Origin of the sequence: Myxococcus sp. AM011 (assembly GCF_013372595.1) — a bacterium.
GTDB lineage: Bacteria > Myxococcota > Myxococcia > Myxococcales > Myxococcaceae > Myxococcus > Myxococcus eversor.
The window spans coordinates 1-48,718 of the sequence record NZ_JABXEM010000050.1 but is presented as its reverse complement, the minus strand read 5'-3'; the positions used below and the strand labels follow the sequence as shown (position 1 = coordinate 48,718).

Below are 48,718 nucleotides of genomic sequence, written 5' to 3'. Positions count from 1 at the left end.
TCGCGGGGGCGGGCTTCACCGGCTCCATTCGGGGCGGCGGCTTCGCGGTGGCCGTGGGCGCGGGCTTCGGCGCATCCAACGGCTCCAGGTCACTGAGGTCCGGCTCGGCTTCCGGTTCGGGTTTCGACGCGGGCTTCGCGGGCTTGGGGTCGGAGTCGGAAGCCCGGTAGACGCCCTGCCGCGACACGGTGGGCACGGGCGTGGTGTCGACGGGCGGCGCCGCCGCGGGGACATCCTCCGCGGGAGGGCGCGTGTCCTCGGCGGGCACGCTGTCCGCGCGGTAGCTGTCGCGACGCCCACGGACCGAGTCCCGGTCCGGACGCGCGTCACCGAACGGGTCCTCCTCGCGGTTCGTCGTGCGCCGGCCTTCCGAGTCCCCCGAGTCTCCAAACGGGTCCTCTTCCCGGCTCACGGGCTTCTTCGAGGAGGGCCGCCCGCGACGAGGAGGGTCCGCCACCACGCTGTCGGGAAGGCCGCGCAGCGATGAGTGACGCTCGCTGCAGTCGCCCCGGTTCTCCGTGCAGATGCTCAGGCACTGGGTGAGCTTCTTCACGGTGCGACTGCTGCCGCCGTACTCGATGGAGCAGTCCTCCTTGCAGGTGGCGTAGTCCTCCTGACAGCCGGAGGGGACAGCGCCGCGCTGGGCGCTGGCGGGGGTGGCGGCGAGGGCCAGAAGCAGGAAGGGCAGAAGACGCATGGCTATTTCGAAAACTACCAGTCTTCGTGCCTCCCGGCGCCAGGGGGGCGCTATGGTTCAGGAGCGCGGCCGGAGCGCCAAGAGGAGGAACATGGCTGTCAGGGTGGGCATCATCGGGAGCCATGGTCTGGAGCAATTGTTGGGGCTCTCCGGTCGGTTGGAGACCCACACCCTCGAAACCCCCTTCGGTCCCCATGCGGGCCCCCTCGTCTCCGGAGAGCTGGACGGCGTCTCCGTCGTCTATGTGCCACGCCACGGCGCGGGTCATGTCTTCAACGCCACCCGGGCTCCGTACCGCGCCAACCTCTTCGCGCTGAAGCAGTTGGGCGTCACCCACGTGTTGGCCACGGGCACGGTGGGCAGCCTCCAGGAGCATCTGCCTCCGCTCCAACTGGTCGTCCCGGATCAGGTCATCGACCGCACCTACCGCCGCCCCTGCACCTTCTACGACGACCTCGCGGTCCACGTGGAGCTGGACTCGCCCTTCTGCGGCACGCTGCGTCAGGTCCTCGCCAACGCGGCCACCGCCAGCGGCGCCGTCGTGGCCACCCAGGCGACGTATGTCTGCGTCGAGGGCCCTTCGCTCAGCACCCGCGCGGAGAGCCTGCTGTACCGGCAGTGGGGCGCGGACCTGGTCGGGATGACGGCCATGCCCGAGGCCCGGCTCGCCCGAGAGGCCGAGCTGCACTACGCGCTGGTGGCGCTGCCCACGGACTACGACTCCTGGCAGCCGCTGCCCCCGGGACAGGAGCACGAGGCCCTGCTGGCGCGGCTGTCCCACAACGTGCCGGCTGTCACCGCGAAGGGGGCCGCGCTCATCCGCCGCGCGCTGCCGCGAATCGCCGAGGCCCCGTCCGCGTGTCGCTGTGACTCCGCCCTGGCGATGGCGCTGTGGACCGAGCGCTCCCGCATCCCCGACGAGGTGCGCTCCCGGCTTCGTCCACTGTTGGGCAGATACCTCCCGCCGAACGTCGTCTAGCCGAACGAGGGCTCGCCCGGTCGCCTGCTGCCAACCCGCGTCGCCAACCCCACCTTCCGATACCCGAGGGTCGGGAGCGAGGAGGGAAGGATGCGGCTGCCCAGGCTCAAGTACCTCACGTGGCGCGAGTTCACCCGACGCTTCGTGAAGGAGTTCCAGGAAGACACCGTCACGGACATCGCGGCGCAGCTCTCCTACTACCTGCTGTTCTCGCTGTTCCCGTTCCTCTTCTTCCTCGTCACGCTGGTGGCGTACCTGCCCTTCGCGCCGGGCGCGGTGGACGCGATGCTGGACCGCGTCCGCCCGCTGGTGCCTGGAGACGCGCTGGGCCTGGTGACGCAGCACCTGACGTCACTGGTGGACCAGCCCCGCCCCAAGCTCTTGACGGTGGGTCTCCTGGTGGCCTTGTGGTCGGCTTCGCGCGGCGCGGATGCCCTGCGCAAGGCGCTCAACCTGGCCTACGACGTGCCCGAGTCGCGTCCCCTGTGGAAGACGCAGGGGCTCGCCATGCTGATGACGCTCGTCGGCACCTTGCTCATCCCGCTGTCCTTCGCCGTGTTCCTGCTCGGCGGCCGGCTGGGGGCGTGGCTCGCGACGCGGCTGCACGTGCAGGAGGCCTTCTACGTCGTCTGGTCCTGGGTGCGCTGGCCGTTCACCGCGGGCCTGGTGATGCTGGCGCTGTCGCTCTGCTACTACCTGCTGCCGGACGTGAAGCAGCGCTTCAAGTACATCACTCCCGGCTCCATCTTCGGCACGCTGGTGTGGATGGCGAGCACGTGGGGCTTCACGCAGTACGTGGAGCACTTCGGCAAGTACAACGTCACCTATGGCTCCATCGGTGGCGTGGTGGTGCTGCTCCTGTGGCTCTACATCTCCGGGCTGGTGTTCATCCTCGGTGGCGAGCTGAACGCCATCCTGGAGCACGCCTCGGCGGAGGGGAAGGAGAAGGGGGCGCGCCAGTTCGGCGAGGCCGCTCCAGCGGAGCCTCCCATCAAGACGCCTGGAGCCGCCAAGAGCGCGGCGAGCGCGAAGCGCTCCCGGCTGGCCTTCTGGCGCTGGAAGCACCGCGTGGCCCGGGGGAAGTCCCCCGAGCCCTCTGGAGCGGAGCTGGAGCGCGAGCCCCCGTCCACCCTGCATTGAGCCCGGCTCGGGCGGGGGCTACTTGCCGCCCAGCTTCTGCTTGATGGCGGGCAGCTGGCCCGGGCTGTTGTTGCTGCCGCGCAGGCCCTTCTTGGAGATGAACTCCTGAAGGTCTGCGATGCGCTGCTTGTTGGTGGGGTGGGTGCTCAGCCACTTCATGACGCCGGGCGTGCTGCCCTCCTGGGCCTGGAGCTTCTGGAAGAAGCTGATGAGCCCCTTGGGGTCGAAGCCGGCGCCGGAGGAGTAGCGCGCGCCGTACTCGTCCGCCTCCAACTCCTCGCTGCGGCTGTGCGCCAGCATGGCTCCGCCACCGACGAGCTGGGCTGCCACCTGGGCCGCGGCGCCCGGGTTCTGTCCCAGGGCGAGCTGGGTGACGGTCTGCAGGCCCATCTGGTTCACCATGGCCCGCGCGGAGTGACGGCCGACGACGTGGCCCGCCTCGTGCGCCATGACGCCCGCCAGCTCCGCCTCCGTGTCCGCGGCCAGGATGAGGCCCGTGTAGACGTAGAGGTAGCCGCCCGGCGTGGCGAACGCGTTCACCGTCTTCGGGTCGTCGATGACGTTGATCTTCCACTTCACGCCCGGCCGGTCCTTGGTGGCCTGCTTGATGATGGGCGCGGAGAGGTTGCGGACGTACTCGACGATGGTCGGGTCCTCCACGTACTTGATCTTCTCCTTCTGCTCGAGCTCCGCCTTGACCTGCTTGCCGATGTCCTCCTCCTGCTCATCCGAGACGAAGGTCTTCGCGAGCGCCTTCTCCGCCTGGACGCGCTGAGTGGTGCAGCCCGTCGTCACTCCCATGACGAGGGCCAGGCTCCATACCGCCGAGAGAATCCGTTGCATGACCGAGGACGCCTTTCTTTGTCGGTTGATGCGTTGAGACCGAAACCTGCCCGGACTCTTGGGCAGCGTCCGCCTCCACGGCAAGCCCCTCGTGAGGGTTCCGATGGGAGGCGTGGGGCTCGGGCGCGCTGGCGCCCGGGAGCCGGAGGGCAGGGACCTCTGGTGCGCCGGGACACCCCCGGCGGCGAGCGCACCCGCCGGGAGCCTCCTGGACGGGGCTGATCGCCGCGCCCGAGGCGCCCTGGGGACATGTGCGCGAGCCGACAAGCGCAAGAAATGCGTGGGCCAGGAGGGCGCCGGTGCTATGTGCCCGAGGGGATGCCTGAGTTACCCGAAGTAGAAATCGCCCGGCGCAATCTGGTGCGCTGGTTCGATGGACGACGCCTCGTGCGCGCGGAGGCGGATGATACCCGCGTCTTTCGCGGCGCCGAGCGCGGCGACTTCGCGCGACTCCATGGGCGGCTGACGTCGCTCGTCCGGCGGGGCAAGTACCTCCTCTTCGCCTTCGAGGAAGGCCGGGGCCTGTTGGGCCACCTGGGCATGACGGGCAAGTTCGTCCGGCGCTCGGAAGGGGACGTCGTGCCCTACAGCCGCGCCCGCTTCCACCTGGACAACGGGCAGGTGCTGCACTTCGCCGACGCGCGCATGTTCGGCCGGATGGAGCCCGCTCCCGCCTCGGAGCTGCGCTCCCTGGACGTGGTGAAGGCCCTGGGGAGGGATCCGCTGGCGGACGGCCTCACCGCCGGCCAGCTCGAACAGGCCCTGGCGTCCTCGAAGCAGGACCTGAAGGTCGCCCTGATGGATCAGGCGCGCATCGCCGGGATGGGCAACATCCACGCCGCGGAGGCGCTGTTCCGCGCCGGCCTCCATCCCGCCCGCAAGCCCTCCTCCCTCGGCCCCGACGACTGGAAGCGCCTGGTCCAGGCCATCCGCGCCAGCATCGACTTCGGCCTGGAGGAGCAGGAGGGCGAGGAGCCCGTGTACCTGGAGGAATGGGGCGCCGTCAGCCCGTTCCTGGTGTATGGGCGCGGTGGTGGCCCGTGCTCCAAGTGCGCCTCGCCGGTGGAGTCCTTCACCCAGGCGGGACGCACCACTTATGCCTGTCCGAAGTGCCAACCCCGGGGAGGGACAGGGAAATGACCCTGGACGTCCTGTCGTTCACGACGCGAACTCGCGTCCCGGTTGGCGTTGACACCCCCCTGTCCCGTGGCTTGAATCGCCCGCCTTTCCGACCCGGCCGCCCCGAGCGGCCCTGGAGATCGTTGCCCATGTCTCACGTCCTGCTGGCGGCGCTGCTCGTCGCTTCCTCCACGGCCACCGCCCAGGTGCCGGCTGGGGGCACGCCTCCGCCCGCGCCCGCGGAGGCCGCCAAGCAGTCCCTCAACGGCGAGGAGTGGAGCGAGGAGTACCCGGAGGAGAAGCGCAAGCTGGAGGTCTTCACGCTCGACGGCTACTTCCGCCTGCGCCCCACGCTCTTCTACAAGTTCGACCTGGGCAAGGTCCCCGGCCAGGAGATCTTCCCGGCCGTCTCGCCGCGCCGGGGGGAGAACACCCAGTCCTTCGCCACCATGCGCCTGCGCCTGGACCCCACGTTCAACGTGTCCGAGCAGGTGAAGATCAAGCTCCAGGTGGACGGTCTGGACAACGTGGTGTTCGGCTCCACGCCGGACACGCTCTACCCGGGGGACCAGCGCAACATCTTCACCGTCTTCTCCGAGGACCAGGAGTCGCTGGGTGACACGCTGTCGGACTCCATCAAGCTGCGCCGCGCCTACGGCGAGGTGAACACGCCGGTGGGCATCCTGCGCTTCGGCCGCATGGGCAGCCACTGGGGCCTGGGCATGCTGCGCAACGACGGCAACTGCTTCGACTGCGACTTCGGCGACACGGTGGACCGCGTGCAGTTCGTCACCGAGCCCTTCGCGGGCTGGTACGTGACGCCCATGCTGGACTTCAACTCGGAGGGCACGTTCTACAAGGGCGGCGCCGAGGGCGAGCCGGTGGACCTGACGCAGGCGGATGACGCCCACAGCTGGGTGCTGGCCATCGCCCGCCGGGACACCGACGCGCAGATCCGCTCCAAGCTGGAGAACAACCAGGGCGTGCTCCAGTACGGCCTGCACTTCACCTGGCGCTCGCAGAACTACGACAACGTGAAGGATGCCGACGGCGCGCTCACGGGCGGCTTCATCCCCCGCGACGCGAACCTGTACATCCCCGACCTCTGGCTGCGGTACGAGGAGCGCAACTGGCGCCTGGAGTTCGAGCTGGCGGCGGTGTTGGGCAAGATTGGCAACCGCGCGCTCACCACGGGTGATGCGACGTTCGACCAGAGCCTGACGGTGGCGCAGTTCGGCGGCGTGGCGCAGGGTGAGGTGAAGGTCGCAGACAACAAGCTGACGCTGGGCCTGGAGCTGGGCTTCGCCTCCGGCGACAAGGCGCCGGGCTTCGGCAACTACCCGGGCCGTCAGGGCTCGGGCACCAACGGCTACACCAACCCGGGTGACGTGGAAGGCCGCCAGTACCGCTGCGACAACGGAGGCTGCTCCGACTCCGCCATCCGCAACTTCCGCTTCAACCGCGACTACCGCATCGACCTCATCCTCTGGCGCGAGCTGATTGGCGGCGTCACCGACGCGTTCTACGTGCGCCCGTCCGTGAAGTACGCGGTGGCGCCGGGCATCGACCTGTATGGCCGCCTCATCTACTCGCAGGCGCTCTACGCGGAGTCGACGCCGTCCTTCGTCAGCAAGTCGCTGGGCGTGGAGGTCAACGCGGGCGTGGACTACACCACCGAGGACGGCTTCATCGCGGGCATCGCCTACGGCATCCTGTTCCCCATGGGCGGTCTGCAGGCCTACACGGATGCCCTGAAGGCGGATTTGGAGACGCCGCACAGCATCCGCGGCTGGCTGGGCGTGAAGTTCTAGTCATGAAGCGCGCCCTCACGTCGCTCGGGGTCGCCACCGTCCTGGTGTTGGGGATGGTGGCGTGCGGCATCAAGGGTCCGGCCAAGCCGCCACTGGCGGCGCCGGTGCCGGCGACGGAGACCCCTCCGCCGCCGTCGGACACCGCGCCCGTCAGCGTGGAGTCCTCGGGGCCATCGATTATTTCGACGACGGATGGCGGGGCCCTGACGCCCACCACCCAAATCGACGCTGGGACACCGTGAGCTCCTTTCCGTACCGCAAGGGCGTGCTGCACGCGGAAGCCGTGCCGCTGCCCGCCATCGCCGACGCGGTGGGCACCCCCACCTATGTCTATTCCACCGCCGCGCTGACCCAGGCCTTCCGCGCGGTGACGGAGGCGTTCTCCGACGCACGACCCCTGGTCTGCTACTCGGTGAAGGCCAACTCCAACCTCGCCATCCTCCGGCTGTTCGCGGAGCTGGGCGGGGGCTTCGACATCGTCTCCGGCGGAGAGCTGGCCCGCGTGCGGCATGCGGGCGGCGAGGCCGCGAAGACGGTGTTCGCGGGCGTGGGCAAGACGCAGGAGGAGATGGAGGCAGCGCTCGCCGCGGGCATCCTCCTCTTCAACGTGGAGAGCGCCGAGGAACTGGAGGCGCTGGACGCGGTGGGGCGCCGGTTGGGGCGACGCGCGCCGTTCGCGTTGCGCGTCAACCCGGAGGTGGACCCTCGCACGCACCGCTACATCGCCACCGGGCTGAAGACGTCCAAGTTCGGCGTGCCCTTCGAGGAGGCGGTGGACCTCTACGCGCGCTCGAAGAAGATGAAGGGCGTGCGGGCCGCGGGCCTGGACTGTCACATCGGCTCGCAGCTCACCCAGAGCTCGCCGCTGCGCGCGGCGCTCGGCAAGGTGGCGGGGCTGTACCAGGAGCTGAAGGCCCGGAAGCACGCGCTGGAGTACCTGGACGTGGGCGGCGGCCTGGGCATCACCTACTCGGACGAGACGCCTCCCTCGGTGGAGGAGTACGCGCGCGTCGTGCTGGCGGCGACGAAGGACACGGGCGCGCGGCTGGTGCTGGAGCCGGGGCGCTCGCTGGTGGGCAACGCGGGCGTGCTGCTCACCCGCGTGCTGTACCGCAAGCAGACCCCCTCCAAGCACTTCACCGTGGTGGACGCGGGCATGAACGACCTGCTCCGCCCCGCCCTCTACGAGGCCCACCACGCCTTCGTCCCCCTGCTGAAGCGGCGAGGCAAGGCGGTGGAGGTGGACGTCGTGGGGCCGGTGTGTGAGTCCACCGACGTGCTGGCCAAGGCCCGGCCCCTGGTGCTCCCCCAGGCGGGCGAGCTGTATGCCTTCCTCAGCGCCGGCGCGTACGGGATGAGCATGGCTTCTAACTACAATTCCCGCCCCCGTCCGGCCGAAGTCCTGGTGGATGGAGAGGCGTGGCGGGTGGTGAGGGAGCGGGAGCGCACCGAGGATCTCTGGCGCGGCGAGCGGGCCTGAACATATAAGCGCCGGAATGAAGACCTTCGAAGGTTCCATGACGGCGCTCGCGACTCCGTTCCGGAACGGCGCGCTCGACGAGTCGGCCTACCGGGCGCTGGTGCGCCAGCAGATTGAAGGCGGCACCAGCGTGCTGGTGCCCATGGGCACCACCGGCGAGTCCGTCACGATGAACGCCGAAGAGCGCGCCCGCGCGGTGCGCGTGGTGGTGGAGGAGGCGAAGGGCCGCGTGGGAGTGCTGGGCGGCGCCGGCTCCAACAACACCGCGGAGGTGATTGAGAGCGTGGCGCGCGTGCGTGATGCCGGCGCGGATGGCTCGCTCATCGTCACGCCGTACTACAACAGGCCCACGCAGGCGGGGCTGGTGGAGCACTTCCGCGCGGTGGCTCGCGCGCACCCGGGCTTCCCCATTGTCGCCTACAACGTCCCGGGTCGCACGGGCGTGGACCTGCTGCCGGAGACGGTGCAGCGGCTGTGTGACTTCCCCGAAGTGGTCGCCATCAAGGAGGCCACCGGCAACATGGCCCGGGCGGTGGACATCCTGGAGAAGTGTGGCGACAGGCTGACGCTGTTGTCCGGCGACGACTTCACCGTGCTGCCCTTCCTCGCGTGCGGCGGCAAGGGCGTCATCTCCGTGTCCTCCAACGTGGCGCCCCGGCTGATGGCGGACCTGGTGGCCGCGGGCCGCGCGGGTGACTTCGCCAAGGCGCGTGAGCTGCAGGTGAAGCTGAACAACCTGCACCGGCTGCTCTTCGTGGAGTCCAGCCCCATCCCGGTGAAGTGGGGGCTGCACCTCCTGGGGCTGTTCGGTCCGGAGGTCCGCCTGCCGCTGGTGCCGATGACGGGGCCCAACGCGGAGAAGCTGGGCGACGAGCTGCGGCACCTGGGCCTCTTGAAGCACTGAGCGCCACGACACGACACCGAGGAGCGCGGCCACATGATTCGCACCGTCATCACCGGCATCACCGGTCGCATGGGCAGCACGCTGCTGCGCCTGACGCGTGACGCGGAGGACCTGCAGGTGGTGGGCGCCACGGAGCGGCCGGGCAGCACCGCGGTGGGGCTGGACGCGGGCCTCGCCGCGCGGCTGGGCGCGCTGGAGGTGCAGGTGGTGGACGACCTGGCCCGCGCGCTCGACACGGCGAAGGCGGACGTCGTCATCGACTTCACCAGCGCCGAGGTGAGCGTGGCCCACGCGAAGGCGTGCGCGGCGCACGGCGTGGCCTTCGTCTGCGGTTCCACGGGCTTCTCGCCGGAGCAATCGGCGCTGCTGGCGGAGTGCGCGAAGGCGGTTCCCATCGTCGCCGCGCCGAACATGTCGGTGGGCGTCAACCTGGTCATCCGCGTGGCCGCGGAGCTGGCGCGGGTGCTGGGGCCGGGCTTCGACGTGGAGGTGCTGGAGGCGCACCACCGCATGAAGAAGGACGCGCCCAGCGGCACCGCGCTGCGGCTGGCGGAGGTGCTCGCCTCCGCGCTCGGCCGCACGCAGGACGACCTGACGTTCGCCCGGGAGGGCCAGATTGGCGCCCGGCCCGCCAGCGAGATTGGCGTGCAGACGCTCCGGGGCGGAGATGTGGTGGGAGAGCACACCGTGTACTTCTTCGGTGAGGGCGAGCGCATCGAGCTGACGCATCGGGCCACCAGTCGAGATCAGTTCGGGCTGGGGGCGCTGCGCGCGGCGCGCTGGGTGGTGGGCCGCCCTCCGGGGCTGTATGACATGGCCGACGTGCTCGGCTTCCAGAGGACTTCATGACGACCGCCCGCTACTGCCGCTTCCTCCACGAAGGCCGCGCGAACCATGGCCGCGTCGAGGGCTCCGAGGTGGTGGTGCTCACCTCGGCCCCCTGGTTGGGCGGGGTCAAGGACACGGGCATCCGCCGCTCGCTGTCGGCGGTGACGTTGCTGGTGCCGTCGGACGCATCAAAAGTCGTCTGCATCGGCCAGAACTACCGCAAGCACGCGGAGGAGATGGGCAAGCCCGTCCCCACCGAGCCGCTCATCTTCACCAAGCCCTCCACCGCGCTCAACGGCCCGGGCTCGCCCATCCGCATCCCCAAGGCGAGCCAGGAAGTGCACTACGAGGCGGAGCTGGCGCTCGTCATCGGCGAGCGGCTGAAGAACGCCGACGAGACGACGGCCGCGCGCGCCATCTGGGGCCTGACGTGCTTCAACGACGTCACCGCGCGAGACATCCAGAAGCGCGAGACGCAGCACACCCGCGCCAAGGGCTACGACACCTTCGCGTGCGCGGGCCCGTGGGCGGTGACGGGGCTGTCCTCGGCGGACCTCCAGATCTCCTGCCGGGTGAACGGGCAGGTGCGCCAGGACAGCCGCACGTCCGACATGGTGTTCAGCCCTGCTCGGCTGGTGGCTTTCATCTCCCACATCATGACGCTCCTGCCGGGGGACCTCATCAGCACCGGCACGCCGTCGGGGGTAGGGAAGCTGTCGGCCGGTGACTCGGTCGAGGTGGAAGTCCAGGGAATCGGGACGCTGCTCAATCCGGTTGAGCTGGAGCCGTGAGCACCATCATCTATGTCGGGTTGGGCTCGAATGAGGGGGACCGGGAGTCCCACCTCGTCGCCGCCCTCACCGCGCTGTCCCGCATCGACGCGGTGGCCGTGCTTCGTTGTTCCTCACTCTTCGACAGCGCCCCGGTGGGGCCGCCGCAGCCGCGCTATCTGAACGCGGTGGTGGCGCTGGACTGCGATTTGTCGCCGCAGCGGCTGCTCGTCATCCTTCAGCAGATCGAGAAGGACCTGGGCCGGAGGCGCGAGCAGCACTGGGGCCCGCGCACCATCGACCTGGACATCCTCTTCTGCGAGGGTCGAGTGGTGGCGGACCCTCACCTCCAGGTGCCGCATCTGGAGCTGCACAAGCGACGCTTCGCCCTGGAGCCGTTGGCGGAGCTGTCGCCCGACTTGCTGCACCCCGTGCTGGGAATGACGGTGAAGGAGCTCCTCGGGAAACTCGCCCCGCAGGATGTCCGCAGGAGTGAGGCCACCGCGTGGCCCGAAGCGAGCCTGCCGAGCAACGAGACATGAACCTTTCCCTGGCCCTGGCCACCGCGGCGCTGCTCGCCGCCGAGCCTTCCCCGTTGCCCCCTGGTCACCCGGTTGTCCCTCCAGGGACCCAGGTGTCGCCCGCGAAGCCGTCAGCCGCCATGGGGGGGGGCGCGCTGCCCGAGGGTCATCCTCCGGTGGAAGGTGGGGCCGCTCCCGCCGCGGCGCCCACGGGCGAGCTGCCCTCGGGACATCCCCCGGTGTCCGGCACCGGCAAGGCGCCTCCGTCCGCGGAGGAGCTGCTGCGCCAGCTCGACTCGACGGAGGGGCTGCAGGGGCGGGAGAAGACCTTCGAAATCGCGGCGTCGCTGGGGCGCCTGTACTACCTGAACGGCCGCAACGCGGAGGCGGTGACGTACCTGCTCCAGGCTGACGAGCGCGCCAAGTCGGTGCGCGACCTGTTCCTCGCGCAGCGCAAGAAGCTGGGCAGGGCGACGCTGGCCACGGCGGAGGCCGCGGGTTGCGGCTTCACGACGGGGCAGGCGGTGGAGTCGATGGGCGCGGTGGCGCAGGAGCGCGCGAAGAAGGGCGACGTCGCGGGCGCGGCGGCCTGTGCTCGCGCGGCGCTGGAGCCCGCGCTGGAGACGGGAGTGATGCGCGCCAACGCGCTCTTCCTCACCGGTGACACGGCGGGCGCGCTGGGCGCGTATGTCGCGGTGCTGGAGGTGGAGCCCAAGCACGAAGAGGCGCTCTACGGGCGCTCGGCGGTGCTGTTCGAGACGAAGGGCGAGGACCTGGCGGCGCTGAAGCAGGCGCGCGAGGGCTTCGAGGCGGTGCAGGCGATGAACCCCACCTCCTCGCGAGCGGCCGCGGCGAAGCGGCTGGCGACGCTGGTGGACGAGACGGTGAAGGCGGGAGGTCGGGCGAAGCTGCTCGCGTCGCGCGCCGAGGACCGTCGCATCCGGCTGGCGCAGGCGCCCGTGGCGCAGGGGCCGGACGTGCCTCGTCCGCTGACGAAGGAGATGGTGGACGCGGTGCAGAACACCGAGCGCACGCCGGAGCTGGAGCAGGGCCTGGCGAAGCTGGTGGACGAGGGCGAGGAGCACCTGGCGAAGGGGCGCTTCCAGGAGGCGCTCGGCAACTACACGCGCGTGGTGCCCTTCCAGCCGGAGAACGGCCGCGCGAAGGCGGGCATGGCCTGGGCGCTGGTGGGCCTGGGTCGTCCCATGGCCGCGCGCGTGTGGGGCGTGGCGGTGCAGTCGGACCCGGCGTCGGTGGAGAAGCTGGGCGACACCCTCAAGGCCAAGGGCGACGAGAAGGGCGCCAAGGCCCTCTGGGAGAAGCTGGCCTCGGACGCACCCGACTACAACAAGTCGGCGCTCCAGGCGAAGCTCACGCAGTAGGGCTCACGAGGAGCACGGGCGTCACATGACGCCCGGTGCTTCGGTGGGGCAGGCATCGGTTCCGCATCGTGAGTGCCCGTCGAGGCGGGCGTTCCGAGCGTCCTCGCTGCTCTCGATGGAGTCGCCTCGGAAGCGAGGCGGCACGCGCACTCAGACGAACTTCGCGGCGAGCAAATCCTGCACGTCGAGCAGGCCCACGGAGCGGCCCTCGACATCCACGACGGGGAGTTGGTCCACACGCAGCTCGCGCATCTGCGCGGTGGCGGCGATGACCAGCGTGTCCGGCGTCACGCAGCGCGGCTGCTTGCCCATGATGTCGCGCACGGGGATGGAGAAGTCGGTGAGGCCCTGCTCCACGCGGCGGCGCAGGTCGCCATCCGTGAAGATGCCCACCAGTCGCCCGCGACGGTCCACCACACACGCGGCGCCCGGACGCCCCGGCGTCTTCGTCATCACCCCGACGACCTCCGACAGCGGCGCGGTGTCGCGCACCAGCGGATTGGCGGGGCCCGTGCGCATCAGCTCGAACACGCGCTGCACGGAGCGGCCCAGCTTCCCGCCGGGATGCAGGAGCGCGTAGTCATCCGTGCCGAACGGACGCGAGCGCATCACCGCCATGGTGAGCGCGTCGCCCAGCGCATGCAGCGCGGCGGTGGACGCGGTGGGCACCATCCCCATGGGGCACGCCTCCGCGATGCGTCCGATATCCAGCACTACGTCCGCGCCCTTCGCCAGCGGACTCTGCGCATCCCCCGTCAGCGCGATGACCGGCGTGGCCATGCGCTTGAACGCGGGCATAAGCCGCAGCAGCTCCTCCGTGGAGCCGCTGTTGGACATCGCGAGGATGACATCCCCTCGTGCCACGCGGCCCAAATCCCCGTGCACCGCCTCGGCGGGATGGAGGAAGACGGAGCGGATGCCGGTGGAGGCCAGCGTGGCGGAGAGCTTCTGGCCGATGTGGCCCGCCTTCCCCATGCCCGTGACAATCACCTGGCCCGCGCACTCGCGCACCAGCCGCACGGCCTTCAGGAACGGCGCGCCCAGCCGCGTCGTCACGCCGAGGATGGCGTTCGCCTCCGCCTCCAACACGTCGCGCGCGCACGCGAGCAGCGCCTCGTCGTCCGGCTCGGACGAGGGGGCCGGAGTGGAGCGGCCCGGGAGGGCGCGCAGACGGGGCTTCTTGACGGCGGAGCGAGGGGAGCGGGCCATGGCGTCGGCTTCGCCTTGTACCTGCCAGACATCACGGTGGCCACCCTTGACGCGTGGGGGGGCATCGGTTACGCGCCTGCTCGCCCGGCCCCCCAGGGCCATTCCTTTTCCAGCCCTTCACGGGGCCACCCAGGAGAGTGACGAGATGAAGTTCTTCATCGACAGCGCGGACGTCGAGGAAATCCGCAAGGCGCACGCCATGGGCTGCGTGGACGGCGTCACCACCAACCCGTCCCTGCTGGCCAAGGTCGGCCGCGGGCTGGAAGAGACCATCCGGGAGATCTGCTCCATCGTCGACGGCCCCATCAGCGCCGAGGCCGTGTCCATGGAGGCCGACGCGCTCATCGCCGAGGGCCGCACCCTGGCGAAGATTCACGACAACGTCGTGGTGAAGATTCCCATGGGCATCGAGGGCGTGAAGGCGGTCAAGGCGCTCACCGCCGAGGGCATCCGCACCAACGTCACCCTCATCTTCTCCGCCAACCAGGCCCTGCTGTGCGCCAAGGCCGGCGCCACCTACGTGTCGCCCTTCGTCGGACGGCTGGACGACATCTCCCAGGACGGCATGGAGCTCATCTCCGCCATCCTCGAGATTTATCAGAACTACGACTTCGACACGCAGGTGCTGGTCGCCAGCGTGCGCAACCCCGTCCACGTGCTCCAGTCCGCCCGCATGGGCGCGCACGTCGCCACGCTGCCCTACAGCGTCATCACCCAGCTGGCCAACCACCCGCTCACCGACGCGGGCATCAAGAAGTTCCTCGCGGATTGGGAAAAGGTCCCCAAGGCGAAGAAGTAGACGCACCCTGAGTCCCCGGAGGGCCTGCGCGGCCCCCGGGGTGTCGCCCGCCCCCCTGGGCACCATTTTCCCAGGTGGGTTGGGCTGGAGATTTCGCGGCGCGGCATGTATTCGTTGACTCCCGAGTCAACACGCCTTCGCACCACGAGGAATCTCATGGAATTCCAGCTCACCGAGGACCAGCGCGCGCTCCAGCAGGCGGCGCGAAAGTATGCCCGCGAGGTGGTGCGCCCCAAGGCGGCGCACTACGACGAGACGGCCACCTTTCCCCGGGACTTGCTCGCCACGGCGTTCGAGCTGGGCCTGCTCAACATGGCCATCCCCGCGGAGTACGGCGGCGTGGGCCTGTCGCACCTGGACCAGACGATTGTCGCGGAGGAGCTGAGCTGGGGCTGTGCGGGCGTGGCCACGTCCATCATCGCCAACGATTTGGCCAACCTCCCCATCATCCTCCACGGCACCGAGGACCAGAAGAAGCGCCTGCTGGGCCACTTCGCGGAGAAGCTGAAGTTCTCCTCCTTCTGCCTCACCGAGCCGGAGGCGGGCAGCGACGTCGCCAACATGCAGACGACGGCGCGCCGCGAGGGTGACGAGTACGTCATCAACGGCGCCAAGTGCTTCATCACCAACGGTGGCCACGCCGAGCAGTACACGGTGTTCGCCACGGTGGACAAGGCGAAGCGGCACAAGGGCATCACCTGCTTCGTGGTGGAAGGTCGCCCCGCGGGGCTGACGCCCAGCAAGCACGAGAACAAGATGGGCCAGCGCGCCAGCGACACCGTGTCGCTGACGTTCGAGGACGTGCGCGTCCCGGTGGCGAACCGCATCGGTGAAGAGGGTCAGGGCTTCGCCATCGCCATGGCGACCTTGGACAACAGCCGCCCGCTCACCGCCATGTTCTCCGTGGGCATCGCCCGCGCCGCGCTGGAGCACTCCATGGAGTACGCCTCGCAGCGCAAGACGTTCGGCAAGCCCATCATCGAGCACCAGGCCATCCAGTTCATGATTGCGGACATGGCCATGAACACCCACGCGGCCCGCATGCTCACCTACGAGAGCGCGTGGCTGTTGGACCAGGGTCAGCGCAACACCCTGCAGTCCAGCTACGCCAAGTCCTTCGCCGCGGACATGGCGATGAAGGTCGCCACCGACGCGGTCCAGGTCTACGGCGGCTACGGCTACATCAAGGAGTACCCCGTCGAGAAGCTGATGAGAGACGCCAAGCTCATCCAGGTCTACGAGGGCACCAGTCAGGTCCAGCGGCTCGTCATCGCGAAGGAACTGTTCAGGTAGAAAAGCAGAACTGTGTCCGGCGGCCGTTTCCCATTGCCGCCGTGACACCCCGATGCCTATTAACCCAGACCGTTCGCGCGTCGCGTCAAGGCGGACCGCACGGACTGTTTTCCAGCCTTCATAAACGCCTCCCGCAAGGAGAAGCCCAGCCGTGAAGATCCTCGTCACCGCCAAGCGCGTGGAAGACCCCGAGTCCAAAATCAAGGTGAAGCCCGACGGCTCGGGCATCGTGCAGGAGGGGCTCAAGTACAAGATCAACCCCTTCGACGAGATTGGCGTGGAGGAAGGTCTCCGGCTCGTCGCCAAGCACCAGGGTGAAGTGGTGGTGGTGTCCATCGGTGGCAAGGAGGTGCAGGAGCAGCTCCGGCACGCCCTGGCCATGGGTGCTCACCGCGCCGTGTGGGTGAACCACACCGGCCCGTTGGACCAGTTCGGCATCGCCGCCCTGCTCCAGAAGGTGACGGAGAAGGAGAAGCCGGACCTCGTCATCCTGGGCAAGCAGTCCATCGACGACGACCAGAACCAGGTGGGCCAGTACCTGGCCGAGTTCCTGGACTGGGGTCAGGCCACGTTCGCCTCCAAGGTGGAGTCGATGGAGAGCGAGCAGGAGAAGAACAAGGTCCCCGCCGTGACGCTGACGGCGGACGGCAAGGCCGTGCGCGTGATTCGCGAGGTCGACAACGGGCTGGCGACGCTGGAGTGCCAGTTGCCCGCCGTCGTGACGACGGACCTGCGCCTCAACACGCCGCGCTACGCCAGCCTCCCGGGCATCATGAAGGCGAAGAGCAAGCCCATCGAGGAGCTCACGCCGGAGAAGCTGGGCGTGGACGTCACCCCGAAGATCCAGATCGTGAAGCTGGCGTCTCCGCCGGCGCGCAAGGCCGGCATCAAGGTGCCGGACGTGGCCACGCTGGTGGACAAGCTGCGCAACGAGGCGAAGGTCGTCTAACCCTCTCGGAAGATACGGAGACACTCCCATGCCAATCGTTCTCATCGTCGCCGAGCAGCAGCCGGACGGGCACCTTCGCAAGGCCTCTCTCAACGCCATCACCGCGGGCAAGCAGTTGGCCGACAAGGCCGGCGCGGAGCTGCACATCGCCCTCATCGGCAAGGACCCCGCGAAGGTCGCCGACGAGCTCAAGGGCACCGGCGCCAAGGCCGTGCACGTGGGCGCCGCCCCGGAGCTGGAGCACTACCTCGCGGAGACGTACGCCCCCGTTCTCGCCACGCTCGCCACCGAGCTGAAGGCGGACTTCGTGGGCATGGCGTCCACGGCCCAGGGCAAGGACCTGCTGCCCCGCCTCGCCGCGCGTCTGAAGGCCGCCATGGCCACGGACGTCACGGGCCTGAACGGCTCGGGCGGGGACATCACGTTCAACCGTCCCATGTGGGCCGGCAACGTGTTCGCCGAGGTGAAGCTCACCACGCCGGTGAAGGTGTTCACCGTGCGCGCCACGGAGTTCGCCGCCGCCGGTTCGGGCGAGGGCGCCGCCGAGGTGAAGACCTTCACGCCGAAGGTCGAGGCCTCGAAGACCAAGTTCGTCGAGTTCAAGGAAGTGAAGAGCGCTCGCCCGGAGCTGACCGAGGCGAAGGTCGTCATCTCCGGTGGCCGTGGCACCAAGGGCGACTTCAAGGAGATTGAAGCGCTGGCGGACGAGCTCGGCGCCGCGGTGGGCGCTTCCCGCGCGGTGTGTGACGCGGGTTGGGTTCCCAACGACCTGCAGGTCGGCCAGACGGGCAAGGTGGTGGCTCCCGCGCTGTACGTCGCCGCGGGCATCAGCGGCGCCATCCAGCACCTGGCGGGCATGAAGAGCTCGAAGACCATCGTCGCCATCAACAAGGACGCCGAGGCTCCCATCTTCCAGGTGGCCGACTACGGCATCGTCGCGGACCTCTTCAAGGTCCTGCCCGAGCTGCGCGCGGAGCTGCACAAGCTGAAGTAGCACTCCGGCCCGCCTGGGCCATGCACGAGGGGCGACGTGGGGCAGTTGTCCCCGCGCCGCCCCTTCGTCGTTTCCGGCAGGCGCGTCTACAGCTCGATGTCGCTGTCGCGTTTGCGGGCCGGGGCTTCCTCGTCCCCTCCGCGCGGCTCCTCGGGAGGTGGCAGCGGGGCTTGCTCCGCTCCTTCGTCCGGGGGGAACGCGTCGGGCTGCTCTCGCGCGGCATCGTCGCGCAGGTCGATGCGCGAGCCGTCCTCCAGCTCCACGGCGAGGGTGTCGTACTCCCACTCGCCATCGCCCTGCTTCTTCGCGTCGACGTGCAGCAGGCCGTCCGCCTGGGGCCCGTCGAGGGGAATGGCGAGCCGCGCGTGCGTCACGCCGTTGACGGTCTGCACCGACGTCTGCTTGGGCAGGCCGTTGTCGATGGGCGAGCCCAGCGCGCTTCGCACCTCCGCGTCGGAGCGGGCAATGGCCACGGCCTCGGTGAAGGCGTCCATGTTCTTCAGCGACGAGTAACCGAAGCCCACGAGCGCGAAGCCCAGACAGCCGCACGAGGCCAGCACCCCCAGGCAGCCCACCGGCACGAACCACTTCCAGTTGCGGCTCCACCACCCCTGCTGGGGTACCAGCGAGCCCTCGGGCGTTGCATCCATGACCTCTCTCCTCATCGCGCCATCACCCGGCCGGCGGCGCTCCTCTCTTAGCGAGCCAGACGCGCGGGGGATAGGGCCCTGGGTTGGAGGTGGCTCGCGTCGGTTGGTGTGGGAGAGGGGAGCGGCTACATTCGACGGACGAGCGACGGGGAAGGCTCGTGTGGGGCCGGACTTCCCTGGAGGTGGCGCGTGCCGCCGCGGAAGACGCCGTCCACCGACGTGCTGCTGGACGTGCTGGAGGCCTTGCCTCCAGGGCAGCGGCTCTGGGTGCGAGGTGTGGGGCAGGACCTGTATCCCCTGCTGCGCTCGGCGGACGCGGTGCGCGTGCTGCGCTGCGGGCCAGGCGCCGTTTCGCGGGGGGACGTGGTGCTGGTGCGCCAGGGGCGGATGCTGACGGCGCGCGTGGTGGTGTCCATCGAACCTTGGAGGACGGCCACGCTGCTGGGCGCGGAGGAGCGCTCGGGCGGGGAGGTGCTCGGGCGGGTGGTGGCGCTGCGGCGTGGCAGGTGGCGGGTGCCGCTGCCTCGGCCGTTCCGCCCGGCGCTCTGGGTGGCGCAGCGGACACTGGCGACGGCGTGGGCGCGGCCCGAGACCCGGCTAGTCTATCGGGGTGTGAGGGACTTCTTCTTCTCCGGCTGGTCGAAGCCGCTGCGGCGCCACTGGGTGGGACCGCTGGAGGTCCGGCTGTTGCGGGCGCAGGACATGGACGCGCTGCTCACCTTCGCGAGCGAGCGACTCGTCGTGTCCGCGAGCTTCCTGCGCCGGCAGCTTCGTGAGCGGTGGGGACTGGAGATGCCCGAGCGCCGTGGGGCGGCGGCCGGAGCGCTGGACGCGAAGGGGAAGCTGCATGGCTTCGCCTGGGTGGACTCGTATCGGCAGGAGGGGCTGCCGTTGGATGGTGTCTGGGTGCGCTCGCTGGTGGTAGCGCCCCAGGCCCGGCGGATGGGCGTGGCCACTCAACTGTTGGCCTGTCTGGTGGAGGAGGCGCACCGACAGGGCGCGCCGAGCGTCCAGGCGGATGTGGACGACGACAACGCGGCGTCGCTGCGGACGTTCGAGGGCGTGGGCTTTCGTCGTGCTTCGGACGCGCTGACCCGGCGGACGAACGAGGCCTGGGACGCGGCGGGGCGGTCCAAGCGACTGGTGGTTTTGGAGCGGGACTCCGGCCCCTGAGTCCACGGGGGTTGCGTGGGGGCTCGGGGTGCGTCAAAAGCACCCGCGCCGCGCCTTCGCGTCGCGAGGACTTCCGTGAGCATCTCGACTCCCGACAGCATGGGGCGCGAGCCGACTCGCATGGAGCGGCTCAAGGGCCTCCAGGCGGACGGAGCGCTGCTCTTCATCACCCTCATCTGGGGCGTCACCTTCGTGGTGGTGAAGGACGCCCTGGGGCACGCCGACCCGTTCACCTTCCTCGCCCTGCGCTTCGGGGTGGGGGCGCTGGTGCTGAGCGTCTTGGCGGGGCGGCAGGTGTTCTCTCCGAAGAACCTGCGCCATGGCGCGGTGCTGGCGACGTTCCTGTTCCTGGGCTTCGCGCTCCAGACGTGGGGGTTGACGCTCACCACGCCGTCGCGCTCGGCGTTCATCACCGGGATGAGCGTGCTGTTCGTCCCGGTGTTGTCGCTGCTGGTGTTCCGGCGGATGCCGAAGCCCGCGGCGCTGCTGGGCGTGGCGTTGTCGGCGGTGGGGCTCTACCTGCTCACGCGGCCCGCGCCAGGCGAGGGAGGTGCCGGGCTGAGCGTGGGGGAGCTGCTGTCGTTGGGCTGCGCGGTGGCGTACGCGGGGCACATCACCCTCACGGAGCGCTACGCATCGAAGGAGGGCGTGCTGGGGATGGTGGCGGTGCAGTTGTGGGGCGTGGCGTTGTTGTCGGCGGCGTGCCTGCCCTTCGTGACGCGCAAGGTGGAGTGGAATGCGCCGCTGGTGACGGCGGTGCTGGTGTGCGGACTGTTGCCGAGCGCGTTGGCCATCAGCATCCAGACGTGGGCGCAGGCGAGGACGTCGGCGGTGCGCGCGGCGGTCATCTACGCGTTGGAGCCGGTGTTCGCGTCGATGTACTCGGTGGTGCTGGGCTACGAGGTGCTGGGCGCGCCGGAGGCGATGGGGGGTGGGCTCATCCTGACAGGTGTGCTGGTGGCGGAGCTGGGGACGCCTGCCTGGATGTGGTGGAAGTCAAGGCGACAGGGAGTGCAGGGGACGGGCTGACGCCCTCCAGGCGGACGGGCGCGGGCCGCGAGAGAAGCGGCCCACGGGCGGGTGGACGCGCTATATCCGGGCCCTTCCCATGAGCGTGGAGCTGCGTCGAAACGGGTTGCACCTGACGGGCACCCTCCTGTCCCTGGATGCGAAGCGCAAGTCGCCGCTGAGCTTCGTGAGCCACGGACATTCGGACCACATCGCCAGGCACGAGCGAACCATCGCCACGACGGCGACGCTGCGCTTCATGGAGCATCGGCTGGGGCCGGTGAGTGCGCCGCTGGCCGCGCCGTATCGCCGTCCGTTCGAGCTGGGGCCGCTGGTGTTGGAGCTGCTGCCGGCGGGGCACATCCTGGGCAGCGCGCAGCTTCGAGTCATCCGCGCGGATGGGCGGCGCGTCGTCTACACGGGGGATTTGAACGTGGTGCCGTCGTTGACGGCGGAGGCGACGGAGGTGGCGGAGTGCGACACGCTCGTCATCGAGTCGACCTTCGGTCATCCGCGCTACCGCTTCCCGCCGCGTGACGAGGTGTGGGGGCAGGTGGAGGCCTGGATTCGGCGGCAGCTCGAGCGGGACGCGGTGCCGGTGGTGCTGGGGTATCCGCTGGGCAAGAGCCAGGAGGCGATGAAGTTCCTGGCGGGCAGGGGTTTCCCGTTGGTGGCGCACTCGTCGATTTTCGAGGTGGCGCAGCTCTACGCGGAGCTGGGCGTGCCGATTGAAAACCTGCGGTGCTTCCACGGGAAGGTGGAGCCGGGCGAGGTGCTGTTCTTCCCGCCGCATCAGGCGAGGGGCGGGGCGCTGGCGCACCTGTGGCCGCGCGGGAGTGCCGTGCTGACAGGGTGGGCGATGGACCCGGGTGCGGCGCGACGGTACGGCGCGGACGTGGCGTTTCCGGTGTCGGACCACGCGGACTTTCCCTCGCTGATGGCCTACGTGAAGGCGACAGGGGCGAGCGAGGTGATTACGTGTCACGGCTTCGCGGAGGAGCTGGCGCAGGCGCTGCGGGACGCGGGAGTGGATGCGCGGCCGCTGGGAGGCAAGCCGCAGCAGCTCTCGTTGCTGTGAGGCGGAGAGGGTGAGGACCGGAGTAGAATGGGGCCATGCCTTCCCGTTCTCCACAGCCTGTGGGCCAGGTGGTCCGCGTCCTGGTGTGCACCGAGAAGAAGACCTTCGTGACTCGGGAGTTGTCCGAGGTGCGGGTCACGTTCGAGGGAATCGACGGAGACCGGCACGCGGGGCACACGCGGCCGGCGGACGTGCGCACGCCGTGGTACCCGAAGGGGACGCCCATCCGGAACACGCGGCAGCTCTCGCTGGTGTCGACGGAGGAGCTGGCGTTGGTGGCGGAGACGCTCGGAGTGCCGAAGGTGCTCGCGTCATGGCTGGGAGCAAATCTGGAGTTGGTGGGCGTGCCGAGGCTGACGCACCTGCCACCGGGGACGCGGCTGTTCTTTCCCGACGACGCGGTGCTCGCGGTGGAAGGCGAGAACGAGCCGTGCACCGGACCGGGGAAGGTCATCGAGGAGCACCATCCGGACCACGTGAAGCTGGCGAGCCGCTTCGTGAAGTCCGCGTGGGAGCGACGGGGCCTGGTGGCCTGGGTGGACCGGCCTGGTGTCATCCGCGTGGGAGATGATGTCCGCGTGATGTTGCCGAAGCCGGTGACGTACGTGCTGCCTTAGTCAGCGGGAAGGTTCAGGCTCTTTTCGAATTCCCAGAGGAGGAGCCAGAACCGTTCCCAGGCTGCGTCCGCAGTGGGGCTTTCAAGGACCAGGGTCCTGATTGCTCCGTGGCATGTGCTCCAGCCGAACTTCTCGCGAAGGAATTGCGAGAACGCCTGATTGAATTCCTCGATTGGCACCGGGACCTTGTGCACATGAATCGCTGACGAGTAGCCGATGATGACTGCTTCGAGGGTACGCAACTGCAGTTCCCGCTCCTTCTCCGAGTCGATGAGAAAGGCCTGGGGGTATTTCTCGACGAGTCGCAGCATGTCGAAGATGGAGGCCATGAAGTTCCCGGAAGCCAATGGCGAGGGTGCGCGTGTTACGTCTGCCTGTCATGCGATGTCGCGGGGGCAGTGAGCATACCAACGAGAGTCCTGCCGGCGGTGTTGGGCGGCGCAATGTTTCCGCTGTCCCGATGGGCTGGTTGATGGTGCTGTCCATCCTGCTCGTGGTGGCGGGCTGTGCGACGACCTCCGAAGGTTCGGGTGGCAATGTCTGGCTGGGGCGAGGCGCGGTCCCGACTCAGGATGAGTCCGAAATGTTGCGGGCCGCCGAGGCAGAGGTCGTCCGGGTCGTCGAGCAAATAGGCGCGACTGTTCGCGACATCGACTCGGTAGGGGCGCACCTGACGCTGACGTTCTGGTTGGAGCGAGGTGCGCTGACCTGGACTGGCTACGAGGCTCGGGAGCGTGTGGGGCATCGAGGAGGTCCGGTCGGAGCAGCGGATATTCGGGACGCGCTGCGAGAGGTGCTCGCTGGCTACGGTCTGGAGCGCACGGGGCAGGTGGTCTTGTCGCTGCGCCGGGAAGAGAGGCAGTGGTCGGTGGACTATTCGTTCCATCGCCAAGCGGAGCGCCCACCCGAGGCCAGGACGCTGCCAGTGCAGTGGGCTGATGACACTGGGCCCGACGAGGTTCCATCGGGGCTGGCGCGTCTCCTGGCAGGGATAGGTGTCCCCAACGGGGGAGAGGCCTGGCTGGAGGCCGATGCGGTGCTGGAGGACGGTCGCGTGGTCGGGTGGGAGCTGCACCACTTCCAGGTGACTCGGAGCGGAGCAGGTGGTTCTCCGCAGGCCCCGGCGTCACGAGTCGGTCGGGAGGTGGTTCGGCTTACACGCTCCTTCCAGGATGGTATCGGGCCGCGCACGGTGCGGTTCGGAATCCGGCTGACCCACAGTCGGGGTGAAGGTGACGGTTGGGTGGAGTCCGCGCGAGTCGTCGGCTTCGCGCCACCGACGGGACTCGAGCCGGAAGTCGCCGCTGAGTACCGGGCGATGCACGAGGACATCGTGCGGCGCTGGCGAGAAGGTGTCGCGGAGGGCTTCACCTGGCTGGCTCAGCGAGGCGTGCAGGAACTGGCGCTCTGGTACGTGGGCGCTGTCGCGATCAAGGGCGCGGGCTTCCTCGCGGTTCGCGGTGGCGGCATCGTTCGGAAGGCGCTGCGTCAGGGCAAAGAGGCTGCGAGCGGCTGGTTGCGGACCATGCTGTCTCGGGTGCCGCAGAGCGAGGGCCGCGCTTTCGAGCGACTGTGGACGAAGGTTCAGCTCGAAGGGGAGCGAGCGCTCACCACCAGTGAACGGGGCGAGCTGCGTGCGCTCATGGCTCGCATCGAGAAGTTGGCCTCGATGCCGCTCGAACTGGGGGAGAAGCACGGACTGCGGAAGGCCGCGCGAATCTCTTACAAGAGAGCCCGTCCGGACTTGGCCCCCGCCATGGACGCATTTTCAGATCGCTATCCGGTCCACCACCGACGTCCCCTGGAATATGCGCACTTGTTTCCGGAGGAGGACATCAATGCTTCGAGCCGACTCGCCGTGGTCCAAGACTTCATCCATGAGCGAGTGAGTCGCCTCTGGACGAAGTTCCGAACCGCCCAGCGAACCGCGACGCGTGACGAAGTCGAGGCCGCGACGAGGATCATCGACTCGCATTTCGAGTCCTGGTACCACCGTGTCGAAGTTCCACGAGGCGAGCAGGTTTTCATCGAGCGGGCCGAGCAGGCGGCGCTTGAGGCGTTGAAGTCGCGTTTCCCGAAGGTGAACTGAGCAGGAGTTCGACGATGGAGCAGCCGATACTGCCTGGGTTCGACCGATTGGTTTCCGTTTGCAAGCGGGAGTCCCTGGAGATGCGCCTGACCGCTCCCGCCCAGCGTCCTCTCAGGGGAGGGGAGGGCGTGGGTGGGCATCCCCTGGACCCGATGTTGGCGGCCTTCTATTCGAGGTCGGGCAGCGCGAGGTTCGCGGATGACGCCTATCTCCTCCGCGTCAATGACGACGAGAACCAGCTCGACGAGAAGAACCAGTGGTGGCGCGAGAGTTGGCAGAAGCGCTTTGACTTGACGGTCTGCGTTTTCGGTGGAGAAGCCAACCTTGCCTATTACTTCGCCACGGTTCCCGGCCTGGCGGACGCGCGAGGATGTCAGCCCGTCGTTGAAGTGGACACCTACGAACTCGACGGGCCGGTCGTCATGCCGCTCGCCTCGAACGTGGACCGCTTCTTCGACCTGTACGCGAGCTACCTGGAAGCGCTCGTTGCTCACGAGGACTACGCGGAGCGTGGTTCAGCGGCGCTCAGCTTTCCCTGGAAGGTTCCACACCTGGTCGCGCGCGACGAGCGCCTCGTCCAGCTCATCGAGGAAGGTCGCTTCGACTTCCCCCAGGCTGGCCCTGAGGCCCGTACCTGGGCACTCCAAGTCCTCGAAGCCCGCCGACGCATCATGTGACGTAGGCCGCGCCCTCTGTCCGTGACGCATGCACGCGCTGAAGGAAGCGCCGCATGAGGAACGCGTTTTCATCCAGGTGCGTCTCCAGAGCCCAGTGCCCCGCGTCGAGCAGATGGAGCTCCGCATCCGGCAAGTACGCCCGCGCCGACTCCTCGGGCATGTACCCGTCGTGCGGTCCCCACACAATCAACGTCGGCGGCTGGCACTCACGCAGATACGCCTGGAACCGAGGCATCCACGCCAGCGTTGTGCGCTGATCCGCGAGCAGGTCGACCCAGTGCTCCTTGCGTATGCTCGGACCTCCCGAACTGGACGAGTCCCGACGCCACCCGCGAGACCAGCTCGGAGACAAGCCCGTGTCTCCGTCGGAACCTGGTCATCCCCAGGGCCTCGTGAGCACACGCTCCGCTCGTCCGCTCCCCATCCAGACAGGCCAGCGCGTCCCCCAGAAACACCGCGGGGCCGCCGAGTCCCCAAGAGGACTCCAGCGGCCCCGAGGGCCCCACCACTCAACTCGCCGTCACTCCGCGTCGGGCGATTGAACGATGAGCTTCTCCTTGCCACACACGTCACAGCGCAGGTGGATGAACAAATCCCCGTCGCTCTCCTCGGGCACCGAGCCCTCGGGAACGCCGAGCTCCGCCTTCGCCAGCGCCGCCACCTTCGTGGGAATCTCCTCCGCCTTCAGCGACTGGACGTAGGTCATCTCCCGCTCGTGGCACTCGCGCGTCTCCGGCCCGTGCAGCCACGCCGGCTCCATCCCCTCCGGCAGCCGGCTGACCAGCTCCAGGTTGGACACCGACTCCGCCAGGTACGCCAGCCGGCGCAACCGCGCCTCCTCGGGCAGCGCCGAGAAGACCTGGAAGCCCTCGAACAGCGCGTCGCGGTTGTCGCCGGTGGCCAGGTGCGCCAGCTCCAGCGCCGCCTCGCTCGACTCCAGCGCCTCGTCCCAGTTGTTGTCCGGGTTGAAGCCCGCCTCCAACAGCGACGTGTACAGCTGCGTCGCCGCCAGCCGCCGCCGAGCCTCCTGCAGGTGCTCCACCACCTCGTGCGTCAGCCGCAACTCCAACAGCGCGCCCGTCGTCCGAGGGTCGATGGACCCCGTCAGGTCATCCACGTCCACTTCTTCCCGCAGCGCGGCCTTCAACACCTGCGCCGCGGAGAAGCGGAACAGCGGCAACACACCCACTTCGCGCAGGTACATGGCCGACACGGCCGCGTCCTTGGCACCCATCCGCAGCGCCTTCTGCGCCTTCTCCACCACGCCCGGGTCCGCCGACGGCTTCTTGTTCTCCAGCCGCGTCTTCACCGCCTCGCGGTAGAGCGTCTCCAGCGAGCTGCCCGGAGGCATCCGCTGCGGCACCAGCGGCCTCAAGCCCGGCACGTCCAACACCCACAACGGCGGCATCGCCATCCGCTTCAGGCCCCGGAAGAAGAGCGAGCCGGGCGGGTCCTGCGGCTTGAACGGCGGCAGCTCCTCGGACGGCTCTCCCATCATGAGCGCCGCGGCCTGCACGCCCAGCGCCTTCTCCCGCTGTTCGCGGGTGAACGCGGTGATGCCCTGGGCCGGAGGCGGAGGCGGAGGAGGTGCTTCCTCTCCGTCCAGACCCACCACCCGGTCCATGTCCACATCGTCCATCTCCACGTCGTCCAGACCCTTGGCGCCCGTGAAGTCACAGCGGAGCAGCTTCAGCTTCTCGAAGGTGGCCCCTTCGAGGTTGGCCCCCCGGAAGTCACAGTCCTGGAGCCGCCCGCCGTGGAAATAGGCGTTCGACAGGTCCGTGTCCCGGAAGTTGATTTTCGACAGATCGCACCGCTCCCACTCGGAGCCGACGAGCCCGAGGCCCGACAAGTCCGCGTTGGCGGAGAAAAGTTGCGTGAAGGTGGCTCCAGTGTGCTCGGACGGGACCTGACCGGCCTTGCGCAGTCGGTTCCACTCGGCCGACCCGTTCTGGAGGAGCTTCTCGATACTGAGGGCTTTCGGCATGGACCGGGGATTATTCGTATGGTCTGGTCCGCGCGCCAGCACAAATGATCGAGTACCGAATCGAGACCGACACCGCCGGGATGCGCCTGGACAAGCTCCTGCGCAAACGGCTCCCCACTGTCCCCGTGAGTCACCTGTTCAAGATGATTCGCACCAAGAAGGTGCGGGTGAACGGGAAACGTGCCCAGCCCGAGCAGTTGCTCGCGGACGGAGACGTGCTCACCATCCGTGGAGACGAGCAGACGCTCAGGGGAGAGGACCGTCCGAAAGTGGACCGTCCACCCCCGCCGGTGGACCCCAGCCGGCTGGTCATTCTGAGAGAGGACGACTGGTTGATGGCCGTGGACAAGCCCAGCGGGATGGCCGTCCATACCGGAAGCGGCATCACCGGCGGCACGCTGGTGGACTATGTGCGCGCCTATCTGGGACCCAAGGCCGTCCGGAACGACTTCACGGCGTCACCCGCCCACCGCCTGGACCGGGAGACCTCCGGCGTCATCCTGGTCGCCAAACGGCGCCCGGCGATGGTGCACTTCACGGAGGTCTTCACCCACGGGCTCTCCAAGAAGCGCTACGTCACCCTGGTGAAGGGGAAGATGCCCAAGGAGTCCGGGGTCATCGACCTGCCCCTGTCCGAGCACCAGCAGACGGCCGAATCCAAGGCCCGGCGCGGGGTCAACATGCAGGAGGCCCTCACCCGCTGGAAGGTCGTCAAGCAGTCGGGCGAGGTGGCGCTCCTGTCCTGCTCCATCGAGACCGGGCGCACCCATCAGATAAGAAGGCACCTGGCCTCCATTGGCCACCCGGTGGTCGGGGACAAGAAATACGGTGACTTCGCCTTCAACCGCGACGTGCAGGCGCGCTGGGGGCTCAAGAGGTTGTTCCTGCACGCCGAGCGCATCGAATTTCCACACCCTGAAGGCGGGGCGAAGGTGGCCGTGGAAGCCCCCATCCCCCCCGAGCTCCGAGACGTGCTCAAGCGGGCCGCATTGCTGCCCTGAGGCCGTGACGCCCGCGAGGTTCCGATACACGTATGTCCGACTCCAAGACGACTGACCGAAGCCGCTCGAAGCTGGTGCTGAAGGGGGTTCCCCCCGGGCGCTGGTGGAAGGTGCTGCTGAAGCTGGGTGGGTGGCTGGCCCTCACGGGTGCCACGGCGGGCGCGGTGGGCCTGGTGGCCATCTACTACGTGTACTCGAACGGGCTGCCGGCCATCCCCAAGGTGGACGAGTACTGGCCGCCCATCGTCACCGAGGTCTACACCGACGACGCGGTGCTCGCGGGCGAGTTCTACAACGAGCGGCGCAAAGTGGTGCCCTACGAGCGGATTCCGAAGCGGCTGGTGCAGGCGTTCATCGCCAGCGAGGACTCCAGCTTCTTCGACCACTTCGGCGTGGACATCCTGGGCACCTCGCGCGCGGCCTTCAAGACGATTGGCTCGAAGCTGGGCCTGCGCTCCGGCGGCATCCAGGGTGGTTCCACCCTGACGCAGCAGACGGCGAAGGCGGTGCTCATCTCCGCGGAGGGCTACAAGTCCGCCACCGCGAAGACGCTCACCCGCAAGATTCGCGAGGCCATCCTCGCCCTGCGGTTGGAGCAGTCGCTCACCAAGGAGGAGATTCTCTACCTCTACCTGAACAACGTCTTCCTCGGGCACCACAGCTACGGCGTGCAGAGCGCGGCGGAGAACTACTACCGCAAGGACGTGCGGGATTTGACGCTCGGGGAGATGACGCTCATCGCCGGCCTTCCGCAGGCGCCCAGCCGCTACTCGCCCTTCCTGCGTCCGGAGGCCGCCCGCAAGCGCCGCTCCTACGTGCTGCGCCGCATGCTGGTGGAAGGGATGATTTCGCAGGCCGAGCACGACACGGCCAACGCGGAAGTGGTGAACGTGTTCCCCGTGGAGGACGTCTTCCACGAGTTCGCCCCGTACTTCGTGGAGCAGGTGCGCAAGGACGTGGTGGACCGGTACGGCAACCCCGTGCTGCTCAAGGACGGCCTCAAGATTTTCACCACCATGGACAGCGAGCGCCAGCGCGCCGCGCAGGACGCGGTGATGGATGGGCTGCTCTCCGTGGACAAGCGCCAGGGCTGGCGTGGGCCGGTGCAGCAGCTCACGCCGGAGGCGATGAAGACCTTCATCGACCGCGCGAAGAAGTCCATGGGCAAGGACGCGCTCGCCGAAAACCGGCTCTACGTGGCCGCCGTCACGCAGATTGACTCGGACGGCAAGGGCGCGGACGTCCAGGTGGGACCGCATGCGGGGCGGCTGCCGCTGCTCGGCATGCGCTGGGCGCGCAAGGTGAACCCGGAGGGCTACTACCCGGCGATGATGATTTCGTCGGTGAAGAAGGCCATCGCCGTGGGCGACCTCGTCGTTGTCCGTCACGTGACGAAGAAGGACCTCACGGACGACAAGGAGCAGTGGGACAAGAAGTTGGCGGAGGACATCCCCGAGGAGGGCGTGAAGCTCTTCCGGCTGGAGCAGACGCCCGAGGCGCAGAGCGCGCTCGTCTCCGTGGACCCCCACCGCCAGTACCTCACGGCCATGGTGGGCGGGTACGACTTCGACGACAACGAGTTCAACCGCGCCTTCCAGGCGTGCCGTCAGCCGGGCAGCTCGTTCAAGCCCTTCGTGTACTCGGCGGCGCTGGAGCAGCTGAACTGGACGGAGGCGACCGTCATCGTCGACTCGCCCATTGTGGAGCACGACCCGGACAACAAGGTGTCGTGGAAGCCGGCGAACTACAGCGAGGAGTTCGTGGGGGACGTGCTCTTGCGCACCGCGCTCGTCAACTCGATGAACATCCCCGCGGTGAAGACGTTCGGCGCGGTGGGCGTGAAGAACATGGCGGCGTGGAGCACGAAGCTGGGCATCACCACGCCCATGAACATGGACTTCTCCGCGGCGCTCGGCTCCTCGTGCGTGTACCCGCTGGACCTGGCGAACGCCTACGCGACGTTCAACCGCTACGGCCGCAAGAAGCCCACGTACTTCGTGCGCAAGGTGGAGGACCGCTTCGGCCGCACGCTGGAGGACCACACCGCGTTCGATGACGCGTGGGCGCCGCTGCAGGACCGCGTGGCCGCCGGCTACGCGCGCCTCTTCGAGCCTGGTGAGCAGGTGATGAGCGCGGAGGTCGGCTTCATCCTCACGCACCTGTTGCGCGGCGTGGTGCTCCAGGGCACGGGGGGGCCTGCCACGCGCCTGGGCAAGCCCGCCGCCGGCAAGACGGGCACGACGAACGACTCCTTTGATGCGTGGTTCGCGGCGTACACGAGAGATCTCGTGACGGTGGCGTGGGTGGGCTACGACTTGAACCCGCATCCGCTCGGCCGGTACGAGACGGGTGGCCGCGCGGCGCTGCCCATCTGGCTCAACTACATGAAGCGCGCGCTGGAGGGTCGGCCGCAGTCGGAGTTCTACCCGTGGCAGTCGATGGACCTGGTGCGGCTCCACATCGACAAGAAGACGGGCAAGATTGCCAGCCCCGGCGCGAAGGGCTCGGAGTTGATGTTCTTCAAGAAGGGCACCGAGCCGAAGGACGCCGTGCCCGACAAGAACCAGGTCGACGTGGACCAGTTCATGATGGGCGCGCAGTAGCGCTCACCGACGTGGACTTCCGGGCCCCGTGCGCCTCCTTCGGGAGGACGCGGGGCCCGAGTCGTTTCAGGCGCCCGTGCGGAAGCGGCGCGCGGGCTCCACGTGACGCTGGATGGCCGCGCGGAGTGACGCCACATCCGGCCCTGCTTCGAGCACGGAGCGCGTCGCGGTGGGGATGATTTGCGCCTCGCGCCCGGCGAACAGGCGCTTGAGGTCGTCGAAGCCCGCGCCCTGCGCGCCGATTCCAGGCGTCAGCATCAGCGCGCCGCCCAGCCGCTCCACGATGTCCCGGTCCGACGCGGGGAGGGTGGCCCCCATCACCGCGCCCGCGGGCAGCACACCCGGTCCCGCCTTCTCGTTCAGCTCGCGCAGCCCGTCCGCGAGGACCTCCGCCACGGTACGTCCATCGCCGCCAGTGGACGTCTGGAGCGACGTGCCCTCCGGGTTGGAGGAACGCACGACGAGGAAGGCACAGGCGCCCGACGCCCGCGCCCGCTCAATCGTCTTCACCAGCGCGCCCAGGCCCAGGTACGCGGAGAAGGTGGCCGCGTCCGCTTCGTAGGCGCTACCCACGCCGAAGACGGTCTCCGCGTAGGCGTCCATGGTGGAGCCGATATCCCCACGCTTCACGTCGAGCAGCGCGAGCGTGCCCGCCGCCTTGAAGCGCTTCATCAGCGCCTGGAGCGTCTGGAGTCCCGCGGGGCCGTGGCGTTCGAAGAACGCGCTCTGCGGCTTCACCACCGCGACGCTGTCACCCGCTGCGTCCGCGATGCGCTCACAGAAGTCCGAGAGGCCCTGCGCCGTGTCGGGCAGTCCCCAGCGCGCGAGCAAATCCTTCGACGGGTCGACGCCGAGGCAGAACGGAGAGCGCTCGTCGGCGAGCCGGGCGAAGCGCTGGGCGAAGGATGGAGGGGTCGTCACCGTTCCAGCTCCTGTGCGGGGTCAGCGCAGCCGGCGGGCGGCCGCGTCGAAGAGAGGGTTGGGCAGCACCTTCGCCAGCCGCGAGGGCAGGGCGAGTTGCCACGGGAAGGACAGCTCCGTCTCACCGCGCAGGATGGCCGTGCCCATCAGCTCCACCGCCGCGTCCGTCTCCATCAGGAAGGGCATGGGGAAGTGGTTGTCCGCGGTCATCTCGCTCTTCACGAAGCCCGGGTAGATGGTGGTGACGCGCACGCCGGTGCTGCTCAGGTCCACGCGCAGGCTCTCCATGAACGTGGCGAGGAACGCCTTCGAGGCCGAGTACGCCGCATGTCCCGCCAACCCCCGATGGGCCGCGAGGCTGGAGATGCCCACCACATGTCCCCGGCGGCGCTCCACCATTTGCGGCAGCACGGCCGTCAGCGTGGCGGCGGCGCCGGTGACGTTGGTGTCGATGATGGCCCGCACCTTGTCCCATTCCAGGCGCTTGCCATGCGTCACACCGCCGACGCCCGCGTTGGCCACGACGAGGTCCAGGCCACCGCACTCCGAGTCGAGCTCGCGCAGGCGCTCCAGGTGGGCCTCCGTGCGCGTGACATCCAGCTCCAGCGGCTCCACCGTCGCGCCCGCGGCCTGGGCCTCGTCGGCGAGGGCCTGGAGCTGCGGCATCCTGCGCCCGGCGGCGAAGACGCGCAGGCCGCGCTTGGCCAGCCACAGCGCCAACCCTCGTCCCAGGCCGCTCGAGGCGCCCGTCACCAGCGCCGTCCGGTAGCTCATCTCCGCCATGGTGTCTCCTCCTGGCTGCGTCGCTGCTTCTCGCACGGTTGGCGGCGGAATTGGGACACAAAACCATGCGGGGCCTCGTCCGTCCGGCCGCGTCCGGAGCGCCAGGGTGTTGACGAGCATGCACGCGCCGGCCCTTCCGTGCGTGCTTCGCTCGGCGGCCGGCCGATGGCACAGGGCCTGTTCGTCCGCACCTTGTCTCCACGAGGAGGGACGCGCACATGACGCCCTCGAACTGCGTGCTCGCCATCGACGACGACCCCGACATCCTCCTGGCATTCAAGGACGTGTTGGAGCTGGAGGGGCACAGCGTGTTGCTGGCGCACAGCGGGCGTGAGGCGCTGGAGCTGCTGCGCGGGGGCGCACGTCCCTCCGTGATTCTGTTGGACTTGATGATGCCGGACGTCAACGGCTGGGAGTTCCGCGACAGACAGCGCGAGGACGCCTTGCTGGCGCCCATCCCCGTGGTGGTCATCTCCGGGCAGGGCGTGAGCGCTCGCGAGGTCGCCGCGCTCGGCGTGGACGACTACCTGCGCAAGCCCGTGGACGTGGAGCAGCTGCTCGGCGCTGTCTCCCGCTACGTGCTCGACGCGGAGAAGCAGCCCCAGCCCGTGTGAGGCGGAGGCCCGCGCCGCTGGAAGGACGCGGGCCCCACCCACTCAGGCGCTCAGTGCATGCCCGAGGGCGCGCTCTCCAGCTTGGCGACCACCTGGTCCACCGAGAAGCTCGACGGACGCTGGCGCGGCGGGAACTCGCGGAAGCTCGAGAGGAACCGGGCCACGGCCTGCTGCGCCGGCACGAAGTAGAAGGCGTGGTCGATGAGCCAGGTCTGGTAGCCGACGGCGTCCTGCGAGCGCTCCAGCGGGTCGGCGCGCAGGTCGAACGCGAGCGGGGCGCGGCGGATGGTGAAGGGCTCGCCCCAGGCCTCGATGCCCTTGGCGTTCTGTTCCGCGAAGACGAGCTTCATGCGCCCGTGGCGCACGGCGACCAGCTCCCCGTCGTCGCCGAAGTAGAAGAACTCCGTGCGCGCCGAGGGCCCCTTGCTGGACAACAGCTCCGTCTGGTCGTAGCCATCCAGGTGGACCTTGAAGGTCTTGTCGTTGGCCTCGTGGCCGCTCTTGAGCTTGTCCACGATGTCCGGGTCGCCCGCCGCCGCGAGGAACGTGGGCAGCCAGTCCTCGGACGAGAACAGCTCGTTGATTTGCGTGCCGGGCTGAATCACGCCGGGCCAGCGCACGACGCATGGCGCGCGGAAGGCGCCCTCCCAGTTGGTGTCCTTCTCGCCGCGGAAGGGCGTCATGCCGCCGTCGGGCCACATGCACGTCATCGCCCCGTTGTCCGTGGTGTAGACGACGATGGTGTCCTCCGACAGCCCCAGCGAGTCGAGCTTGTCGAGGAGCTCCCCGACCATGCCGTCATGCTCCACCATGCCGTCCGGGTAGAGGCCGAGCCCCGTCTTGCCCCGCGACTCCGGCTTCAGGTGCGTGTGCACGTGCATGCGCGTGGTGTTGAACCACATGAAGAACGGCTGGGAGGACTTCTTCGCGTCCTCCAGGTAGTCCATGGCGGAGGAGAGGAACTCCTCGTCCACCGTCTCCATCCGCTTCTTCGTCAGCGGGCCGGTGTCCTCCACCTTCTGTCCGCCCTTGCCGTCCGACTTGCAGCGCAGCACGCCGCGCGGACCGAAGCGCTTCCTGAAGGCCGGGTCCTTGGGGTAGTCCGGGTTCTCGGGCTCCTCCTCCGCGTTGAGGTGGTAGAGGTTGCCGAAGAACTCGTCGAAGCCGTGGACGGTGGGCAGGTACTCGTCGCGGTCTCCCAGGTGGTTCTTGCCGAACTGCGCGGTCCGGTAGCCCTGGGCCTTGAGGAGGTCCGCGATGGTCGGGTCCTCGGGCTGGAGGCCGACCTTGGCGCCCGGCATGCCGACCTTGGTGAGGCCGGTGCGGAACGGACACTGGCCGGTGATGAAGGCCGCGCGCCCCGCCGTGCAGCTCTGCTGCGCGTAGTAGTCGGTGAGCAGCGCGCCTTCCTTCGCCAGCCGGTCGATGTTCGGCGTGCGATAGCCCATCACCCCGAGGTTGTAGGCACTGACGTTCCAGTAGCCGATGTCGTCACCGAAGATGACGATGATGTTGGGTTGCTTCTTCGCTTCCTTCTTCTTCTGGGTCGCCATCGAGTCCCCCGACGTGAATGTGGAATAGGAGTGAGCGTGACGCCCTCGGGGGACAAGGCGGGGCGGACGGGTGGACAGGCCGACGGTGCAGCGGCTCGGTCCGACTTCGTGCGCGGCGGACACCGGGCTCCATTCACGGGGCAATGGCGTGGGTGCTGGCCCGTGGCCACCTTGCGGCGTTCCGCGAGTCTCGGGTGGATGGATGCCAGGAGTCAGGCCGTGGGGACTGTTGCTGCTGCTCCTGATGTCGCCCCTGGCCCGGGGGCAGGACGCGCACTACTGGACGCGGCGGTGAGGGACCAGGAGACGAACATCCAGGTGCTCGCGCAGGGCTCGGGCTCCGGAGGCAGCGCGCTGCTGTCCACGCTGGGGCGGGACTTCCACCTGCGACACGTGCGGCTGCTCGCGAAGCTGGGCGTGAGCTACCAGCGCGAGCACCTGTCCGCGGGCCTCACGGTGACGACTCCGAGCGTGGCGCTGTGGGGAGAGGGCGAGTCGAACTTCGAGCGAGCGATTCTGGAGCGGGGCTTCGGGCTGTCGTCGCTGCCCGCGTCGGCCTTCGACTTCCAGGATGGACTGGAGGCGAGGTTTCACTCGAGCTGGGCGGTGGCGCTCGGCGTGGGTGGGACGCTGGGGAGCACCTCCGTGTATCTCGCGGTGGAGGGCTTCGCCCGGGTGAAGCCCTTCACGCTGGTCGATGCCAGCCCGTTCTCCCCTCGTGACTCCCAGGAGGTCATCGACCCGGACGTCGACTTCGCGCTCGCGCCGCTGGTCAACGTGGCGCTGGGCGTGGAGCAGCGGCTGGGTTCCCGCCTGCGCGCGTACCTGAGCGCCCACACCGACTTCAGCGGCGAGACGGAGACGTCGAACATGAACGCGCTGCTGTCGGGCTGGGACCTCTACCATGTCGCCACCGGCCTGCACTTCACCGTGGGCCGCTCGCGTTTCACGTTGGGCGGCAACGTGGCCTTCGGGCAGCAGACCACCGAGCGGCTCGCCGACGCGGTGGAGCGCGCGGGCCTCCAGCCGCTGTCCGCGAGCCAGAAGATCCGTTTCCTCCAGCTCAGCCTCATCATCGGCGCCAGCTTCGCGCTGGTGGAGAAGGACCAGACTGCCGACGAGGACACCGCCGACGAGGCGCCCGAGATGCGGTGACGCTGCTCGGTGCGGGGAACACGGCGTCGCCCCGGAGGGCTGGTTTCCGCGCGCGCGACGGGTCCCCACCTCCAGGTTCGGGCGGTCCGCGTCCGTCGCGTGGAGACGGACTCCGTCGGAAGGGCAGGTCGCCAGGAGGGCGGCGCGCATGAGCGAGGCAACGGAGCCCGGGGCGCTGCTCGACGAGGACGCGACAGTGGCCCTGCTGCTCGACCTGGCGAGGGCGCTGCACCTGTCGTACGTGCCGTCCTTTGGCGTGGAGAACCGCGTGAGGAAGGCGGCCCGGGCCTGGGGGTTGGAGGTGGACGTGTTCACCCTCCAGACGCTGGCGGTGACGGAGGTGCGCTCGGGCGCGGCGCGCCGGGTCGACTTCCACCGGCTGCCCTTCAATCCACATTGGAACCTGACGCGCGCCGCCTCGCTGCTCCTGCTGTCGGAGTCGATTTCGCGGGGGAAGCGCACGGTGGCCGAGGCCCGCGCCGAGCTGGACGGCATCATGGCGCCGCATCGGCTGCATCCCGAGTGGCTCGTCTACCTCGCGTATGGCGTGTATGGCGCCGCGGTCGCCGCGCGCGTCGGTGGGGGCTGGTGGGAGCTGGTGGCGGCGCTCGCGGTGGGGGTGCTCGCGGGAGGCATTCACTTCGGCACGCTCAAGTCCGAGCGGGTGGACCTGCAGAAGAGCTTCCTCGCGGCGTTCCTGGGGACGTTGCTCGCCTTCGGACTGACCTTCGTCCTTCCGTCGTTCGATGCGGCGCGAGCCCTCTTCGGAGGCATCACGCTGCTCGTGCCGGCGATGGTGGTGACGCTGGGCTCGGCGGAGCTGGTGGGCGAGTCGGTGGAGGCGGGGTTGTCGCGGCTCACCTATGGACTGCTGCGCTTCCTCATGCTGGGCGTGGGCATCGCCGCCGCGGGCACGCTCTGGGGCTTGTTCGGGCCGCTCCCGCTTCAGACCCATGCGAACGCGCTGCCGCATGCGGTGGTGGTGGTCATCATCGCCGTGGGTGGGCTGGCGTTGACGGTGTGCATGTCCGCGAGGCGCCGAGATACGCCGTGGATCGTGGGCGCCGTGTTGCTGGCGTGGGGTGTCCAGGAGCTCACCAAGGGGGTGCTCGGCGACAAGGGCAGCCCGCTCATCTCCGCCTTCGTCCTGGGCGTGGCGGGACAGCTCTACAGCCGGCTGCCGGGGCGGCTCCCGTCGACGCTCATCATGCCCGGACTGCTCCAGCTCGCGCCGGGCTTCGTCGGCACGAGGGCCATCCTGGCGCTGCTCGGTGTCCAGGGGCAGGGCGACGACGCGCGTGTGTTCGAGCTGCTGCTCGTGGCGTTGCAGCTCGTGATGGGATTGTTGTTCGCCTTCATGCTCGGGCTGTCGCATGACGCCCGGGAGAGCACCCGGGAGCGCACGGAAGACTCCCAGCGCGCGAAGTTGGCGAAGCCGTCCCGCAACGAGTGACCGCGTCCCGCCGGAGCGGGCGTCAGGCCCTGCCTCGCGCGCCTCAGCGAGCTGGCGCCGAGAGGCGCTCCTCGTACCAGCGCCGTGCGTGCTTGAGCCGCACGTGGGTGCCACCGGGCTTGACTTCGATGGCACCACTGAGGACGCCCACCTTCGCGTAGATGAGCGCGTGCGTGGTTCCTCGTGCCGTCTCCATGCGGCCCTCCAACTCGAGCCCGTCCGCCTTCGCATGCAGCTCGCGGACCTGTAATCCCGCGTCGCTCATCCGCGCCTGCCCGGCGACGCTCAAGTCCCTGGCCTCCAGCAACGGCGAGAGGAACCCGGGCAGCTTCTTCTCGGCCGTGAGCATCGCGACGAACGGGTCCGCGTTGGAGAAGCGCGCGGAGAAGTGTGCCTCCAGCTCCGCGGGGTCGATGGTCAACCGCGCATGGGGCAGGTCGAAGCGCCCACTCCATCCGCGAATCGTGGTGTGTGGCGGATCCGCCGAGACGTGGTTCAGATGAAGCGCCGAGCCATCCAGGCCCAGGCTCTTGCCATGCAGGCTCAGGCGCCGCGCGTCGACCTCGACGGACGCCTTGCCGAGCACGAGGGTCTCCGCCCACCGCCCTTCCACCAGGTCCGTCTGGAGGTCCAGTCGCAACCGCCGCGGCGTCTTCTGCCCGGCGGAGCTGTCTGACGCCTCCAGCGTGGCGTGACCCGACTCCACGCGGAAGGTCTTCCCCATCCACGCGTTGAGCACCCGCAGGTCCACGGGCCGACTCCGCGCCACGTGCAGTTCGTGCGTCACCTGCGTCCCCGTGTCGGGGTCATGCATCTTCGCATTCAGCGTGAGAGAGACCTCCGGAACCTCCAGCACACGCCCGGCCTTGCCCTCCACGTGGACGGGCGCGAAGCGCATCCGCAGCACGCCGCGCGTCCCGGAGTCCCCGTCCTCCGTCACCTCGCCATGAACACTCCAGGGGGCACGCACACGCGCGGGGCCCACTCGCAGCTCCAGCGGAGCCCCGCTCGCATCCACGCGACTGCCCGCGGCCAGCTGTCCTCCTCGAATGAACACCTCCGCGTCGAGCTGACCGGCGCCTTCACCCAACAAGTCAGGGTGCTCCCGGGACACCAGCGCCCCGAGCCACGCGAGGTCGAGCACCTCCATCTTCACGCCCAGCCGCCCGTCGAACTTCTCCACCCGGCGCTTCTCCTCCCCCTCGGGCCGGATGGCATCGAGGGCCAGTTCGTGGGAGACCTCACGCACGCGCGCCACCGCCCGCCCTTCCAACTCCAGTGTTCCATCGGAGAGGCGGAGCGACTCCAGCGTCACGGTGAGCCGCTGTCCCGCGACCACGCGCACCGAGCCCTTCACCTGTCCCGGGCCCACATAACGCACCGGCTTCAACATCAGCTCGCGCAGGTCTTCCAACGTGACGTCGCGCAGCTCGATGTCCCACGGGTGCGCGCGTGGGTGTCTGGCCGGCGACTGTTCCAACGCGGGCATGCGCTCCGCCCGCACGCTCACACCTCGGGCTCGAACTCCCTCCGCGCGCACCCGACGGGACAGGAGCGCGAAGAGGGATGTGTCGGCGTCCACGTGCTCCGCGTCGATGCGCCACGCCGCGCGCGCATCCCGCTGCCGCACGAAGAAGCCTCGAAGGTGCACGGGTCCAGGCCACAGCCACCAGCCGCTGTGCCAGTCCACCTGCGTCCTCGGCGTGGCCCTGGCGAGCAGCGTGGGCACCAGGCCGACATTGAGCGCCAGGTTCAGCAGCGCTTCGAAGGCCAGCACCACCACGAGTCCCCACTTGAGGACCCGACGCCATCCGCCACGCCGCGCGCGGAACCAAGGAGGCGCGCGCGACGCCTGGGGCGCTTCGACGGACATGAAGCCCTCCCGGGCACGGCGGGTCCGTCAGGAGGTAGCCACGCGCGGGCTTCCAGGCATCGCACCCGGGGGCAGCGTCATGTCGACACCTTCGGATTACGCGCGTGGCATTTGCACCGTCACGGCGGGTCGAGCACTTCGCGCCATGACCCGCCGCGCCACCGAACCGAGCACCAGCCGACCCACGCCACCACGGCCATGCGTCCCCAGGCAGAGCAGATCCACGTCATGCCGCTCGGCGGCCTGGGCGATGACTTCCGCCACGTCATCCCCGGTCAGCACGGACGGTTCGACCTTGTGCTTTCCGTCCTGTTCCGCGCGGGGCACGCGAAGCTCCAACTGGCGCCGCGCCGCCTGGAGCTCCCGGGGTGTCGCTCCATCGGGTTCGACATGCAGCAGGTGGACCGTACCCCCGGGTGGGGTCAGCGCGAAGGCACTGGCACGCTCACCACCGACATCGCCGCCAGCCGCCGGGTGTCATGCGACACACTCCACAGTCGCGCGAGTGGCTTGCGGTGACGAGCGCCGACCACCAGCAGATCGACCTGTTCCTCGGCGGCCAGGGCGACCAGGGTGTCCGTGGCTCGGCCCGCGCCTGGTTCCAGCCGCACGCGTACCGTCAGACTCTCCGAGCGCAATGGCTCCAGGAGCGCGGACACCTCTCGCTCCAAGGCCTCGCGCGGGTCGGCGGACACGTCCCTGTAATCGTAGGGCCGCACCAGGTTCAACCCCCGCCGCTCGGTGTCGGAGGAAACCCAGAAGATGTGGCCGCCAACCACGTCCAGGGGGCCGACCTTCGCCAGGGCCCTCACCCAGTCGCGCGCGACCTCGAAGGACCGTGAGCGGTCCACGCCCAGCATCACGCGCAGGGGGCGCTGGCCGCGCGCCCACGCCTCCAGCCCCGCGCCTCCCGCGCGGCATCCCAGATGCCCTGCCCGAGGGTCCGCGTCATGTTGCTGGACAGGACGTGGACGAGACACAGCGAGGCGTTCATCCGCGAGGCGAGGAGGGCCGCTGTCTCGCAGGCTCGTCGCGAGGCATCCGAGCAGTCCGTGGTGCACGCAATGGCCATGGGGCCTCCCTGCGACAGCTCCTTGAGGCCAGTGACGGTCGTCGGCGCCATGCCATGGGTGAGAGAGGCGCTCGGCGTGCGTCGGTCCGCCTGCCCGGCACGGACGGACTCGCTCCAGCGGGGGCCCGGTCTGGCTTGAAGGAGATTGGGCGGCTCCCCGAGACAACCTCCTCGGGGGGACTATGTTTCGTGGAGGGGGAAGGGACGGCGCGGACGAGTGGTGACGCTTCGCATGCGGTTCTCCTGGCTCAAGAGCGCGGGGTTGCTGGCGGTATCCGCGGCGGGACTGGTGGTGGGAGGCCTTGCCTGGCTTCTTGGCGCCCCTCACGTCGCGGACGTCTCCTGGGCCGCGGGCACCGCGCCCGTGATGCTCGTCGTGGCGGCGTCCATCATCCAGTCCCTGCGCCGCGGCGCGATGGGGGTGGATATCGTCGCCCTGCTCGCGATGGCGGGCGCCCTGGGGCTCGGTCAGTACCTCGCGGGCGTCATCATCGCCCTCATGTACGCGAGCGGTGGTGCCCTGGAGGACTCCGCGCGCGCCCGTGCGAAGCGCGAGCTGTCCTCGCTGCTTGGACGGGCTCCCAAGGTCGCCACCCGATATGCGGAGGGCGGGCTCGTCCAGGTACCCGTGGAGGCGCTGAGGCCCGGCGACCTGTTGCTCATCAAGGGAGGCGAGGTGGTCCCCGTGGATGGCCTCGTGGTCTCCGCCGAGGCGGTGCTGGACGAGTCAGCACTCACGGGCGAGTCGCTCCCTGTCTCGCACCCCACGGGGCAGCGGGTGCGAAGCGGCCCCCTCAACGCGGGGCCGCCCTTCGAATTACGGGCCCTCTCCACGGCCGACGACAGTACCTATGCGGGCGTGGTGCGCCTGGTGCGGTCCGCGCAGGCCTCCAAGGCGCCCTTCGTTCGAATCGCCGACCGCTATGCGCTGCTCTTCGTCCCGCTCACCCTGGCCCTGGCTGGCGCGGCGTGGCTGTTGTCAGGCGACCCGGTGCGGGCGCTCGCCGTGCTCGTGGTGGCGACTCCCTGCCCCCTCATCATCGCCGCGCCGGTGGCCATCGTGTCTGGAATCTCGCGCGCGGCCCGCCGCGGGGTGCTCATCAAGGATGGCGCGGCCCTGGAGGCGCTTGCCCGGGCGCATACCTTGCTGTTCGACAAGACAGGCACCCTGACGTCGGGACAGGCGCGGCTCACCGCCATCGAGACTGATGGCCTCCAAGACCCCGAGGAGCTGCTGCGGCTGAGCGCTTCGCTGGAGCAGGCGTCCCAGCATGTCGTCGCCAGTTCCATCGTCACCTCCGCGCGTGAGCGGGGGCTGTCCCTCACCCTTCCCACCGGGGTGGAGGAGCAGCCCGGGGCGGGGATGCGCGGCGAGGTGGAGGGGCATCTGTTGAGGCTCGGCTCACCCGCCTGGGCTGGGGGCTCGGAAGTGCTCACGCCCTGGGCGCGTGCGGTGCTGCGGCGCATGGGGGATGAGGGCACTTCGGGTGTATTCGTCTCCGTGGACGGGCGGCTGGCTGGCGCCCTGCTTCTGGCGGACGAGATTCGCCTGGAGGCACCGAGGGCGCTGCGCCTGTTGAGACGGGCCGGCGTGAAGCGCTTCGTCATGGTGACCGGAGATAGAGCGGAGGTGGCGGAGGCGATTGGCGCCGCGCTGGGCGTGGACGCCGTGTTCTGTGAGCAGAGCCCCGAGGAGAAGGTGCGGACAGTCCTTTCCGAACGCGCCTCGGGCATCACCCTCATGGTGGGGGATGGCATCAACGATGCGCCCGCGCTGGCGGCCGCGGACGTGGGCGTTTCGATGGGGGCGCGCGGCTCGGGCGCGGCCGCCGAGGCCGCGGACGTGGTGCTGCTGGTGGACAGGCTGGACCGTCTCGTGGAGGCGATGCTCGTGGCACGCCGCGCTCGCTCCATCGCGTTGCAGAGCGTCGTGGTCGGGATGGGCTTGTCCCTGGTGGCCATGGGATTCGCGGCGGCCGGCATGCTGGGGCCGGTCGCGGGAGCGTTGCTTCAGGAGGGAATCGACGTCGCCGTCATTCTCAATGCCCTGCGGGCCTTGGGAGGCAAGGGCCTGTCCGCCGTGCGCCACGGCCTGTCGGAGCAAGAGGTGGGGCACCTGAGGCGTGAACACGTGGAGCTGCGTCCCGTGCTCGAGCGGGTCCAATCGCTGGCGGACCGGCTGGACGCGCTGGGCGCTCCCCAACAGAAGTCCGAACTGCTGGAACTGGATGGTCTGCTGCGAGAGCGGCTGTTGCCTCATGAGCGCAGAGATGACACCGAGCTTTATCCCCCGCTGGCGCGACTGCTGGGGGGCGAGGACCCGTTGGGCCCGATGAGTCGCACCCACCGGGAAATCACTCACCTGGGCCGCCTCTATCATCGCCGCGTGGAGGGACTGGGCGACCAGGGGCTGGATGCCCTGGAGCAGCGCGAGTTGCGCGGGCTCCTCTACGGTTTGGGCGCCATCCTCCAACTCCACTTCGCTCAAGAGGAGGAGCTCTTCGACGCGGTCTCCTGAGGACCTCGCGCTCCTTGGGTGGGCCCTGTCCCTCACGGGCGGATGGCGACCTTGATGACTCCGTCCGCGCGCTGGCCGAAGAGCTCGTACGCGTCGTGGATGTCCTTCAGCGCGAAGCGGTGCGTGAGCAGAGGCGTGAGGTCCACCCGCCCCGCCTGGATGATGGCCATCAACCGCCGCATGCGCTCCTTGCCTCCCGGGCAGAGCGTGGTGACGATGCGGTGGTCTCCGAGCCCCGCGGCGAAGGCGTCGTAGGGCAGTTGAAGCTTGCCGGAGTACACGCCCAGGCTGGAGAGCGTGCCGCCCGGACGCAGTGCGCGCAGGGCCGTCTCGAATGTCTGCGGGGTCCCCAGGGCTTCGATGGCCACGTCAGCCCCGCCGCCGGTCAACCGCCTCACTTCGGCCACCACGTCCTGGTTTCGATGGTCGAGCACCACGTCCACGCCCAGCTTGCGGGCGAAGGCCAGCCGGGACTCATCCCCATCGACGCCGATGACCAGCGCGGCGCCCATCAACCGGGCCCCCAGAGAGGCGCACAACCCGATGGGCCCCTGGGCGAGGACGACCACCGCGTCGCCGATTCGCACCCCGCCCGACTCGGCGCCGCTGAATCCCGTGGAGGCGATGTCCGCCAGCAGCAGCACCTGCTCGTCCGAAAGCCCCGCGGGCACCGGCGCGAGGTTGGCCTGCGCGAAGGGAATCCTGACGTACTCGGCCTGCGCGCCGGGCAGGGTATTGCCCAGACGCCAGCCTCCCATCGCCTCGTACCCCGAGCCGTGTCCGCATTGGGACAGGTGACCCGACAGGCATGCATGGCACTGGCCGCACGGCGTGATTGCGCCCACGAGGACGCGGTCCCCTGGCTGGTAGCCCTCGACGCCCGGGCCCAGTTCGTCGATGACACCCACCAGTTCGTGGCCGATGGTGAGGCCCGGCTTCACCGGGTACTCACCCCGGATGATGTGCAGGTCGGTTCCACAAATCGTCGTCAGGGTGACCCGGACGATGGCTTCTCCGACGCCCGCGCGTGGCTTCTCCACCTCTTCCAGCCCGAACCGCTGGCTCCCTCGAAAGACGGTTGCCTGCATCTCCCCTCCGTGGCCACGCATCTGGAATGCGCTTCCCAGCCAACTTCGGGACCCCGTCCTTCTCCTGCAAACGCGCCTGCCGGGATGTTCCCTGGCATGACTGACGGAGCGGCGGCTGCATGCTCCAAGGCGTGGAGGGATGTCCTCGGGGGAGCCGGGACTACGACACCGCGCTCCAGTAAGGCTTCATCGCCCGCCGGCTCGCGGCCAGCGCCTCCTTCGCGTCCGTGTGGACGTCGCCGGTGGGGAAGCTGTCGGAGCGTCCGGCGAGCACCTCGATGCAGGCATGCACGGACTGGGACAGGCCCTCCAGCGAGTAGCCCCCTTCGAGCAGCAGCACCAGCTTGCCGTCACAGACGCGCTCGGCGAGCGCGCGCATCGCGGAGCACATCGCGGCGAAGCCCCGCTCCGTGACGTCCATGCCGCCGATGGGGTCGTGCTGATGCGGGTCGAAGCCCGCGGACACCAGCACCAACTGGGGACGGTATGCCTCGGCCACCGGCAGGAGCAGCTCCTCGAAGAGCATCCCGTAGTCCGCGTCCGAGTTGCCGCCCGGAAGGCCCACGTTCACCGTGTAGCCCTCGCCCGCGCCCAGGCCCACCTCGGGCGTGGCGCCGGTGCCCGGGTAGTAGGGGAACTGGTGCACCGACTGGTACATCACGTCGCGGCGCCCCCAGAAGGCAGCCTGGGTGCCGTTGCCGTGGTGCACGTCCCAGTCGAGGACGAGGACGCGCTCAGCGCCGAGCCGACGTCCCGCCTCCGCCGCGATGGCCGCGTTGTTGAGGAGGCAGAAGCCCATGGCGCGGTCCGGCTCCGCATGGTGTCCGGGAGGACGCACCAGCGCGAAGGCGTTGCGAGCCTGTCCCGCCATGACGGCCTCCACGGCCTGCACCGAGGCGCCCGCGGCCAGCCTCGCCGCGTCCACGCTGTCCGCGGAGACGTGGGTGTCCGCGTCAATCTGGGCCCGCTGCCCGCTGAGTTTGCGCAGGCGCGCGAGCAGCTCCGGGGTGTGCACCGCCGCCAGCTCCGCGTCCGTCGCCGAGCGGGGAGACGCCATCACCGTGCCCCGCACCGGCGCGCGCGCCAGCACCCCGAGGATTCGCCGCAGGCGCTCGGGGGATTCGGGGTGGCCCTCTCCCGGGTCGTGCTGGAGGAAGAGGGGGTCGGTCAAGAGCAGGGTGGGCTTCATCGGGTATGACCTTACGCATCCTGACGTGGGGAAGTCAGGCTCCCGCCAGGCGGAGAGGCGGACGAGGGCTCCACGCCGGTCCTTGCCCTGTCGGTGTTTCCATTCCTACAGTGCCCCGCCTTGGCTCCGCGCTTCAAGAAACCCGGACTGCGCAGCATCCTGCTCGGCTCCTTCGCCGTGGTGCTGGCCCTCATCCTGGGGACGCTCTTCTTCGTCGTCCCCGCCCGGGTGGAGGACTTCCTGGAGACGCGCCTGACGAAGCACGGCGACGACAGGGCGGTCCAGGCCGCGCGCGACCTGGCGAACCAGTCCGTCTCCATGCTCCCGCCGCTCTTGGAGACGCTGCACGGCGGCGACGACGACTTCGCGCTCATCGCCGTGCTCGGCGCGGATGGCCGGATGCAGGCCGTCCACCCGCCTGGCGCGGAGACGTGGCTGCAGAAGAACCTCCGGGAGAAGCTGGAGGGGAGTCCTGGCGCGCCGCTGGATGGCGTCATCTTCGACAATGGCAACCGGGCGATTGTCCGCCCCGTGGTGCTTCGCGAGGGCCCGGGTCAGGTGCTGGTGGCGGTGAACTTCTCGTCCCTGGACGAGGTCGTCACCTCGCTGCGCCACGTCGTGCTGCTGGCGTTCGGCATCGGCCTGGCGCTGTTCCTCGTGGTGGCCTTCTTCATCTCCCGCGCGTTCATCCTCGTCCCGCTGGACGCGATGATGACCATGGCGCGGAGGCTCGCGGAGGCGGACCTCACCGGCCGCGTGGACGTGGGCTCGCGCGACGAGCTGGGCCTCTTGGCGGAGGCGCTCAACCGCATCGCCCAGAGCTGGCGCGACACGCTGGGCCGGGTGCGCGGCGTGTCGGACGTCGTCGCGGGCGTCATCGAGCAGATCCACCGCACGGGCACCACCGTGTCGTCCGGCGCCAGCACCGTCCAGGCCCGCGTGGAGGAGACGTCCTCCTCCATGGTGGAGATGATGGCCTCGCTGCGCGGAATCGCGGAGAACGTGGAGGTCCTCTACCAGAGCGCGGAGGAGAGCAGCTCCTCCATCATGGAGATGGCCGCCACCAACGACGAGGTGGCGGAGAACGTCACCGCGATGGCCGCCAGCGTGGAGGAGACCACCAGCGCGATTGAGGAGATGACCTTCTCCATCAAGGAGGTCGCCAAGAACATCCAGGAGCTGTCCGCCTCCACGGAGGAGACGTCCTCGGCCATCAGCCAGATGGATGCGGCCATCGGTCAGGTGGAGGCGAACGCGAAGGAGACGGCGCGCCTGTCCGAGCAGGTCTTCGACGACGCCCAGACGGGCGTGGAGGCGCTGCGCAAGACGCTCACCGGCATCGACCGCATCAAGGACACCAGCCGCGCGACGGCGGACGTCATCGACAGCCTGGGCCGGCGCATCTCCGAGATTGGCAACATCCTCAACGTCATCGACGACGTGGCCGAGCAGACCAACCTGCTCGCCCTCAACGCCGCCATCATCGCCGCGCAGGCCGGAGACCACGGCAAGGGCTTCGCCGTCGTGGCCGAGGAGATCAAAGACCTGGCCGAGCGCACCGGCGCGTCCACCAAGGAAATCGCGGAGCTCATCCGCAGCATCCAGGAGGAGAGCCGCAACGCCGTGGTGGTGATGAACCAGGGCGCGCGCAACGTGGACGAGGGCGTGCAACTGGGTCGCGAGGCGGAAGGGGCGCTGCGCAAAATCAACGACAGCACCCAGAAGTCCACGCAGATGGTGAAGGCCATTGCCCGCGCCACCGTGGAGCAGGCGCGGGGCAGCAAGCAGGTGACGGCCTCGATTCACCGCATCAGCGAGACGGTGCAGCAGATTTCCAAGGCCTCCAACGAGCAGGCCAAGGGCGGCGAGCAGATCATGAAGAGCGCGGAGAAGATGAAGGCGCTCACCGCCCACGTGCAGCGCAGCAGCCAGGAGCAGGCGCACGGCAGCAAGCAGATCACCCGCTCGATTGAGAGCATCAACGAGATGGTGACCCACCTGAACCGCGCCCAGAAGGAGCAGACCAAGGGCAGCGAGCAGGTCCTCAAGGCCGTGGAGACCATCAAGGGCGTGTCCGAGCACCAGACACGCTCCGTCAAGCAGCTCGAGGAGGCCATCGACAACCTCCAGCGGCAGGCGGAAATCCTTCGGGGCGAAGTGCGGCGCTTCCGCGTGTAGTTGTCGTGCGCGCCGCCCGCGAATGGCTTAGGACAGGGTCGGCATGCCGACAGAGCGACAGGTGTCCGAGCGCTGGGTGGTCTTCCTGATTGGCGCGGTCCAGTTCGTCAACATCCTGGACTTCGTGATGGTGATGCCGCTGGGCCCGGACTTCGGGAAGGGCCTGGGCATCGCCTCCTCCCATATCGGCACCATTGGCGGGGCCTACACCGCGGCGGCCAGCGTGGCGGGGCTCGCGGGTGGGTACTTCCTGGACCGGTTCGACCGGCGCAAGGCGCTGGCGGTGTCCATGCTGGGCCTGGTCATCGCCACGGCGGCGGGAGGACTCGCCACGGGGTTGTCCACGCTGCTCCTGGCGCGCGTCGTCGCGGGCATCTTCGGTGGGCCCGCCACGTCGCTGTCGCTGTCCATCATCGCGGACCTGATTCCGGTGGAGCGGCGGGGCAGGGCGCTGGGCGCGGTGATGGGGGCCTTCTCCGTCGCCTCGGTGGCGGGCGTGCCCATGGCGTTGAAGCTGGCCGAGCACGGCGGCTGGCGGCTGCCCTTCTTCGTGGTGGCGGGCCTGGGCCTGCTGGTGGCGCTGGGCGCCATCTTCTTCCTGCCGCCGGTGCGAGCGCACCTGATGGGCGGCCGCGGTCCGGTGCACACGGTGGGCGTGCTGGAGCTGCTGGGCCGCCGCGAGGTGCAGCTGTCGTACCTCATGACGGCGGTGGTGATGATGGCGGGCTTCGTCCTCATCCCCAACATCTCCGCCTACCTCCAGCAGAACCTGGGCTACCCCCGGGAATTGCTGTGGCTGCCGTACTTCGTCGGCGGCATCGTGAGCTTCGTCACCTTGAGGCTGTCGGGTCCGCTGGTGGACAGGCTCGGGGCCTTCAAAGTGGGAACGGCGGGCTCGGTGCTGCTCCTGTTCGCCACCTACGTGGGCTTCGTGCACTACCCGCACTGGCTGCCGATTCCGCTGCTCTTCGTGTTGTTCATGACGGCCATGGGCGTGCGCAACGTGTCCTACAACACGCTGACTTCGCGCGTGCCGGACAACCCGGTGCGCGCGCGCTTCATGTCGTTGCAGTCCGCCATCCAGCACATGGCCTCCGCCCTGGGGGCCTTCCTGAGCGCGCAGCTCCTGACGGACCTGCCGGACGGCACGCTGGGGGGAATGGGGCGGGTGGCCGCCGTGTCCATGGGCCTGTCGCTGCTGCTGCCGCCGGTGCTGTGGGTGGTGGAGCGCCAGGTCCGCTCCAAGGAGCAGGCCCGGGCGCTGGCGGTGCCTGCCAGTCAGGGCCTGGCCGTCCCCCTGTCGCCCCAGGCACACCCACACCAGTAGTGTATGGGTCCGCCAGGGGGCCCGGTTGCCCCCCGCCCGCGGTGACGGGCGGATGTCAGGATGTGTCGAGCGGTTGCGCCAGGGGGCCCGGGGCGCGATAAACCGGGCTGCTTCGGGAGCCCGTCAGGACATGTTCAACATCGGCGCAGGCGAAATGGTGCTCATCGCGGTGGCCGCGCTGCTCATCCTCGGGCCGCAGCGGTTGCCCGAGCTGGCGCGAGCCATCGGCAAGTTCATGCGGGAGTTCCGTCGCCAGACGGACGAGGTCCGCAACGTGGTGGAGCGTGAGTTCTACACCATGGACCACGAGCTGAACCGGGAGCCCACCCCTCCGGTGCGCCCGGGGACGGCCTTCGCGAACTCGCCCGCCCCCCAGGCCCTGCCGCCCGACGC

At 69.1% G+C, this 48,718-nt stretch carries 45 protein-coding genes; 30 read left to right on the top strand and 15 right to left on the bottom strand.

From position 1 onward, the window contains the following. A partial coding sequence (locus HUW62_RS13360) for a hypothetical protein (protein ID WP_176434656.1) occupies positions 1-697 on the bottom strand: 697 nt, incomplete at its 3' end. Between the two features lie 91 nt (positions 698-788). On the opposite strand from HUW62_RS13360, the gene HUW62_RS13355 reads away from it, so the two are divergent. Continuing rightward, positions 789-1,676 carry an MTAP family purine nucleoside phosphorylase gene (locus HUW62_RS13355; RefSeq protein WP_163870161.1) on the top strand — a complete coding sequence of 296 codons (888 nt, stop codon included), beginning with the start codon at positions 789-791 and terminating at the stop codon, positions 1,674-1,676. 90 nt (positions 1,677-1,766) lie between these two features. After that, positions 1,767-2,816, top strand: a complete 1,050-nt coding sequence (locus HUW62_RS13350) for a YihY/virulence factor BrkB family protein (RefSeq protein ID WP_163870162.1) — start codon at positions 1,767-1,769, stop codon at positions 2,814-2,816. A gap of 18 nt (positions 2,817-2,834) precedes the next feature. Here the strand turns inward: HUW62_RS13350 and HUW62_RS13345 are convergent, their stop codons facing one another. After that, positions 2,835-3,659, bottom strand: a complete 825-nt coding sequence (locus HUW62_RS13345; protein WP_163870163.1) for a M48 family metallopeptidase — start codon at positions 3,657-3,659, stop codon at positions 2,835-2,837. A 318-nt stretch (positions 3,660-3,977) separates the two neighbouring features. On the opposite strand from HUW62_RS13345, the gene mutM reads away from it, so the two are divergent. The 9 genes from mutM to HUW62_RS13300 all read left to right on the top strand — a co-directional run bounded on the left by mutM (position 3,978) and on the right by HUW62_RS13300 (position 12,474). Beyond that, on the top strand, positions 3,978-4,799 hold the full coding sequence (mutM, locus tag HUW62_RS13340) for a bifunctional DNA-formamidopyrimidine glycosylase/DNA-(apurinic or apyrimidinic site) lyase (protein WP_163870164.1): 822 nt from the start codon (positions 3,978-3,980) through the stop codon (positions 4,797-4,799). Between the two features lie 128 nt (positions 4,800-4,927). Next, a complete protein-coding gene (locus HUW62_RS13335) occupies positions 4,928-6,589 on the top strand; it encodes a TIGR04551 family protein (RefSeq protein WP_255203404.1) in 1,662 nt (553 codons plus the stop codon). A 2-nt stretch (positions 6,590-6,591) separates the two neighbouring features. Next, the gene (locus tag HUW62_RS13330; protein WP_163870166.1) at positions 6,592-6,831 is read left to right on the top strand and encodes a hypothetical protein; all 240 of its coding nucleotides are present in this window, start codon (positions 6,592-6,594) and stop codon (positions 6,829-6,831) included. Further along, positions 6,828-8,069 carry a diaminopimelate decarboxylase gene (gene lysA, locus HUW62_RS13325; RefSeq protein ID WP_176434654.1) on the top strand — a complete coding sequence of 414 codons (1,242 nt, stop codon included), beginning with the start codon at positions 6,828-6,830 and terminating at the stop codon, positions 8,067-8,069. Before HUW62_RS13330 ends, lysA begins: the two co-directional genes overlap by 4 nt. Before the next feature lie 16 nt (positions 8,070-8,085). Then, positions 8,086-8,973 carry a 4-hydroxy-tetrahydrodipicolinate synthase gene (dapA, locus tag HUW62_RS13320; RefSeq protein WP_176434653.1) on the top strand — a complete coding sequence of 296 codons (888 nt, stop codon included), beginning with the start codon at positions 8,086-8,088 and terminating at the stop codon, positions 8,971-8,973. Positions 8,974-9,006: 33 nt separating this feature from the next. Then, positions 9,007-9,822: a 4-hydroxy-tetrahydrodipicolinate reductase gene (dapB, locus tag HUW62_RS13315; protein ID WP_176434652.1), complete on the top strand. Its 816-nt coding sequence runs from the start codon at positions 9,007-9,009 to the stop codon at positions 9,820-9,822. Beyond that, a complete protein-coding gene (locus HUW62_RS13310) occupies positions 9,819-10,592 on the top strand; it encodes a fumarylacetoacetate hydrolase family protein (protein WP_163870170.1) in 774 nt (257 codons plus the stop codon). Before dapB ends, HUW62_RS13310 begins: the two co-directional genes overlap by 4 nt. Further along, positions 10,589-11,113: a 2-amino-4-hydroxy-6-hydroxymethyldihydropteridine diphosphokinase gene (folK, locus tag HUW62_RS13305; RefSeq protein WP_163870171.1), complete on the top strand. Its 525-nt coding sequence runs from the start codon at positions 10,589-10,591 to the stop codon at positions 11,111-11,113. Before HUW62_RS13310 ends, folK begins: the two co-directional genes overlap by 4 nt. Further along, the gene (locus HUW62_RS13300; protein ID WP_176434651.1) at positions 11,110-12,474 is read left to right on the top strand and encodes a lipopolysaccharide assembly protein LapB; all 1,365 of its coding nucleotides are present in this window, start codon (positions 11,110-11,112) and stop codon (positions 12,472-12,474) included. The genes folK and HUW62_RS13300 overlap by 4 nt, the downstream gene beginning before the upstream one ends. 150 nt (positions 12,475-12,624) lie before the next feature. Here HUW62_RS13300 and HUW62_RS13295 read toward each other — a convergent pair whose 3' ends face one another. Next, positions 12,625-13,683: an SIS domain-containing protein gene (locus HUW62_RS13295; RefSeq protein ID WP_163870173.1), complete on the bottom strand. Its 1,059-nt coding sequence runs from the start codon at positions 13,681-13,683 to the stop codon at positions 12,625-12,627. Positions 13,684-13,828: 145 nt separating this feature from the next. Between HUW62_RS13295 and fsa the strand changes: the two genes are divergently transcribed. The 4 genes from fsa (at position 13,829) to HUW62_RS13275 (ending at position 17,718) form a co-directional block, all read left to right on the top strand. Beyond that, complete coding sequence (fsa, locus tag HUW62_RS13290) at positions 13,829-14,482, top strand: fructose-6-phosphate aldolase (RefSeq protein ID WP_163870174.1); 654 nt, start codon at positions 13,829-13,831, stop codon at positions 14,480-14,482. Between the two features lie 156 nt (positions 14,483-14,638). Beyond that, positions 14,639-15,775: an acyl-CoA dehydrogenase family protein gene (locus tag HUW62_RS13285; RefSeq protein WP_163870175.1), complete on the top strand. Its 1,137-nt coding sequence runs from the start codon at positions 14,639-14,641 to the stop codon at positions 15,773-15,775. Between the two features lie 151 nt (positions 15,776-15,926). Continuing rightward, positions 15,927-16,724, top strand: a complete 798-nt coding sequence (locus HUW62_RS13280; protein WP_163870176.1) for an electron transfer flavoprotein subunit beta/FixA family protein — start codon at positions 15,927-15,929, stop codon at positions 16,722-16,724. 28 nt (positions 16,725-16,752) lie between these two features. After that, positions 16,753-17,718 (top strand): electron transfer flavoprotein subunit alpha/FixB family protein, encoded by a 966-nt coding sequence (locus HUW62_RS13275; protein WP_163870177.1) that lies wholly within the window; start codon positions 16,753-16,755, stop codon positions 17,716-17,718. Positions 17,719-17,804: 86 nt separating this feature from the next. On the opposite strand, the gene HUW62_RS13270 is transcribed toward HUW62_RS13275, so the two are convergent. After that, positions 17,805-18,368, bottom strand: a complete 564-nt coding sequence (locus HUW62_RS13270; protein WP_176434650.1) for a cytochrome c oxidase assembly factor Coa1 family protein — start codon at positions 18,366-18,368, stop codon at positions 17,805-17,807. A gap of 189 nt (positions 18,369-18,557) precedes the next feature. Here HUW62_RS13270 and HUW62_RS13265 point away from each other — a divergent pair, with 189 nt between their 5' ends. The 4 genes from HUW62_RS13265 to HUW62_RS13250 all read left to right on the top strand — a co-directional run bounded on the left by HUW62_RS13265 (position 18,558) and on the right by HUW62_RS13250 (position 22,244). Continuing rightward, the gene (locus tag HUW62_RS13265) at positions 18,558-19,541 is read left to right on the top strand and encodes a GNAT family N-acetyltransferase (protein WP_176434649.1); all 984 of its coding nucleotides are present in this window, start codon (positions 18,558-18,560) and stop codon (positions 19,539-19,541) included. Between the two features lie 75 nt (positions 19,542-19,616). Continuing rightward, positions 19,617-20,570 carry a DMT family transporter gene (locus HUW62_RS13260; RefSeq protein WP_240357084.1) on the top strand — a complete coding sequence of 318 codons (954 nt, stop codon included), beginning with the start codon at positions 19,617-19,619 and terminating at the stop codon, positions 20,568-20,570. A gap of 79 nt (positions 20,571-20,649) precedes the next feature. After that, on the top strand, positions 20,650-21,627 hold the full coding sequence (locus tag HUW62_RS13255; protein ID WP_163870179.1) for an MBL fold metallo-hydrolase: 978 nt from the start codon (positions 20,650-20,652) through the stop codon (positions 21,625-21,627). Between the two features lie 35 nt (positions 21,628-21,662). Further along, positions 21,663-22,244, top strand: a complete 582-nt coding sequence (locus tag HUW62_RS13250) for an MOSC domain-containing protein (RefSeq protein ID WP_176434648.1) — start codon at positions 21,663-21,665, stop codon at positions 22,242-22,244. Here the strand turns inward: HUW62_RS13250 and HUW62_RS13245 are convergent. Further along, positions 22,241-22,573, bottom strand: a complete 333-nt coding sequence (locus tag HUW62_RS13245) for a hypothetical protein (protein WP_176434647.1) — start codon at positions 22,571-22,573, stop codon at positions 22,241-22,243. The genes HUW62_RS13250 and HUW62_RS13245 overlap by 4 nt on opposite strands. 143 nt (positions 22,574-22,716) lie before the next feature. Here HUW62_RS13245 and HUW62_RS13240 point away from each other — a divergent pair, with 143 nt between their 5' ends. Beyond that, complete coding sequence (locus tag HUW62_RS13240) at positions 22,717-24,333, top strand: hypothetical protein (protein WP_176434646.1); 1,617 nt, start codon at positions 22,717-22,719, stop codon at positions 24,331-24,333. Between the two features lie 128 nt (positions 24,334-24,461). Continuing rightward, entirely contained in the window at positions 24,462-25,010 is a 549-nt protein-coding gene (locus HUW62_RS13235) for a hypothetical protein (protein ID WP_176434645.1), read from the top strand. Here the strand turns inward: HUW62_RS13235 and HUW62_RS13230 are convergent. Both HUW62_RS13230 and HUW62_RS13225 read right to left on the bottom strand, forming a co-directional pair. Then, on the bottom strand, positions 25,003-25,362 hold the full coding sequence (locus HUW62_RS13230) for an alpha/beta fold hydrolase (RefSeq protein ID WP_163870920.1): 360 nt from the start codon (positions 25,360-25,362) through the stop codon (positions 25,003-25,005). The two genes, HUW62_RS13235 and HUW62_RS13230, sit on opposite strands and share 8 nt — an antisense overlap. A 168-nt stretch (positions 25,363-25,530) precedes the next feature. Then, the gene (locus tag HUW62_RS13225; protein WP_176434644.1) at positions 25,531-26,997 is read right to left on the bottom strand and encodes a pentapeptide repeat-containing protein; all 1,467 of its coding nucleotides are present in this window, start codon (positions 26,995-26,997) and stop codon (positions 25,531-25,533) included. Between the two features lie 44 nt (positions 26,998-27,041). On the opposite strand from HUW62_RS13225, the gene HUW62_RS13220 reads away from it, so the two are divergent. After that, positions 27,042-27,998 (top strand): RluA family pseudouridine synthase, encoded by a 957-nt coding sequence (locus HUW62_RS13220; RefSeq protein ID WP_163870918.1) that lies wholly within the window; start codon positions 27,042-27,044, stop codon positions 27,996-27,998. Between the two features lie 32 nt (positions 27,999-28,030). Continuing rightward, a complete protein-coding gene (locus HUW62_RS13215) occupies positions 28,031-30,601 on the top strand; it encodes a penicillin-binding protein 1A (protein ID WP_163870917.1) in 2,571 nt (856 codons plus the stop codon). 66 nt (positions 30,602-30,667) lie between these two features. Here HUW62_RS13215 and pyrF read toward each other — a convergent pair whose 3' ends face one another. Together pyrF and HUW62_RS13205 are read right to left on the bottom strand one after the other, a co-directional pair. After that, positions 30,668-31,522, bottom strand: a complete 855-nt coding sequence (gene pyrF, locus HUW62_RS13210; protein ID WP_176434643.1) for an orotidine-5'-phosphate decarboxylase — start codon at positions 31,520-31,522, stop codon at positions 30,668-30,670. A 21-nt stretch (positions 31,523-31,543) separates the two neighbouring features. Continuing rightward, complete coding sequence (locus HUW62_RS13205) at positions 31,544-32,305, bottom strand: SDR family NAD(P)-dependent oxidoreductase (RefSeq protein ID WP_163870915.1); 762 nt, start codon at positions 32,303-32,305, stop codon at positions 31,544-31,546. 218 nt (positions 32,306-32,523) lie between these two features. On the opposite strand from HUW62_RS13205, the gene HUW62_RS13200 reads away from it, so the two are divergent. Continuing rightward, complete coding sequence (locus HUW62_RS13200; RefSeq protein ID WP_163870914.1) at positions 32,524-32,919, top strand: response regulator; 396 nt, start codon at positions 32,524-32,526, stop codon at positions 32,917-32,919. Between the two features lie 50 nt (positions 32,920-32,969). Here HUW62_RS13200 and HUW62_RS13195 read toward each other — a convergent pair whose 3' ends face one another. Then, positions 32,970-34,472, bottom strand: a complete 1,503-nt coding sequence (locus tag HUW62_RS13195) for an arylsulfatase (protein WP_163870913.1) — start codon at positions 34,470-34,472, stop codon at positions 32,970-32,972. A gap of 291 nt (positions 34,473-34,763) precedes the next feature. Here HUW62_RS13195 and HUW62_RS13190 point away from each other — a divergent pair, with 291 nt between their 5' ends. Continuing rightward, positions 34,764-35,627: a hypothetical protein gene (locus HUW62_RS13190; RefSeq protein ID WP_176434642.1), complete on the top strand. Its 864-nt coding sequence runs from the start codon at positions 34,764-34,766 to the stop codon at positions 35,625-35,627. Positions 35,628-35,775: 148 nt separating this feature from the next. Beyond that, positions 35,776-37,080, top strand: coding sequence for a threonine/serine exporter ThrE family protein (locus HUW62_RS13185; protein ID WP_163870911.1), 1,305 nt, complete (start codon positions 35,776-35,778; stop codon positions 37,078-37,080). 43 nt (positions 37,081-37,123) lie between these two features. On the opposite strand, the gene HUW62_RS13180 is transcribed toward HUW62_RS13185, so the two are convergent. The 3 genes from HUW62_RS13180 to HUW62_RS48695 all read right to left on the bottom strand — a co-directional run bounded on the left by HUW62_RS13180 (position 37,124) and on the right by HUW62_RS48695 (position 39,933). Beyond that, positions 37,124-38,953, bottom strand: coding sequence for a hypothetical protein (locus HUW62_RS13180; RefSeq protein WP_176434641.1), 1,830 nt, complete (start codon positions 38,951-38,953; stop codon positions 37,124-37,126). Between the two features lie 96 nt (positions 38,954-39,049). Continuing rightward, positions 39,050-39,349 (bottom strand): universal stress protein, encoded by a 300-nt coding sequence (locus HUW62_RS48700; protein WP_240357158.1) that lies wholly within the window; start codon positions 39,347-39,349, stop codon positions 39,050-39,052. Positions 39,350-39,375: 26 nt separating this feature from the next. Continuing rightward, on the bottom strand, positions 39,376-39,933 hold the full coding sequence (locus HUW62_RS48695) for a universal stress protein (protein ID WP_240357156.1): 558 nt from the start codon (positions 39,931-39,933) through the stop codon (positions 39,376-39,378). Between the two features lie 324 nt (positions 39,934-40,257). On the opposite strand from HUW62_RS48695, the gene HUW62_RS13170 reads away from it, so the two are divergent. Beyond that, on the top strand, positions 40,258-42,543 hold the full coding sequence (locus HUW62_RS13170; protein ID WP_163870909.1) for a heavy metal translocating P-type ATPase: 2,286 nt from the start codon (positions 40,258-40,260) through the stop codon (positions 42,541-42,543). A gap of 32 nt (positions 42,544-42,575) precedes the next feature. On the opposite strand, the gene HUW62_RS13165 is transcribed toward HUW62_RS13170, so the two are convergent. Together HUW62_RS13165 and HUW62_RS13160 are read right to left on the bottom strand one after the other, a co-directional pair. Further along, complete coding sequence (locus tag HUW62_RS13165) at positions 42,576-43,631, bottom strand: alcohol dehydrogenase catalytic domain-containing protein (protein ID WP_163870908.1); 1,056 nt, start codon at positions 43,629-43,631, stop codon at positions 42,576-42,578. 160 nt (positions 43,632-43,791) lie between these two features. Continuing rightward, positions 43,792-44,820, bottom strand: a complete 1,029-nt coding sequence (locus HUW62_RS13160) for a histone deacetylase (RefSeq protein WP_176434640.1) — start codon at positions 44,818-44,820, stop codon at positions 43,792-43,794. A 120-nt stretch (positions 44,821-44,940) separates the two neighbouring features. Between HUW62_RS13160 and HUW62_RS13155 the strand changes: the two genes are divergently transcribed. From HUW62_RS13155 to tatB, 3 genes are all read left to right on the top strand, one after another. Further along, positions 44,941-46,998 carry a HAMP domain-containing methyl-accepting chemotaxis protein gene (locus HUW62_RS13155; RefSeq protein ID WP_163870906.1) on the top strand — a complete coding sequence of 686 codons (2,058 nt, stop codon included), beginning with the start codon at positions 44,941-44,943 and terminating at the stop codon, positions 46,996-46,998. A 43-nt stretch (positions 46,999-47,041) separates the two neighbouring features. Next, the gene (locus tag HUW62_RS13150) at positions 47,042-48,325 is read left to right on the top strand and encodes an MFS transporter (protein ID WP_163870905.1); all 1,284 of its coding nucleotides are present in this window, start codon (positions 47,042-47,044) and stop codon (positions 48,323-48,325) included. Positions 48,326-48,455: 130 nt separating this feature from the next. Next, a partial coding sequence (gene tatB / locus HUW62_RS13145) for a Sec-independent protein translocase protein TatB (protein WP_176434639.1) occupies positions 48,456-48,718 on the top strand: 263 nt, incomplete at its 3' end.

What these genes read in the sequence shown, in the direction of transcription:
- HUW62_RS13355 (WP_163870161.1), top strand. Translation starts at nt 789, where the DNA reads ATGGCTGTCAGGGTGGGCATCATCGGGAGCCATGGTCTGGAGCAATTG.
- HUW62_RS13350 (WP_163870162.1), top strand. Translation starts at nt 1,767, where the DNA reads ATGCGGCTGCCCAGGCTCAAGTACCTCACGTGGCGCGAGTTCACCCGA.
- HUW62_RS13345 (WP_163870163.1), bottom strand. Translation starts at nt 3,659, where the DNA reads ATGCAACGGATTCTCTCGGCGGTATGGAGCCTGGCCCTCGTCATGGGA.
- mutM (WP_163870164.1), top strand. Translation starts at nt 3,978, where the DNA reads ATGCCTGAGTTACCCGAAGTAGAAATCGCCCGGCGCAATCTGGTGCGC.
- HUW62_RS13335 (WP_255203404.1), top strand. Translation starts at nt 4,928, where the DNA reads ATGTCTCACGTCCTGCTGGCGGCGCTGCTCGTCGCTTCCTCCACGGCC.
- HUW62_RS13330 (WP_163870166.1), top strand. Translation starts at nt 6,592, where the DNA reads ATGAAGCGCGCCCTCACGTCGCTCGGGGTCGCCACCGTCCTGGTGTTG.
- dapA (WP_176434653.1), top strand. Translation starts at nt 8,086, where the DNA reads ATGAAGACCTTCGAAGGTTCCATGACGGCGCTCGCGACTCCGTTCCGG.
- dapB (WP_176434652.1), top strand. Translation starts at nt 9,007, where the DNA reads ATGATTCGCACCGTCATCACCGGCATCACCGGTCGCATGGGCAGCACG.
- HUW62_RS13310 (WP_163870170.1), top strand. Translation starts at nt 9,819, where the DNA reads ATGACGACCGCCCGCTACTGCCGCTTCCTCCACGAAGGCCGCGCGAAC.
- HUW62_RS13300 (WP_176434651.1), top strand. Translation starts at nt 11,110, where the DNA reads ATGAACCTTTCCCTGGCCCTGGCCACCGCGGCGCTGCTCGCCGCCGAG.
- HUW62_RS13295 (WP_163870173.1), bottom strand. Translation starts at nt 13,683, where the DNA reads ATGGCCCGCTCCCCTCGCTCCGCCGTCAAGAAGCCCCGTCTGCGCGCC.
- fsa (WP_163870174.1), top strand. Translation starts at nt 13,829, where the DNA reads ATGAAGTTCTTCATCGACAGCGCGGACGTCGAGGAAATCCGCAAGGCG.
- HUW62_RS13285 (WP_163870175.1), top strand. Translation starts at nt 14,639, where the DNA reads ATGGAATTCCAGCTCACCGAGGACCAGCGCGCGCTCCAGCAGGCGGCG.
- HUW62_RS13275 (WP_163870177.1), top strand. Translation starts at nt 16,753, where the DNA reads ATGCCAATCGTTCTCATCGTCGCCGAGCAGCAGCCGGACGGGCACCTT.
- HUW62_RS13270 (WP_176434650.1), bottom strand. Translation starts at nt 18,368, where the DNA reads ATGGATGCAACGCCCGAGGGCTCGCTGGTACCCCAGCAGGGGTGGTGG.
- HUW62_RS13255 (WP_163870179.1), top strand. Translation starts at nt 20,650, where the DNA reads ATGAGCGTGGAGCTGCGTCGAAACGGGTTGCACCTGACGGGCACCCTC.
- HUW62_RS13250 (WP_176434648.1), top strand. Translation starts at nt 21,663, where the DNA reads ATGCCTTCCCGTTCTCCACAGCCTGTGGGCCAGGTGGTCCGCGTCCTG.
- HUW62_RS13245 (WP_176434647.1), bottom strand. Translation starts at nt 22,573, where the DNA reads ATGGCCTCCATCTTCGACATGCTGCGACTCGTCGAGAAATACCCCCAG.
- HUW62_RS13240 (WP_176434646.1), top strand. Translation starts at nt 22,717, where the DNA reads ATGGTGCTGTCCATCCTGCTCGTGGTGGCGGGCTGTGCGACGACCTCC.
- HUW62_RS13225 (WP_176434644.1), bottom strand. Translation starts at nt 26,997, where the DNA reads ATGCCGAAAGCCCTCAGTATCGAGAAGCTCCTCCAGAACGGGTCGGCC.
- HUW62_RS13220 (WP_163870918.1), top strand. Translation starts at nt 27,042, where the DNA reads ATGATCGAGTACCGAATCGAGACCGACACCGCCGGGATGCGCCTGGAC.
- HUW62_RS13215 (WP_163870917.1), top strand. Translation starts at nt 28,031, where the DNA reads ATGTCCGACTCCAAGACGACTGACCGAAGCCGCTCGAAGCTGGTGCTG.
- HUW62_RS13205 (WP_163870915.1), bottom strand. Translation starts at nt 32,305, where the DNA reads ATGGCGGAGATGAGCTACCGGACGGCGCTGGTGACGGGCGCCTCGAGC.
- HUW62_RS13200 (WP_163870914.1), top strand. Translation starts at nt 32,524, where the DNA reads ATGACGCCCTCGAACTGCGTGCTCGCCATCGACGACGACCCCGACATC.
- HUW62_RS13195 (WP_163870913.1), bottom strand. Translation starts at nt 34,472, where the DNA reads ATGGCGACCCAGAAGAAGAAGGAAGCGAAGAAGCAACCCAACATCATC.
- HUW62_RS13185 (WP_163870911.1), top strand. Translation starts at nt 35,776, where the DNA reads ATGAGCGAGGCAACGGAGCCCGGGGCGCTGCTCGACGAGGACGCGACA.
- HUW62_RS13180 (WP_176434641.1), bottom strand. Translation starts at nt 38,953, where the DNA reads ATGTCCGTCGAAGCGCCCCAGGCGTCGCGCGCGCCTCCTTGGTTCCGC.
- HUW62_RS13170 (WP_163870909.1), top strand. Translation starts at nt 40,258, where the DNA reads ATGCGGTTCTCCTGGCTCAAGAGCGCGGGGTTGCTGGCGGTATCCGCG.
- HUW62_RS13165 (WP_163870908.1), bottom strand. Translation starts at nt 43,631, where the DNA reads ATGCAGGCAACCGTCTTTCGAGGGAGCCAGCGGTTCGGGCTGGAAGAG.
- HUW62_RS13160 (WP_176434640.1), bottom strand. Translation starts at nt 44,820, where the DNA reads ATGAAGCCCACCCTGCTCTTGACCGACCCCCTCTTCCTCCAGCACGAC.
- HUW62_RS13150 (WP_163870905.1), top strand. Translation starts at nt 47,042, where the DNA reads ATGCCGACAGAGCGACAGGTGTCCGAGCGCTGGGTGGTCTTCCTGATT.